The organism is Tenacibaculum sp. 190524A05c, from assembly GCF_964036595.1.
GTDB classification, from domain to species: Bacteria; Bacteroidota; Bacteroidia; order Flavobacteriales; family Flavobacteriaceae; genus Polaribacter; species Polaribacter platacis.
Map to the genome: position 1 here is coordinate 3,818,676 of NZ_OZ038523.1, position 57,671 is coordinate 3,876,346.

The window sequence follows — 57,671 nt, forward strand, 5'->3', positions numbered from 1 at the left end:
TATACAGTTTAAAGAAAAGCTACTTTCATTCGTGAAAGTAGCTTTTTTTATATGTCAAAATACTGTAATTTTGAGGGTTAAAATCAACTACTAACTATTTTAATGACATTTTGACTGTGATTATTGAGTTGGTACGATTTTTAACAACTAACTAACCAGATATTAATTGCTGATTATGAGTTTTTTTAAAAAAATATTCTCCAAAGAAAAGAAGGAAACATTAGATAAAGGTTTAGAGAAATCTAAAGACAGTTTTTTCTCAAAACTTTCTAAAGCCGTTGCAGGAAAATCTAAAGTAGATGATGATGTTTTAGATAATTTAGAAGAGGTTTTAGTTTCTTCTGATGTTGGAGTAAATACTACACTAAAAATTATCGATAGAATCGAGGAACGTGTTGCTCGTGATAAATATTTAGGTACTGAAGAGTTAAATCAAATTTTAAGAGAAGAAATTGCAGGTTTACTTTCAGAAACAAATGTTGGAAATGAGACAGAATTTACCATTCCTGAAAATAAAAAGCCATATGTTTTAATGGTGGTTGGTGTAAATGGAGTTGGTAAAACAACTACTATTGGTAAGCTTGCTTCTCAGTTCAAGAAAAAAGGATTAAAAGTAGTTTTAGGGGCTGCAGATACATTTAGAGCAGCAGCAATTGATCAGCTGCAAGTTTGGGCGGATAGAGTAGAAGTTCCAATCGTTCGTCAAGAAATGGGATCAGATCCTGCTTCAGTTGCATTTGATACATTACAGTCAGGAGTAAATCAAGATGCAGACGTAATTATTATTGATACTGCTGGTCGTTTACATAATAAAGTAAACTTAATGAATGAGCTTTCTAAAATTAAACGTGTAATGCAAAAAGTTGTTGGAGATGCTCCTCACGATGTATTATTAGTTTTAGATGGTTCAACTGGTCAAAACGCTTTTGAACAAGCAAAACAATTTACAAAAGCTACAGAAGTTACTTCGTTAGCGGTAACAAAACTTGACGGAACAGCAAAAGGTGGAGTTGTAATTGGAATTTCTGATCAGTTTCAAATTCCAGTAAAATATATTGGAGTGGGAGAAGGAATTGATGATTTACAGGTATTTAATAAATATGAATTTGTAGATAGTTTTTTCAAATAGAAGATTCAGAAAATATAAATTAGAAAGCTCCTTAAACAAGGAGCTTTTTTTAGAATAAAGATTATCTTTTTGATTTTAAACCTGAATTAAAGTACACTAATACTGAAATCGATGCTAGTAATAAGGAAATAAGTATAATGCTATATCCACTGGTAGGATCAAATGATATTGAAGTTTGTAGTGAAACACCATTTGATTTTGGAATATAGATTATAATTCCCATTGCAATTAATATACCTAAAGCTAGGGCAATATTTGGTGTTGTTTTTCTAGATATACTTTTAGGAAATTTTGATTTTTTCCATTTCCATAATTGAAACAAGAAGAGAAGAAATAACATAAACACCATAATAGGTAAGTGTCGGTAATAGGGAAATGAGGAATTATTATAAAATCCTTTTCCTAGAAGAATGCCATATATTCCATTAATAATTTCTACATCAGGAGCTTGATTCGAATTGACTAGAACTACAATCCCTTTGTTAAGAGCAGGGACTATATACATCTGTGATTCAAAGCTCTTATTTGTGCCACCGTGATAAAAAACAGAGGAGTCATTATTCACAAACCATCCTAATCCATAAGGTAATTTTTTATTTTCTTTTCTACTAAATAGTTGTTGTATTGTTTTTGTGTTTAGTTCTGAGTTTGGGTTATTATTGTAACCGTTCATTATATGACGTAAATAAGAGGCCATATCATCCGCAGAGCTTGAAATTAAACCTGAGGGAGCTTCTTGAGGATGAAGTTCTGAATTAAATTTTAAAATAGGATAATACAGAAAATATTGGTAACTATTTATCAAATCAATATTTGTATTCGCCGAAGTTTCTGTTAATTTTAAAGGAGAAGTAATGTAAGATTGTAAACAGTCTTTAAATTTCTTTTGGGTTACTTTTTCTATTATTAATCCTAATAATCTGTAGTTTACGTTTGAATATATAAATGGTTGTTTAGGTGTGTTTCTTATCTCTAGTTTTTTTAAAGTTTTAGAGTAGTATGTTTCATAGTCAAAACTCGAGTCTGTTTTAAAAGTTCTACCCATTTCGGTTGAAATTCCTGAAGTATGACGGAGCAAATCTTCAATAGTAATCTTATCAGAAATTCTCTTGTTTTTATACTCGAACCATTTTAAATGTTTTGATACTGGATCTTGTAACTTCAGTTTCCCTTGTTTTTCCAATAAAAGTGTTAATAAAGCTGTAAACGATTTGGAAATAGAACCAACTAAATATCGATCGCCTTTTTTTGCATTTCCAAAGTGTTTTAAATAAATAGTTTTGTTTTCATCAGTTATTGCAACAGCAATACTTGGTGAGTTGTAAAAATCTCTTTTTTGTTCAATGAATTCGGTAATTTCATTTAGAGTTTCTTGAGTTAATATTTTATCCTTTTGAGCTGAAGAAAATAAAATAGTGAAAAAGAATTGTAGCAGAAAAAAGGCTCTCATAGAATCTTGCAGTTTAATAGTTGTTTTAGAAAATATTTTTGGAGTAAATGTATATGAACAACTTCTGGCAAGCAGGCTTTATATGTGATTAGTGGCGAAACTCCTTGTTTTAGGTGCGAAATTTATAATGAATCAAGGTTGACTTTATAGTTTTTTGAAACTGGAATTTCAATTTGAGTAAGTAAAATAGAATTATTCGTCTTCCAAGATCTAAAATGCATTGGATTTATAAGATGAGATCGATGAACTTGAATGAGAAAATCAAACTCATTTTGAATTTTTTTCAAAGAAGATCTTATCAATTTTGAATTCAAATTTTCCTTTTCAATAAAAAATACTTCCACATAATTTTGAGATTTTGAAATACATACTAATTCAGCTTTTTTAAGCTTCAGAATATCTAATTTGTATTCTCCTCGAACTGTTATGGTTTCATTATCAGAGTTGGTTTTATGATCTTTTTGAATGTCGTTTTTTTCTTCTTTTGGAAGATATTTAAGAGTTAGAATTCTACCAAAAATGATTATAGGTGTAAAAATTATAGCTGATTTTAATATCCCAGAAGTATATTCATCAAAAGTCCAAATACCACGTAAAAAGGGACTTTTATAATATAGGAAAGTCAATACTAAGTTTAGGAAATGAAAAACACAAATAATAAGTAATTCCAAAGCTATGTTCCATCTTTCGATTAATCGATAAATACTGTCTTGAATCATAGCAACAATAAAATAACATAGAAAGGCAATTATAGCATAGCCAAAACTTAAAAACTCCCACCAATAAAGACTATAAGAACCTCCATCAAATGGTCTTATATAATAAGTGAATATAAAAATCCAGAGACTTATAAAAATAGCTACATAGGTATGGTGTTTAATAGATGGGTTGAGCTTATTCATTTACAGTATAAAGAAAGAAGGTTTTCATAAACACAATTTTAGTAGAGATAAAAACAAATATAAATTAATAATTCAATTGACTCTATTAACTTCCTTTCAATTATTTATATCTTTGATTATCAATGAATCTTTAAAACTTATTATCGTGAATAAGGTACTAACGCTACTATTTGTTCTTTTTCTAATTGGATGTAAACAAGAAGATAAAGAAGTTAAGTTCTTCAAAAAATATGATGAAACAGCTGAGCTTAAAAGTCAGCAAGAACATCAGAACCCACGTATGAAATTCAAATTGCTTCAATCTAAATTTTTAGATATGAACGAGGTTTTCAAACCTTTTCAAAAGGAATTGTCAACGTTTACAGAAGAAGAATATTCAAAATTAAAACCTTTAATAATTGAACAATCTATTCCTTCAATACAATATTCAATTAGGAGTGGAAAGTTGTCTTATGAGAAACTTTCTTTATTTTATTTATATCGAATTAGAAAATTTGAAAGTGACTCTTCCAAATATTTAAATGCAATTATTAGCTTAAATCCAGAAGTGCTTAAGAATGCCAGAAAAAAGGATAGTATTGCAAAAACAAATAATATTGATAATGCCTCAGTATTTGGTATGCCTATTTTATTGAAAGATAATATCAATACAACAGGAATGAATACTACTGCGGGAGCAGAAGTTCTAGCAAATAATAACCCAGAAGATGCTTTTATCGTAAGTAAACTTAAAGAGAATGGAGCCCTAATTTTGGGTAAAGTTAATTTAAGTGAATGGGCATACTACTTTTGTTCAGGTTGTCCCTTAGGATATAGTGCTGTTGGCGGACAAACTTTAAACCCTTACGGCCGTAAAGTTTTTGAAACTGGTGGTTCAAGTTCTGGTAGTGGTGTAGCCACGGCCGCAAATTATGCTATTGCAACCATTGGAACAGAAACAGCAGGTTCTATTACTTCACCGTCTAGTCAAAATTCAGTAGTAGGGTTGAAACCAACAATTGGTTTATTAAGTAGAGATGGAATTGTTCCAATTTCGAGTACTTTGGATACTCCTGGTCCGATGACAAAGAATGTAATGGACAATTATATTGTATTAAAAGCTTTATTAGGAAAAGACTCAAATGATAAAAAGTCATTTGCGTTGGAGGACGATCAGCAGCTTTTTAAAACTAGTGATTTAAAAGATAAGAATATTGGAGTGTTAACTTCTTTATTGAATGATTCAATCTATAAAAGTACTATTGAAAAAATTAGAAATGCAGGAGCTAATATTGTTGAGGTTTCTCCTGAGCAAACAAGTTTACAAGGTTTTTTAACGTTGTTAAATATCGATATGAAGCATGATTTACCAAGTTATTTAAAAGGTAAAAACATGCCGGTATCTTCAGTTCAAAATGTAATAGAGTATAACTTGAAAGATTCTATTATGAGAGCACCATATGGTCAGCAATTGTTTGAAGGTATTGTGAACGATACCACAACTATTGCTCAATTAGAAGTTGTAAAGCAAAACTTAAAGAATGAAGGATTGACATATTTCAAGGATTTTGATGAGAAAAAGTTAGATGCGATTCTTTCTATAAATAATTATCATGCAGCGTATTCCGCTGTTGCGGAATATCCAAATCTTACTGTTCCAATGGGATATAAAGATTCAGGTGAACCAATAAGTTTAACATTCATAGGAAAGCCAAAAACAGAGTTTACATTACTCGAATTAGGTTTAGCCTTTGAAAAATTAACTCAAGTAAGAAAATTACCTAAAGACTATGAGTAATTTATGACGAATAAATCATAATTTTGCACTCCTTAAATTCAGATAGATGCGTACAAAATCTACAAAGCAAAATAAAATCAATGTAGTAACATTAGGTTGTTCTAAAAACGTTTACGATAGCGAAGTGTTAATGGGACAATTAAAAGCCAATGGTAAAAATGTAGTTCATGAAGATCCAGAAGATGATGGTAATATCGTTGTAATTAATACTTGTGGTTTTATTGGTAAAGCAAAAGAAGAAAGTGTAGATACAATTTTACACTATGCGCAACGTAAAGAGGCTGGTGAAGTTGATAAGGTTTTTGTTACGGGTTGTTTAAGTGAGCGTTATAAGCCAGATTTAGAGCAAGAAATTACAAATGTTGATCAATATTTTGGAACGCACGATTTACCAAACCTATTAAAGGTTTTAGAAGCAGATTATAAGCATGAATTAATTGGTGAGCGTTTAACAACAACTCCGCAGCATTATGCCTATTTGAAAATTGCTGAGGGATGTGATCGTCCATGTTCGTTTTGTGCAATTCCGTTAATGAGAGGTAAGCATAAATCTACTCCAATTGAAGAGTTGGTTATCGAAGCTACTAAACTAGCAGAATCTGGAATTAAGGAAATCATGTTAATTGCTCAAGATCTAACGTATTATGGTTTGGATATTTACAAGAAAAGAGCTTTAGCGGATTTATTAAAGGAGTTAGTTAAAGTAGAAGGAATTGAATGGATTCGTTTACATTATGCATTTCCAAGTGGGTTTCCAATGGATGTGTTAGATGTGATGAGAGATGAGCCAAAGGTTTGTAACTATTTAGATATTCCTTTACAACATATCAATACAGAGATTTTAAAGTCGATGAAACGTGGTACTACTCATGAAAAAACTACAAACTTAATTCACAAGTTTAGAGAGTATGTACCAAATATGGCAATTCGTACAACGTTAATTGTTGGTTATCCTGGAGAAACTGAGGAGCAATTCCAAGAATTAAAGGATTGGGTAGAAGAAATGCGATTTGAACGTTTAGGTGCTTTTGAATATTCACATGAAGAAAACACAGGAGCTTATGTTTTAGAGGATGATGTTCCTGCTGATGTGAAATTCCGAAGAGTGAATGAAATCATGGAAGTTCAGAGTCAAATTTCTTGGGAGTTGAATCAAGAAAAAATTGGAAAAACATTCCGTTGTTTATTTGACAGAAAAGATGGAGAATACTATTACGGAAGAACTGAGTTTGATTCTCCTGATGTTGATAATGATGTAATTGTGGATGCGAGAGAACACTACATCAAATTAGGTGAGTTCATCGATATTGAAATTTACGATGCTGGTGATTTTGATTTATACGGAACTCCAACAGTAAAACAAGAACGTCCTGTTCCTTTAAATAAGAGGAAAAAATAAAATTGGAACAACCAATTGATTTTAAGAACTGCTCTATTGAAGATTTTGTTCATCTTTTGGTGAATAAGAAAAAATCTTTTGAGTCTATAGAAAAGGATCTTGATGCTGTTGAAACTACGAAAGAAGAAATCAAAGAAATAAAGCAAAGATTGGTTTGGGCTAATGAACGAATTCATAAAAATCTTGATTTCGAAACTCGTTTATTTCTGATTATTTTTCCTTTTGGTTATACTCATAGATTATATCAAAATAGTTTTTTTGATGTAGATGAAATGATTGAAAGAGGGTTTGTTTCAAAAGTCAATCAATACCGTTATTATTCTATACTAGGAATCATATTCAATATTTTCATTGTCATTCTAATCGATTTTTTATTGAGATAATTATCTTGTTTTAAATTACTTATTGCTAGGTATTCTATTCATTTATGATTTAAAATAGTTTTGAGATGTAGTTAATCATTAAACTTTTTAATCATGAAAAAAGCTATTTACTTTTTAAGTTTTTTATTAGTAAGCTCATTCTTTATTATGTCTTGTGAGACAGATTCAGATGATGAGGATTTTGGATCGGGGAATTGTAATGCATCACGAATTGAGCAATTATCTGTTGATGTTTCGGATACAGGTGTGGCCTATGCAGGAAATCAAACTACTGCAAATTGTATTGCTTATAATAACGCTTTAACGGCTTTTATTAATGAAGCCGAAAACTGTCCAGAAGTACAAGCACAAGTAAATCAATTAAAAGAATTACAAGCGTTATTGTCTTGTAACTAATGTGTTATGTTTGAATTAAAAATCACAAACCCTGCCTTGTGCAGGTGTTTTTGTTTTTATGCATACTAGAAAATAACTAAATTAGTTGAAAAATTACCAAATGAAATCTTTAATCAAACTAACCATTTGTTTCCTGACTTTTCTACAAGTTCTAGGAATACAAGGACAAACTTTTAAGGCTAAACTTGACGAATTATCGAATTCGTTAGCAAAAGTAGAAACCAGTAAATCAACATTTGATTTGTCAATCACTTCAGAATTACCTGGTGTGGCAAATTTTATGCAAACCGAAACCACCAAAAAAGGTAAAGTTACAGAGCTAGCGTACGAGTTTAATTTTGCAGATATTGATGTGAATACAGTTCGTTATGAAACCTCAAAGGACTTAATTAAGGTACAGTTGATCGCTAAGCAAAATCAGAAAATGATTAAATCAACAGTTAATGGTGAGAAAGTTAGCTTTACTAAAGAGTTCTATATGTTGGCTGCAGATGTAGACAATGCCAGACAAATTGTTGACTATATTAAAGAGTTAATTCCAATTTCGAATAAAATCACTGAGAATAGATTGTCGCTAAAAGGATACAACGATCGATTAGCTTGGTTAACCAAGAATATTTTTACAGTAGAATCAGGGAAAAGTAAAGTTGATCAAGTATTAGAAAAAGACGAAAGCTATCCGGCAAGTGTTCAGTTTATAAATACGGAATCAACTAGTAAATCTATTTTAAAAACATCATATGAATTCAATCTTTCTAATATTAATGAAAGAGGAGTGTTTTTTAAGAATAAAGGAAGCGATTTTGTAATTACTATTCCAACCAAAAGAAATCTAAAGGCGATAAAGGTTGTGAATAATGGAGCGGTTAAATCTTATGTTTCTAAATTCGAAATAATATGTAAAAGCGTAGAGAATGCAAGAGAATTACAAAAAGTATTTCAGGATATTATTCCATTAGCTGAAAAACGTTTTAAAGCGAGTCTTCCTAAGAAATTAACGATTAAAAAAGGTGTTGAATTAATCAATAAGAAAATAGAGAAAGTAGTTTCTGATAAAGAAACTTTAAGTCAAAAGTTAGAAGGAGATTGCATCTTGACTATTTCTCAAATAAGTGAAACGTCAAAAAAGAAGGAGAATAACACCTATGAATTAAATTTGATAGATATTAATAAGGAGGATGTTGAAGTAGCGGTAAAAGGGAAAAAAGTTCATTTATACATCAATACGATTGGTAAGAATAAGTTTATAAAGCATACTAGAAATGATGATCAACAAAAGTATGCGAGTAGAATAGATTTAATTTGCAACGGTATTGAAGATGCAACAGTTTGTAAAGAAACACTTAGGATTTTAATTGAGAAGTGTACCAAAAACAAACCGAAAACTCCAAAGACATTAGTGGCTCTAACTAAGGAGCTAAAAAAAGTAACTTTAGGTAAATTAACTCATGATCAAAAATTAGAAAGCTTAGAAGAAGGTGGAGTTAAATTTACCTCGATTCAAGCCTCAAATAAAAGTTCTGTAGAAAACATACAAGAGTTCAAACTGGGTGATTTAAACCCAAAGTCAATTGCGATGAAGGTTTCTGGTAAAAAAGTTACTGTTGAAATCGCTACGAATTATCAGGAGAAAATTATTAAAACCTATAAAGACGGAGAGATAAAGAATTATACGAATAAGATATTATTGTATTGTGATTCTATTGAAAACGGGAGAAAGATTTCTGATATTTTACGAAAAATTACAGGAAAGAAATAGATTAAAAAAATAACAATTTTAAAGGCCACACTTGTTGTGGTCTTTTTATTTTTACAATATGAAGAAAGCGTTTTTTAATTGGAGTACAGGGAAAGATTCAGCTTTTGCTCTTTATAAAATATTAGAGCAAAAAGAATATAGTATAGAAACTTTGCTTACGAATGTAAACAAAGACTATTCAAGAATTTCGATGCATGGATTGCGTGAAGAATTACTAGATAAACAAGTTGCCAATATTGGATTATCTGTTGAAAAACTATATTTCCCAGCTCAGGTTACAATGGACTTGTACAATGAAACCATGAAAGAAAAGCTTTCGCAGTTTAAAGATCAAGGAATGGAGTATTCCATTTTCGGAGATATTTTTCTTGAAGATTTAAAAAGTTACCGTGATCAGAAACTGTCAGAAGTTGAACTGACTGGTGTTTATCCGCTTTGGCAGCAAGACACCAAATCTCTTATTAAAGAATTTTTAGCTTTAGGTTTTAAAGCGATTACCGTTTGTGTAAATGCAAAATTACTTGGAGAGGAATTTGTAGGAAGAGTTATTGATGAAGACTTTATTAATGAACTTCCAGATAATGTCGATGTATGCGGTGAAAACGGAGAGTTTCACACTTTTGTGTTTGATGGACCTATATTTACAAAGCCCGTAGATTTTGAAATAGGAGAAAAAGTATTAAAGTCTTACACCCTAAATGAAGATGAAGATCAAAATTGTCATTCGAATACTTCAGAGAAGGTAAAGACTTACGATACTAGTTTTTGGTATTGTGATTTAAAGTAAACTACGCTATTTGTCTTTCTAATGCTAAGAAATGAGTTGTTTTGTCATTGTGCATTAAAGGGAAAATATGTAGTTCACACTTATATGTAGTGTTATCTTTTCTATGATTAATAATTACTTCCTTGAAAGGCTTGTTTTTCTGTAATTTCTCTCGAATTCGCTTTCTAGTTACTTCTGAGGTTTCTCGTCCTTGTAAAAATACAGGTGATTTTTTCAAAGCATAGTTTCTAGGATAACCAGTCATTTTAGAGAATCCTTCATTAACCCACAGAATACTTCTATTAATATCTGTAAGAATCAATGCTTCAAAGGAGTTCTTTGTAAGAATTGGTTCAATAGTTTTTATCCAAGCTTCACCTTTAGCAATATGCTTTAAAGCTTGTATATCGCTTTGAATAGATTTTTTTTTTAGTATTGAGTTAAGGTTTTGTACGTGAAAATCAAAACTTAATAAGTTAAGTGGGTTACTTTCTTCTTCTTTCAAATACCCTTTGATTTCTTCATATTCCTCAACACACAAAGAGTTTATAAAAAGGTCTAAACTCTTCATCAGACTTATTGGGTTTTTCATCTTGTTTGTTTTGGGCAACTAAAAATAACTAAAAGAATCTAAATTTTAACATTATTTAACCATAAATAAGGCATTTGCAAAGAAAAGTTTACCATTATCCCAAAAACCTCTAAATAATGGATTGTCAGCTAAATAGATAACTTGACCACGTCCAATATTTTCAGTTCCAAAAATTAATGACTTTTTCTGCTTAGTTAATGTTTTACTACCTGCAAATCCAGCAATTAATGTGTTATCATCAAGCGTAACTACATTATGACCTCTTTTTAAGTAATCAAAAGAACTTGTTCCCAGTTTTAGGGTGAAGTAATCAGAATCATATCCGAAACCTAAAGGATGAGTTGTATCTACATGAGTTTTAAAAATAGCCCCCGTAATTAGGTTCTTAATTTGTTCTCTTTCAGATTCCGCGTAAACACGTTTTTTAGGTTCAGTTTTAGCAGTGTCTTTCTTCTTTTTAGTTTGTTTGGTTGTTAATCCAAATTCCTTACTATTTGCAAAAACTTGGTTTGCATATCCAATAGAAATCACTTTTCCACCTTTACTAATCCAAGATTTTAAAGTCTTTAATTTATCCTTACTTAAAATTCCAGAATAACTTCCATTTGGTAGAATTAAAATATTGAATTTAGATAATACCTGAGCAGATAAGTCACTAGTTCGAATAGCACTATAATCATAATTCAAATCTTGTTCCAAGAAGTAACGAACTTCACCATAACTTAAAGTAGAAATCCCTTTTCCTCCTAAAACGGCTATTTTTTTCTTTTTTATTTCAGTAACACTATACGATCCCATATCAACTCCATTTGTTGATAATCCAGTAGTAATATGTTTGTTCTCTTTTTGATGCTTTTTACTTATTTTGAAGACTAAGTCATCAAAGTTTTTCAAGTGTTTATTGTCTCTTTTAGTAACAATAAGTGAACCTGGTTTTAATTTTTGATTACTATTATCCATGGCTTTACTTGTAGTTCTTACTCTGATTTTATGTTGTAAAAAATCAGTTAATAAAGCCGCATCTGAAATATGATTCCAATCAAAAACATAAGCATACACATTATTTTTAGCTACAGCATTATTGCTAGAATTTGCAGTAGTTGAAGCAACTTCCTTTTTAGAAGCAACAGCATTTAATCCATAAGCATATGGTAAAGACCAAGAAGTGATGTCATATGTTAGAGAATCTTTGATTCTAGTTTTAGGTTCAAATAAAACTTCAATTAGTTTTCCTTTAGGTTGATTTGTAGAAATACTAATGTTATCACCATTTACTTTTAACTGTCCGTTTTTATTTTTGTTATACACGAATCCTGTAACTGATGGAGAATTAGTTTTACCATATTTAATCTCATGGCGATCCAATAATTTCTTTAAAGCATCAATTTTATCTGAATTTCCTTGAAGTACGTACGATTTGTATTTGAAACTTCTATTATTAAAGTACTTTGTGAATTCAGCATTTAATTTGCTTGCGTTTTTTGAAGCCATTTCAACTGTTGATAATCCCGTTGTTGTATGATGTGTCAATCTATCTTTTAAGGTTAAAACGTCACCTTCATTTGTTTTAATTCCTAAACCAGCTCTTCCATGTCCCGCTTGTTCATAAGTCATACCAATTGCTCCGTTAAATGTTGGATAGGTATCACCATAACTAGGGTATAATAAATCGAAGCTTTCTTTTGTGAAATATAACCAACCTTCTTTATCAAAATACTTGGCGTTGTTTTTTCCGATTTCTCCTTGGAAATCTCTTTGGAATTTTGTGATAATTTCATGGAAAGGTTCTGCAGCAGGAGCAAAGTAATATGGATTGTTATAGTATTGCTCATGGAAATCTACATGGATATGTGGCATCCATTTATTGTAGACTTTTAATCGTTGTTGAGATTCAACTTGTGTAACCCAAGCCCAATCTCTATTCAAGTCAAATAAGTAGTGATTTGGTCTACCTTGTAACCAAGATTCGTTATGCTCTAACGCTAAAGGATTTGGATTTACATTTCTGTTTTTTACTTGATTGAACCAGTTCACATAACGATCTCTACCATCAGGGTTTAAACATGGATCAATAATTACAATAGTATTTTCTAACCAAGCTTGTTTTTCAGTAAGTAATTTATACGCTGTTAAAATTGATGCTTCAGTAGCAGAAGCTTCATTTCCATGTACATTGTAACTCAACCAAACTATCGCTTTATCTTTTAACCCAGAAGTGTTTGCTAGATTAGCATTAGTTAAATGTTGTTTTCTAATCGATTCAATATTCTCTAAATTACTTTTGCTAGATATAAATGCAACTTGAAGTGTTCTTCGTTCATTCGTTTTACCATAGTTTTCCAATACAAGATTGTCTGAATTTTCAGCTAAATATTTGAAATAATCGACTACTTCATGATGTCTGGTGAATTGAGAACCAAAAGGATATCCTAAAAATTGAGATGGAGATTTTATGTTTTGAGAAAAAACAGTAATAAAACTAGCAAGAGCAAGTGCTAACGAAATTTTATATCGCATAAAACTTAAATTTGATTGATTCTCAAATGTAAGCAAATAAATTGAGCTAAAACTTCTCAAAAACACCTAATCCAAATAAAGCAAAATCATATTTTACAGGATCTGATTTGTCAAATTTTCTAAGTATTGAATCTAATTCTTGAATTGATTTCCAATCGTTTTGTTTTCTCTTTAGAATACCTAGTTTTCTTGCAATATTTCCGGTGTGCACATCAAGTGGACAATGCAAATGAGCTGGATTGTGTGATTTCCAAATACCAAAGTCCACACCTTTTTTGGCATCTCTAACCATCCAACGTAAATACATGTTTATTCGTTTCGCTGCGGAACCTTTCACTGGATCTGAAACATGTTTTTGGGTTCTTGGTAAATGCGGAATATCAAAAAAGATTTTCTTGAAATTACTAATTGCCAATTGATAGTTGTCGTTATCTCCAGGAAGTAAAACAGTTTCCAAACCCTTATGTTCGATGTAAATATTACGTAAGGATTGAATGAAGAATTTAAAATCTTCAGCATTAAATGTTCTGTGTACAAAACCATCAAACTTTTCCAAATCATCCTGGGTATGATTCATCACAAAGTCATAAGGAGAATTACCCATCAACTCCATCATTTTAGAAGCGTTATTGATAATCATCTTACGATTTCCCCACGCAATTGTAGCGGATAAAAAACCAGCAATTTCAATATCTTCTTTTAAAGTATATTGATGTGGGATTTGAATTGGATCACTCTCGATGAAATCTATGTTTTCATAAAGGGCGGCTTTTTCATCTAAAAATTCTTTAAGTTCTTTTTGTGTCACCTGCTTAAACTAAATCGCTGGCAAAACTAATTAAAATAAAGAAAGCATTATAACAAGCATGTAATAAAATACTCCATTGTAATCCAAAACGAACTCTTATAAAACCTAAGTATCCACCTAAAATGGTTTGAGGTAAAACTAAAATCGGAGCTAATAATAATACATTACTAGTTATAGTGAAATTAGTAATGTGTACTAATCCAAATAAAACAGCAAATATGTAAAATGCTGGTCGGAAATATGTTGGATTATGAAAAAGTGTAAGTGGTGCTCTAAAAATTAATTCCTCAAATAAAGGAGCAAAAACCACAGCTAAGAAAAAAATTACTGCTTTTGGAAATTGATTCATCATTTCTTCCATGGCATGTTGATTCATATCTACCAAGCCAGAAGATTCAATTAATCCGAAGATAGGCATAATTACGGCACTTGTAATTATACTTATAATTAATAGATGCAAAAATTTCTTAGTTCTATAACCGTTATCTGTATTTTCGTCTTGTGTTAATACTGGATTTTTTAGATAGGCAATTAGCTCATTAAAGGTTTCTCTCATATAAATTGTTTGATGTATAAGTAGATGAAATTTAACAAATGTTACAAACGATATTAATATTTCGCAGCACCAACATTTTTAGAACTCTTTAAAATGAATGCTCTTAAATCTTGATTGGCTTTTTCTAAATCTTCTTTTCTTAAATACATCATATGCCCACTTCTATAGCCTTTAAAACTCATTCGATCTTTTAACTTTCCACTTGGATCGATTTTTCCCATAGTATATTTTGCGGCACTATATGTGGTCGCGCCATCGTAATAACCAGATTGTACTAATACATGTAGGTACGGGTTTTGAGCCATAGCTTTTCTCAAGTTTTCTCTTGAATTGTCATTAGAAAAATCCCAAGGATGAACTGGTCCAAACATGTTATATTTTACATCAGTTTTAAATTTTAAAATATTTTGTGTGTAATAGTTAATAGCCGGTGTAAAGGAATGTAACCAAGAAACCAATTCAGGACTATAATCTGGTCTTGTACCAGTTTCAGTTCTATCAAGACCTAAATATCTACTATCTAATCTTCCAATGGTTTTTCCATTTCTATCTCTCAATAATTCCTTCCAGAAATAGGCTTTAGGTAGTTCTAAATTATGTCTTAGAATCACTTCTTTTTTTACTCCAGAATAATAAGCCATTTTTTCAGCAATATTATTTTTTTCTGTTTCTCCTATATATCCACCTTTAGCTAGAGCTGGGAGTAATTTATTAATAGCGAAATCTTCTGATTCTGGAAGAATTTCTAATAAATCTTTTTGTTGTAATTCTCTAGGAAGTTGTTTGTGATACCAAGCCGCAGCTGTGTAATAAGGAAAATTAATAGCATAATCTTCTGAGGCTCCAGTACGTATAAGTTTATAATCTGCTGGAGAAACCATGATAACTCCATTTAAATACATCCATTGTCTACTTTGTAATTCGTAAGCCAGTTGCATTACCCGAGTTCCACCATAACTTTCACCAATAATATATTTTGGAGCCTTCCATTTGTTATTTCTTGTAATGAAAGTATTTAACCAATCTGCTAAGTATTTTGCATCTGCATTTACACCAAAAAAGTATTTTTTGTCAACTTTTTCGTCCTTCTTTACAACAGGTCTAGAATAACCCGTATTTACAGGATTGATAAAAACAATATCTGCAACATCAAGAACAGAATAAGGATTGTCTTTAATTCCATATGGTTGAATAGGATTTCCTTCGTCGTCAATTTTTAAGGTTTTCGGACCTGTATACGCGATATGCATCCAAACAGAGGCAGAACCTGGACCTCCATTAAATGACATTATAATCGGACGATCTTCACTTCGCGTAACATCTGTTCTGTAGTAATAAGTATAAAATAAAGTTGCTTTTACATTTCCGTTAGCATCAAAAACAGGTTGTGTTCCTGTCTGAGCTTTGTAGGTAATTTTCTTTCCGTTGATTGTTGCTGAATATGAAGTTACAACAGTTGTATCAACTGGGACTCTTTTATCTTGAGAAAATAAAGTTGTAGTAACAGTAAGAACGAGTAGTAAAAGGATTTTTTTCATTTGATAGATTATTTTAGATAAGTTTGATTAATCCTATTAGTATAACCGTAGAGAATAAAATTACTATAAATAAAAGAATACTTGTAAATGCTTTTATTAATGAATCTGATTTGTATTTAGGATTATAAAAAACTTTATAAATATACCATATTAAGGTAACATAAATAAAAGGGTTGAATAGTAAAGGAAATCTGAATATGATAAATGATAATAAACCAATTATTAAAGTAACTTGCCCTAAAATAAAGGAGTTAATAGCAATATGCTCAACAAAGTTAAAACGTTTAAAAAACAACTTTGTAATAAATGAAAGAGGGATTACGGTAAAAATCCAAAAAAACTTGAAGTAATTGTAAATAAATGAACCTCCGCTAGCACCAATTTTATACCCTAAGTTACCTTTTACAAGATTAACTTTTTCTTCAGGAATGATTGATTTAGCTTTAAAAAAAGCTTCAACAATAAGGTAAGCAGTAATCGATAGAATCAAAAATGAAACAGGATTAAAAATCCCTTTTCTTTTTCCTCTAATATATTCTTCAATGGTCGTTTTTGGTCTAATCGTAAGGTTCTTTATGTTGTAAAGAAATCCTTTGTCCATGTTTGTAATAGTAGCAAAAGTACTTTCTATGGTTGAACCAAATGTAATTTTTTGAGTATCTCGTTTTTCACCACAATTCGGGCAAAACTTTTCATCATGATCATAACCGCACGAAATGCAAATCATAGAAATAATATTTATGCTAAAATTAAGGTAAAAAATCCATTATTACTTAAGAACAATAAAACCTAGTTCGAAGAGATAATAACTAAACTGTCTTAATTGTTTGTTCAGAATAAAAAAAAGGGACTAAAAAGTCCCCAATAAAAAAATCTCTATAACTGATTTTAGTTTAAATAACTTCAGTTCCAGCTTTTGCTACCGCATGATCATTTTCAACTGAACTACCGCTTACTCCAATTGCTCCAATTACGTTTCCATCGGCATCTTTTATAGGAACACCTCCAGGGAAAGTGATTAATCCATTATTGGAATGTTCGATATTATATAAAGAACCACCAGGTTGTGATAATTCACCGATTATTCCCGTATCCATATCAAAAAAACGAGCTGTTTTTGCTTTTTTAATTGAAATATCTAAAGAACCTAACCAAGCTCCATCCATACGAGCAAAAGCAATTAAGTTGGCACCGGAATCTACTATCGCAATATTCATTTTTGTGTTCAATTCACGAGATTTAGATTTAGCGGCAACAATTATTTTTTCTGCTTGTTCTAAAGTAATATTCATAAATTCTATTTTTTTAGTATTTAATTTCAGCTGCAAAAATAGATTTAGACTGTAAGAACGAGTTAACGATTAAAGTCCATGTTGTTATGAAAAAAGGTCAATTTTAAACTTCTGAAGGAGAAAAACCAAATCTGGTTTTGAAAGCACTACTAAAGTTTTGAAGATTGCTATATCCTAAATCCAAATAAATATCTGAAGGTTTGAATTTTCCTTCTTCCAAAAGTGTTTTAGCTTTTGTTAAGCGTTGTTCTCTAAACCATTTACCCGGAGATAAACCATATTCCTTGGCAAAATGACGCTTAAAGGTTGATAAACTCATGTTGCATAAAAAAGCAATTTCTTCTAGAGATAATGAAGAATAAACATTTTGCTCTACATGGTGTTTAAAAGATTTCTTTTCTTTATTAACTAATGAAAATAAGTAAGATTCAAATTGTTCTTGATATTTACTTTGTAGGTATAACAACAATTCTTCAAACTTATTTACAAGTAAGTTCTCAATACTTTTGTTAGATGAATTTGTGATTGAGGTTAATGAGCTTAAATAGGTAGAAATGTAAGCGTCATTTTCTATAATAAAATAAGAAGAATCTTCTTTAACGGTTATATTCTTTTGAACATGCTTGTTTAAAAACTCGATTAATTGCTGTTCCGAGAAGAATAATAACTTACAGAAATATGTATTCTCTTTATCTAATAATTCACTCCATAAACAATTCCCTTTTTTGACTAAGAGTGATTGTTTATTATCTACAATAACAGCTGAATCTGGAAAATGCACTTGTTTTTTACCCACTTGCAAAAAACTAAACATATGCATGTTGAGGTTGACCTTAGTTTTAATTGAAGCTTCGGTCATCTTTAAATCATAAATAAATAAGTTTTTATTTACATCATATGAAGTGGTGTAGCTTTCTGGTACATTTTCTATGAACATTAATAGAGATTTTATTAAAGATATATTGTTATTCTACAATAACACCATCTTTCATTTTTAATGTTCTGTCAGCCATTTCAGCTAATTCCTTATTGTGAGTAACTAAAACAAATGTTTGTCCGAATTCATCTCGAAGTTTAAAGAATAGCTCATGTAAATTTTCCGCTGAATTAGAATCTAAATTACCAGAAGGTTCATCAGCAAAAATTACTGAAGGATTATTGATTAAAGCTCGAGCAACTGCAACTCTTTGCTGTTCTCCACCAGAAAGTTCATTTGGTTTATGGTGAATTCTATGAGATAATCCTAAAAAATCTAATAATTCCTTAGCTCGTTTTTCAACTTCAGCTTTTGGTCTTTTAGCAATGAATGCTGGAATGCAAACATTTTCAAGAGCTGTAAATTCCGGTAATAATTGATGAAACTGGAATATAAAACCAATATGTTGATTTCGGAAAGCAGATATTTCTTTATCCCTTAGTCCTTTAATTACTGTATTGTTGATAGATAGCTCGTATGGAATATCTGATTCTGGTTTGTCTAACGTTCCTAATATTTGAAGTAATGTTGTTTTTCCTGCACCAGAAGGACCAACAATAGCAACAATTTCACCTTGTTTGATATGTAAATCAACACCTTTTAAAACCTGAACTTCTCCGTATTGCTTATGTATATTTTTTCCAGTAATCATTAGTAAAGATTAAGATGTACGAATGTAAAAAAAAGAAATCAGACAAGTAGAACTTATCTGATTTGAATAAACAAAACTAATTATTGATTTTAAAACAATACGTTCTTAATATCATTGTAGTCGATGAAATATACTAGACGCAAAGAGAATGTATGCATCATAGATTCATCGAATAAACGATTTATATTATCAGTAAAACTAATATCAGCAGGAGCAAAAGTTGCACTTGGATTAATAGAATTACGGTAAAATGCGATTAATTGACTTCCAGGAGCGAATTGCCAAAAATAGTTCAAGTCTAAATTCCAACTATTAAAGTTTCTGTCATAATCACCTGTAAAAGTTGTTGGCACTAATTGACCATTACTTGTATCTAAACTAAATAACTGATCTTTATAAGGAACTTTACTCCAATTGTGTCTGAAAGACAGAGATAAGGAAGAGTTGGTATTGAAACTATATTTTCCTGAAACTGTATTTTCATAGGTAGTTCTATCTCTCTCTCCAAAAATAATATCACCATTATTACTATCAATATATCCTAAATCATTATCAACTTGATTATATCTGAAAGAGTAATTTAAAGAGAATTGATCGTTAAATCTGTATCGTGGACCGAATCTAAATCCATAAGAATTTTTAGGAATTCCTTTAAAGAATGTGTAATACCAGTTGTAATCAATGGCTAGTTTTTTTCTGTAATCTGTCGATCCCCAATGATTGATATTTAATCGCATTGGTCTTTCAAAGAAAATACCCGATGTACTTCCTTGTCGCGGTTCAAAGAAATCTTTAGACGTTGTTCTGAAGTTGATGTTTCCACCAAAGTTGAAACGATTTCTAGTTTCTGACCAAAATGAAACTCCTGTACTTGTTCCTGTATACACTCCTGATTTATGTAAGAAGTTTACATTATACCACCAATTGATTCCGAAATTGTTGAATATTCCAACAGGTTTTAATTGTCTATATCCTGTGAAACCATAAATCGTTTGCTCGTTATTACTAAATAAGATTCCCAAATCATTTGGATTGAAATCTTTGTTTTCGAAGTTATAACCAATTTCCCATCTCCATTTTCCAGATTGTCTTCCTATACTGGTATCAAAACTGTATCCTGGAGTAGTTTCTGTAGGATCATCACTAATATGCGTAGCTCTAAAACTACCATCAATATTATATGTACTCGATTTATCTTCAACATGCCATAGTAATCCCGTAGCATTCGCATCTCTAAATCTTCCGTCTCTAGTAACATTTGTATTAATTAAAGTAATAGAAGAATTCTGATTGAACTGCTTATCTAATACCATTATATTATAGTTGGCAAAAGGTTCAGTAGTAACTTTATATTGATTTTTAGTAGTAATTACATCGGTACCAACTTGAGTTTGTTCTGTGCGCTCAATAGTAGCTTCTGTTTTTTCTGTAATTGCATTAAAGAAACCAATTCCCAAACCGTCTTTTGTTCTACCTGAAATTTTAATGGCGTTCAACATTTGTACCTTTCCAGGATAATCAACTATTTCTTCATTTACCTTCTTCCCATTCACAAAATCATCATCATCTCGTAAGTTTCCACCTACATCGAACTGATCTGTTGGAAAACCACCGATTCTTCTCGAATAAAATAATCGTCCTTTTGTAAATAATTCTGTTCCTTCAGTGAAAAACTGACGTTGTTCTGTAAATTGCTGTTCAAACGGACCTAAGTTTAATTGTACATCATCAAAACCAACCTGACTAAAATCAGGAATTAAAGTAGCATCTAATGTAAAGTTTTCTGAAAGTCCATATTTAACGTCCATTCCAACACTCCAATCTGCAACTGTATGATTTCCTTCTGTTCTGGTAATAACAGAAGCATACGGATATAAGTTTAAACGAGTAGGAGGAGAGATGTTTCTGAAATTTTCAATTAAACCATCATATTGTGTCCATCTTCCAACTTCATTATCAATATAATTCCAAGTATATCTAGTATTAATATTTCTAGCTTCTCTATGAAAATTCATTCCCCAAGATTGAACATCACTATTGGCAAAACGTAATGCTCGATATGGTATTTTCATTTCCACTGACCATCCAAAATCAGTGATTTTAAAATCACTATCCCAAACTGCACTCCAGTTGTAATCTTCGTTGTTTCCATTTGAAACTTTAGAGTCAATTTGAACTCCTGAAGCTGTAACAATGAACATAACAGGATTTTGTCCATCATCAATAGGATTAATCATTGCCATAAAAAAATCAGAGTTTCCAAAATTATCACGATTTGTAAATTCTGCTGGAATCTTTGATGGATCTGGATCTAACATTTTGGCAGAAATGTAAACGGCATTATCATCATAGACTAATTTTACTTCAGTTTTATAATCAGCTAATTCGGCTACGCCGTTATCTGGTCGAAACTGAACGAAATCCTTGGCAACTGGAACATTTTTCCAAGCATCATCATTCAAGTCTCCATCAATTTTTGGAGGAGTATTTGTTCTTGTTGCGCTTAACTTTTTTCTATTTTGATTTACTTGACTTTGAGCAATGGATAGACCCAAAAAAGTGAATAGCAGGAGTAGATGATAGTTTTTCATTGAAATTTTTGATTTATGCTGTAATAGTTTTTCAATTAACAATAGTAGATATGTTTGGGTATCTAGAATTGTAAATTCTTGTTAATTACAGTAAAGACCTGTTAAATTTTCGAGTGTTACATTTTTTGAGAGCCATGTTTCTTAAAAAACCGTTAAAAAATAGTTGAATATGATAATTATTTAATGCGATAAAGCCTCGGTAGTTTCGTTTGAATTCGTATTTTTGTTCGACTTTAAAAATTCATATCGAATGAACTTACACGAATATCAAGGTAAAGAAATATTAAGTAGTTTTGGCGTTCGCACACAACGCGGTATAGTTGCTAGTACTCCAGAAGAAGCAGTTGAAGCTGCAAAGAAATTAACTGAAGAAACAGGAACTGGTTGGCACGTAATTAAAGCTCAGATTCACGCAGGTGGTCGTGGAAAAGGAGGAGGAGTTAAGTTAGCTAAGAACTTGGACGAAGTAAAAAGCATTTCAAATGATATTATTGGAATGATGTTAATTACACCTCAAACATCAGCTGAAGGAAAGTTAGTAAACCAAGTATTGGTTGCTGAAGATGTTTACTATCCAGGTGATAGCGAGCCAAATGAATTTTATATGTCGGTTTTATTAAACCGTGCTACAGGTAGAAACATGATTATGTATTCTACTGAAGGAGGTATGGATATTGAAGCGGTTGCTGAAGAAACTCCACACTTAATTTTTACTGAAGAGATTGATCCAGGTACAGGATTATTACCATTCCAAGCTCGTAAGATTGCTTTTAACTTAGGTTTAAGCGGTGGAGCAATGAAAGAAATGGTAAAATTCGTTACTGCATTATATACAGCTTATGTAAAGTCTGATTCGGCTTTATTTGAAATTAACCCAGTATTAAAAACTTCTGATGATAAAATTTTAGCGGTAGATGCTAAAGTTACTTTAGATGAAAATGCATTATACCGTCACAAAGATTATGCAGAAATGCGTGATGAGCGTGAGGAAAATCCTATTGAAGTAGAAGCTAAAGCAGCAGGATTAAACTATGTTGATTTAGATGGAAATGTTGGATGTATGGTAAACGGAGCTGGATTAGCAATGGGAACTATGGATTTAATTAAGCAAGCTGGTGGAGATCCTGCAAACTTCTTAGATGTTGGAGGAACTGCTGATGCTAAACGTGTTGAAACAGCTTTCGGAATTATCTTAAAAGATCCAAACGTAAAAGCAATTTTAGTAAACATTTTTGGAGGAATCGTTCGTTGTGATCGTGTTGCTCAAGGTGTTGTTGACGCATATAAGAACATGGGAGATAGAATTAATGTTCCAATTATTTGTCGTTTACAAGGAACTAATGCTAAAGAAGCAAAAGAATTAATCGATAACAGCGGAATGGAAATTATTTCAGCTACTGAATTCCAAGAAGCTGCTGACAAAGTTGGAGAAGTATTAAGTGCATAATACGAACCAATGTAAATTAATTCTTACTTAAATATTGAAGAAGCCTACTTTGAAAGAAGTAGGTTTTTTTATGGGATAAATTTGACAAAACTTTGATTTCTCTGTAGGTCTAAAGCTACAACTCCACTTAAATAAGTGTTTTATATTCGAAGTAATCAATCTGATGACTTATAGCTGTTTATTATAATGTTACTGATTTTAATGCACAAAACATTAAAGGAACATTTAAATAACTATTGTTTTGGCTTTTCATAAGTATCTCATAACGTAGAGGTTTGTGATTTGAAATACATTTGTAATGGTTTGCAAATCAAAATATAAACGAAAAAATCAAAAAACATTTAACCCTCGAAAACAAACTCTATGAAATCAATCAAATTTGTATTAGTAGCAATTTTAATTATGTTTAGTAATGTAATTTTAGCTAGCACGAACCCAACAGAAGACAAGGTCAAAATGACTGTTATTTCAAAGCAAATTTCAAAGTTATTAGAAAACCCAAGTTTTCCTGTAGAAAGAAACTCATCAATTACGGTTAGATTTACAGTTAACAATAATAATGAAATTGTGGTATTATCTGTAGAGGCAGCTCATGATAAAGAACTTATAGAATCTTATATCAAGTCGAGACTAAATTATAAGAAATTGAAAAGTAATGTAAAATCTAGTATATATACGTTACCTATTAAAATGGTGTCATTATAAACTAGACTTATAAATGAAATTGAAATCTCACCAATTCGGTGAGATTTTTTTATTGAAAAATATTCAATGATATCTAAATATTGATGTTTTTTGTGTTTTTAAAATGAGGTTTTTGCCTATTTTGTTGATTTATATTTAATAGAATTCCGTTTGTAAAACGTTTTCGTTAATTTTTAATGTTAACAAATAGTTTCGTAAATGTAAATTAAATGTAATTTAATGATTTAAAACATTTATGAAATAGGCATTACTTCGACAATAAATCATTCAGATTTTTAACATTTATCGATTTTTAATTGAATCTTTTTTAAAGATTAATAAAAACTGATTTTCAACACTATTTTTTATGACAAAAAGAATCTCAACTATAGCGTTTTCGTTAGTAAACACGGGGTTTTTTGTTAATTTTTAGATAACATAGTTGTGAATAATCGCATGTAATTTTACATCGTCTTGCAAGACTATTAGGATCATAATAAACGAAAGTTGTTTAAAATAATTTAAAACATATAAACAATAAAAAACGATCACTATGAAATCAATTAAAATTTTATTAGTAGCTGTATTAATCGCGTTCAGTAACACGGTTTCAGCAAATGAGAAGAATCCAGTAGAGGACAAAGTAAAAATTTCAGTAATCTCAAAGCAGATTCAGAAGTTATTAGCGAACCCAAATTTCCCAGTTGAGCAGAACTTTTTTGTTAAAGTGAAGTTAGCTGTGAATAACAATAATGAAATAGTAGTTTTATCTGTGTATTCAGAAGGGAACAAAGAAACTATAGAAGCATTCATAAAGTCTAGGTTAAATTACAAAAAGTTAACCAGCAAAGCGGAAAAGAAGGTGTTTATCGTTCCTGTTAAAATGATTTCATTATAACCGATAATAACCACAAAAATTTAAACAAAAAAAGCTCACTTCAATAGTGAGCTTTTTTATTGTTTATGAAACAAGTTTATTTCGAACTGAATAAACTATATGCGACCATTATAGAGGTTGAACTTAATCTTGATTCAACATTAGTAAATGTTCCTAAAAGATCTTGTTCAGAGTGATACCTTCCTTCTATATAGAAATTGTTTAATTTATATCCTATTCCAGCTGTAAATAAGCCTGCAGAAGGTATGTTTTCAAAGTTTTGTAATGAGTTTGTCTTATTACTAAGAATTGTAAATTTTGAACTAAAAGGAATATTAAAAGAAAACCCTAGATCAATAAATATTTTTGAATTATTCCTAATTGAAAAGTATTTTCGAAAAGCTAGCATAGTTTCAATTGACTTATAATCTAAGTGATAAGTGAAGTCACCAATTAAAGGTTCTTGACTGTTTGAAAGCGTTACATTTTCGTTCAAAGACTGATAATTTGGATTAAGAACTATTGACCAATTATGATTGTTAAAAGGTAGAAAGTATTCTAATTCTGCTCCAAACTTAATATTCATTTTACTAAAATCACCAACTATTGTCGGATTAAGTTTTGTGTCATCTTTTATAGAGTTGGTCAAAAAGTTTGCACCAGCTTTAACTTTTAGTTCAATAAAGCTTTTAAGTTCATTTTTAGAGTAATCGACAGTTTCTTTTTTAGTAACTATTTCGTCAGATGTACTACATTCATTATATCTTAGAAAATACTCCTTTAAACTCTTTCTAGAATAATTTACCTTTTTGGTATTTAGACCTTTACAAGGAAGTAATTTTTTAAGTTGATACCTAAAAAGTTCATTAACTTTTATGTCCCCTAAATCTGAAATATATCTTTTATAAACTAAGGGAACTAATTCCTCTTTATTTTTAGAAAAGAAAAAACGTGTCAAGTTTGTACCACTATACACATATAACCTAGTATCAGACTCTACAAGTAATTTTAAAAAAACTTCTTTTTCTTCATATTCTGGAACTCTAACTTTACTTAAGCGATAATCAAGACTACTTGATTTATCAATTTTAGATAAATGTTTTTCAAATTTGAATTTTCCTGGTATAGAAAATTCTGAAACATTATTTATTGAATTCTTTTTAGTTTCAGTGTTCTGAGTAAGTTTATATTCAAATGTTTCCGGATTGTTTTTCCAGTTTTCATTTTTAATTAAACATTCCGTTTTATTTCCACTATTGTTAATAAAGTATCCTTTTTCGAATTTAGATTGTGAATTAACAGTATAACAAAATAGGATTAGAACAGTGTAAATAATTTTTTTCATAGTCTGATTTTTAAATAAATGAATAGGTTATAATTGTTTTTTAAGTACTTCGATTTCATCTCTCAGTTGAGCAGCAGCCATAAAGTCTAGGTTTTTAGCGGCGACTTCCATTTGTTTACGTTTATCTCTAACACGTTTTTCGATTTCAGATTTAGGTAAGAACTCTAAATCTTGTTCTGCTGCTTTCTTAGTAGCATTATCGTAGTGGTACGAGGCAATATTATTCTTTGCTAAAGTATTATCAATCTTTTTATTGATTTGCTTTGGAGTAATATTAAATTTAGTATTATAGTTAATTTGTTTCTCTCTTCTTCTGTTGGTTTCATCAATTGTTAATTGCATGCTGTTTGTTACTTTATCAGCATACATAATAGCTCTACCATTTACATTTCTGGCAGCTCTACCAACGGTTTGTGTTAACGATCTATGAGAACGTAAGAATCCTTCCTTGTCTGTATCTAAAATTGCAACTAAAGAAACTTCTGGTAAATCCAATCCTTCTCTAAGAAGGTTTACACCGATGAGTACATCAAATAAACCTTTACGTAAATCTTGCATGATTTCCACTCGTTCTAAAGTGTCAACATCAGAATGAATATATCGACATCTTATTTGAATTCGTGTCAAATATTTGGCCAATTCTTCAGCCATTCTTTTGGTTAGAGTCGTAACTAAAGTTCTTTCATCTTTTTCAACTCTAATTTGTATCTCTTCAATTAAATCATCAATTTGATTTAAACTAGGTCGCACCTCAATTTCAGGATCTAATAATCCAGTAGGACGAATTACTTGCTCAACAAATACACCTTCAGTTTTTTGTAACTCATAATCTGCAGGTGTTGCTGAAACATAAATTACTTGATTTTGTAATGCCTCAAATTCTTCAAACTTCAATGGTCGGTTATCCATAGCAGCAGGAAGTCTAAAACCATACTCAACAAGGTTTTCTTTTCTGCTTCTATCACCACCATACATCGCATGCACTTGAGGAACGGTAACATGACTTTCATCAATAACCATTAAATAATCATCAGGAAAATAATCTAACAAACAGAACGGTCGAGTTCCTGCTTGTCTGCCATCTAGATAGCGTGAATAATTTTCAATACCAGAACAATATCCTAATTCACGAATCATTTCTAGGTCAAACTCTGTACGTTCTTTTAATCTTTTCGACTCTAAGTGCTTCCCTATTTCAGAAAAATAGTCACATTGTTTTACTAGGTCGTCTTGTATTTGATGAATAGCGTTTTGTAAAACATCTGGAGAAGTAACAAAAAGGTTAGCTGGATATATGTTTAAATGTTCGAATTCTTCAACAATTTGATTGCTTTCTAAGTCGAAAGATTCAATCTCTTCAATTTCATCACCAAAGAAATGTACTTTATATCCATTTTCTCCGTAGGAAGGATAAATGGTAACTACATCTCCTTTTACTTTGAAAGTTCCACTTTTAATTTCCACTTCAGTTCTAGCATATAAACTAGTTACCAATTGGTGTAAGAATTTGGTTCTAGAGATTTGTTGTCCAACTTCAATTTGAATCACATTCTTTTTGAACTCAATAGGATTTCCAATACCGTATAAACAAGAAACAGAAGCAACGACTAATACATCTCGTCTTCCTGATAAAAGAGAAGAAGAAGTACTAATTCGTAATCGTTCAATTTCATCATTGATAGATAAATCTTTTTCAATATAAGTTCCAGTTACAGGAATATATGCTTCAGGTTGATAGTAATCATAATAAGAAACAAAATATTCAACAGCATTGTTAGGAAAGAATTGTTTAAATTCTGAATACAATTGGGCCGCTAAGGTTTTGTTATGAGCTAAAACCAATGTTGGTCTGTTCACTTCAGCAACAACATTAGCCACGCTAAATGTTTTACCAGATCCGGTAACTCCAAGCAAGGTTTGATACTTTTCGTTAGTATTTATTCCTTCAACTAATTGTTTTATTGCTTGAGGTTGATCACCAGTAGGTTGAAAATCTGAAACTAATTGAAAATCCATTACACAAAAATAAGGATACTTATTTACTTTCTAAGTAAAGAGAAGTTTCCTTTTCTGCTAATTTGATTTCCGTTTCTATCCGTTAATTCGATACTAAACCAGTAGTCGTTTGATGGTAATGTTTTTCCGTTATAAAGTCCGTCCCAACCTTGTCCATCAATAGCTATTTCTGTGATTGGATTTCCGAATCTATCAAAAATGTGAATACTACTTTGTGGATAGAAAGTTGTGCTTGCACCTTTTACTGACCATAAATCATTGATTCCATCTCCGTTTGGTGTAAAGTATTTTGGAAATTCTAATACAGATACTTCTAATTGAGCTACACCACATCCGTTTTTATCTCTCACTAAAATGGTATAAACACCACCACTTAAATTTTCAAACATTGGTGAGTCTTGGAAATCTCTTACGATAAGGTTGTTTTCATCTTGTAAAGCAAATTCATAATCACCAATTCCAAGGTTGTTGTTACCATTGTCAATGGTAATTGTATTATTAGCAGAATCATCAATAATAGTAACATCATCTTCAGCAAGCGTTGCGATTATAGATTCGTTAACAATTATTCTTCTAGTTCTTCTACATAAAGTTGTTGTATTTATCGCTGTAACTTCATAAGTACCTCCTTGAGTAATATTTAAAGTTTCACTAGTAGAAGAAGTATCTAAAGTTCCATTTCTTCTCCATTCATAGGTGTAAGTTCCGTCCGGTGTTTCAGCTTCAATGAAAGAAGGATTGTTTAAACAAACTATTTGAGGAGTGGTTACATCAAATTCTGGTAAGGGAAGTACTCTAATAAAGAACTCTCCAAGTCCAGTACAATCATTATTGATTCGGTTAACGATCTTAACAAAAATAGACTGCTGTGTAGTAGCAGGAATATTTGTGTTTCTATAATTAGTAGGATCAGGAATTTGATTGATTACAGCATCTCTATCAGCCGCAGTTTCAAAGAATAAAATATCTAAGTCGTTTCTAATTGCAGGATCAAATAAGTTTCTAATAGCATCAATAGCTGGACTAATATCGAAGTTAGAAATTCCATCTCTATCGTCATTATTAATGTTATCATTTCCATCAGCATCTAAGAAATCATCACATGACATGAATTCTTGATTGTAGGCTACATCTCCTGCGAAAGAAATCGTAATGTCTAATCTAGAAATTCTAAAACATCCTTGATTAGAAATAGTTCTTACCCAAACAGAATCTCCATCAGAAGCTGTATGTGTAATTGGAGTTGTAATTTCAGCTGTATCTGCAATTGCATCTGCTTCAGTTGGATAGTATTTAAAGGTTTCGTTTGTATGATTAGCTGAGATCGAAATTTCAGCCTGAGTTAAATTAATTGAAGTAGAAAGATCACTATCTGTATCACACTGATTAATCACAGCAGGATTATTAGCAATAACAGGTAAAGGATGAACAATTAACTGAAAAGGTTGAAAAGTTGCCGAAGTAGGATCTGAAACCGTAAAACAATTTGTATTCGCTATGTTTTCAATTCTCACATAAATTGTTTGCGAATTGATTGTTGTATTTCTATATGGATTATTTTTATCAATAACATCAGTAGCAGAATCCGTTTGTGCTCCAGTTAAAGTTGTATGATAAGATACATTGTATAGAGTAGGAGATAAGCTTCCTAAAACTTCCGCATCTTTAGTTGATAGCATAAAATTATTAAAGAATCCATCAGTATCACCCCCATTAGCAACATCATCACATTCTTCGTAATTCGTTGGTTGACTTGGAGCTGGTAATGCTGTTATGCTTATTGTAAACTGAGTTGAAGCAAAACACGCTTCAGGCGCATCGATATTATTTACTCTAACAAAAATATCTTGGTTTGATGGAAAAGCAGTTGCGTTTGTATAAGGACTTGTAATTGCATTAGGTACGTTATTATTATCAGCATCAACTTGATTTAAGAAATATAATACTTGAAACTGAGTTGGATCTAACGTTCCTAAAGCAATCGGTGTAATATCGGTATCAAAATCAAACGTATTGAAACCATCTCCATCCGTGTCACAAAAGTTTATATCACTTATAGTATTTACACTTGCTGGTTCAAAAGTTTCAATGTCGAAGGAACCTTCAAGATTGGTAGCATTATTACAATCGTCAATTAAAGTTACGACTAATGAATATGTTCCGTCATCACTAGTACTTAAATTATTTAAAGTAAGTGTCGGTTGGTTAGAAATTACAGTAGAAGTAGTACCATTATCAAAAGTCCATTCATACTGAATATTCGTTCCTGTAATTGGTTCTGGTGAGATTTCAATGGTTTCGCCAAAACAGTATTGTATAGTTTGATTATTTAGAATTTCGTTCGTTGCGGTATCTGTAATTTCAATTGGTAAAAGTAACGAAGAAATAAACGGAGGTAAACCTTGAGCAGTAGATTGTCCGTTTAAGAAAATAGCATCATTAATATATACAACATCATTACCGTCAGCATTAGGATTATCAATAACGTCTAAATAATCACTATTTGGAACAGATGCGTAAATTTTACCATCTGGACCTAATTGAAGAGCTCCTCTAAACCCTTGTTTGGAATTGATTAAAACTCTGGTTGATGGAATATCTGGATTAGTTAAGTCAAATTGATATACAGAATTAGTTCCGTTAAATGTTGAAGCATATAATTTATTGGATTGCTGAGAAAATGCTACTCCGTAAGGAGATTCATTTTGGTTATCTCCAATTAAGGTAATTGGATTAGTAGAAACTACACCTGTTTCATTATTGAAATTAAATAATTGTAAAGTACCGTTTATATTTTGTTGTCCAGCGCGATAATCTGCAAATGCAATAAATTCACCATTTGGAGAAACTTGTAAATACCCACGTTTATCGGTAGTGTTAAAGTTCACATTACTAACTACAACACCAGAAACATCAACACCAGATGCATCTACTTTAAAAGAGTAAAATTGGCCTTGTGCGAAAGAAATAACCCAGAAGGTATCACAGTCTTTTCCTTTTACTGCAGTTACTTTTTCCGACCAAACTGTACTAATGTCTAGAGAACTTATTGGGTCGATTGCTAAATTCACTGGTCCATCTACGATTTCTCCCAAGCCTCCATTTCTAGACATGTCTATTGTGTAGAAATTAAATCCAGGATTACTAGGAACTCCATTAGGTACGAAGTTTGTTCCAACTGTAAATAAATAATATAATGTATCTGATCCTGGACGAGGAATAATCATTCCTGATTGTGTACTTGACGGGTTTCCTCCTAAATTATCAGCTAAAGAACCGTCAGTAAAGGTCATTAGATTATGATCTTTATTAAAAATTCTAATTCCATCAGAATAGAATAATAAATTTCCATCTTTATCAGAGAAAGATGAACATCCTTCATCCGTATTTAATTGTCCATTTGTTAATGCTGTAGGTGGAGTAGTAGAAAAATCAATACCTGCATTTTGACCAAAATACCAAATGTTGGCTTGTTTCTGAGCAAAAATTGAAATCGAAATAAAGTATACCCCCAGTATGAATAATTTCTTCATTTAACTTTTGAATTAAAAAGCTAAATTAATTATTCTAATTGAGAATTAATGATTTACTTTCTTAATAAAGAGAAATGTCCTTTTCTATTGATCGTAATTCCGTTTCTATCTGTTAACTGAATATTGAACCAGTAGTCATTTGATGGTAATATTTTACCATTATAAAGTCCGTCCCAACCTTGTCCGTCAATAGCTATTTCTGTGATTGGATTTCCATATCTATCAAAAATGTGAATACTACTTTGTGGATAGAAAGTTGTGCTTGCACCTTTTACTGCCCATAAGTCATTTACACCATCTCCGTTTGGTGTAAAGTATTTTGGAAATTCTAATACAGATACTTCCAATTGAGCTACACCACATCCATTTTTATCTCTTACTAAAATAGTATATACACCACCACTTAAGTTTTCAAACATTGGTGTATCCTGAAAATCTCTTACGATAACACTGTTTTCATCTTGTAAAGCAAATTCATAATCACCAATTCCGAGATTGTTGTTGCTGTTATCTATCGTAATGCTATTATTAGCAGAATCATCAATAATAGTAACATCATCTTCAGCAAGCGTTGCAATTATAGATTCGTTTACAATTATTCTTCTAGTTCTTCTACATAAAGTTGTTGTGTTTATTGCTGTAACTTCATAAGTTCCTTCTTGAGTAATATTTAAAGTTTCGCTAGTAGAGGAAGCGTCTAAAGTTCCATTTCTTCTCCATTCGTAGGTATATGTTCCATCTGGTGTTTCTGCCTCTATGAAAGAAGGATTGTTTAAACATACAATTTGAGGAGTGGTTACATCAAACTCTGGTAATGGAAGCACTCTAATAAAGAATTCTCCAAGTCCAGTACAATCATTATTAATTCGGTTTACAATCTTAACAAAAACAGACTGCTGTGTAGTAGCAGGAATATTAGTGTTTCTATAATTAGTAGGATCAGGAATTTGATTGATTACAGCATCTCTATCAGCAACAGTTTCAAAGAATAAAATATCTAAGTCGTTTCTGATAGCAGGATCAAATAGATTTCTAATAGCATCAATAGCCGGACTAATATCGAAATTAGAAATTCCATCTCTATCGTCATTGTTTATAGTATCATTTCCATCAGCATCTAAGAAATCATCACATGACGTGAATTCTTGATTGTAGGCTACATCTCCTGCGAAAGAAATCGTAATGTCTAATCTAGAAATTCTAAAACATCCTTGATTAGAAATAGTTCTTACCCAAACAGAATCTCCATCAGAAGCTGTATGTGTAATTGGAGTTGTAATTTCAGCTGTATCTGCAATTGCATCTGCTTCAGTTGGATAGTATTTAAAGGTTTCGTTTGTATGATTAGCAGAGATCGAAATTTCAGCCTGAGTTAAATTAATTGAAGTAGAAAGATCACTATCTGTATCACACTGGTTAATCAAAGCTGGATTATTAGCAATAACAGGTAAAGGATGAACAATTAACTGAAAAGGTTGAAAGGTTGTCGAAGCAGGATCTGAAACCGTAAAACAATTTGTATTCGCTATGTTTTCAATTCTTACATAAATTGTTTGCGCATTGATCGTTGCATTTCTATATGGATTGTTTTTATCAATAGCATCAGTAGAAGAATCGGTTTGAGCTCCAGTTAAAGTTGTATGATATGAAACGTTAAATGTAGTAGGAGATAAGCTTCCTAAAACTTCCGCATCTTTAGTTGATAGCATAAAATTGTTAAAAAATCCATCAGTGTCACCTCCATTCGCAACATCATCACATTCTTCGTAATTTGTTGCTTGACTTCCTGTTGGTTGAGCAGATACGGTTAAATTAAATTGGGTCGTATCGTAACAAGCATCTGGAGCCAAAGTATTGTGAATTCGAGCGAATATTGTTTGATTGCTATTTGGAGTTGGATTAGTATATGGATTACTTAATGCGTTTGGAATAATATTGGCGTCAGCATCAGCTTGACTTAAAAAGTATAACACTTCAAACTGATTTGGATCTTGAGAGCCTAATACTTGAGGTGATACTAAGTTATTTAAATCAAAACTATTAAATCCATCTAAATCAGGATCACAAAAATTAATATCAGAAACGGAATTCGCAACAGGAATAGGATAATATGTAATTGTTACATCATCCATAGAAGTATTTCCAGTATTATCAGTAATTATTACTCTATAAATCCCAGAACGATCATCATTAATGGTTAACGTTGAGTTTGTTTCACCTGGAATAGTCGTGAACCCAGAACCAGTATCTATTTGCCATTCAAAAGAAGTAGCCGTTCCGCTTACTGGAGTTCCATCTAAAGTAACAGGTGTTCCATTACAAATAGATTGGTCTCCTCCTAATTCTCCAACTACAATAGAGCAGTCTGTTACACCTGCACCTGTTGCTCCAAAATTAGTTTGTTCCAATTTTATTTGACCAGCGACATTATCAAAATTAGTAATAAGAAGAAGATAAAACTCGCCAGCTTGAGCGTTATTTATAGTTAAATTCTCAACAGAAGAAGCATCATAACTACAATCAATAATATTGGTCATATCAGTATTATTGATATAAAAATTGGGAGATGAAACATTATCAGGACACGTAACAGAATTACCTGAACTGTCCAAACAGTTATTGGCTAAACTTGTACAGTTGGAATCTGGAGAGTTAAATGGTCCCCAAGCAATAAAATCAACATCTATTGGTGTTCCATTAGGGTTACCTCCTGCATCAAAGCTCGAAGATTGAATTATTCTAAAATTTAAATCTCCACTACTTTGAACTCTAATGAAAAACCAAGCCGGGTTTGGAGTACTAAATAAACAACCTATAGCTCCAGTATCGGGAATATTGGTGACATTATTAAAAATTTTCACTCCCGAGTTATCAGAACACATAGGTTCTGCATTGTCACAGGTGTCAGCACCGTTTTGGCTAAAACTTGTAAAGTATATCAAAAACGATAAAACAGAAAGAAACCATCTTATTTTCATAGGGCGAAATTAATGATTTACTTTCTTAATAAAGAGAAATGCCCTTTTCTACTTATTGTTGCTCCGTTTCTATCCGTTAATTGAATATTGAACCAGTAGTCATTTGATGGTAATATTTTACCATTATAAAGTCCGTCCCAACCTTGTCCGTCAATAGCTATTTCTGTGATTGGATTTCCGTATCTATCAAAAATGTGAATACTACTTTGTGGATAGAAAGTTGTGCTTGCACCTTTTACTGCCCACAAGTCATTTACTCCATCTCCGTTTGGTGTAAAGTATTTTGGAAATTCTAGTACAGATACTTCTAATTGGGCCACACCACATCCGTTTTTGTCTCTCACTAAAATGGTATAAACACCACCACTTAAGTTTTCAAACATTGGTGTATCCTGGAAATCTCTGACGATCACACTATTTTCATCTTGTAAAGCAAATTCATAATCACCAATTCCAAGGTTGTTGTTACCATTGTCAATGGTAATTGTATTATTAGCAGAATCATCAATAATAGTAACATCATCTTCAGCAAGCGTTGCAATTATAGATTCATTTACAATTATTCTTCTAGTTCTTCTGCATAAAGTTGTTGTGTTTATAGCTGTCACTTCATATGTTCCTCCTTGAGTAATATTTAAAGTTTCACTAGTAGAAGAAGTATCTAAAGTTCCATTTCTTCTCCATTCATACGTATATGTTCCATCTGGTGTTTCTGCCTCTATGAAAGAAGGATTGTTTAAACATACAATTTGAGGAGTGGTTACATCAAACTCTGGTAAAGGAAGCACTCTAATAAAGAATTCTCCAAGTCCAGTACAATCATTATTAATTCGGTTTACAATCTTAACAAAAATAGACTGCTGTGTAGTAGCAGGAATATTCGTATTTCTATAGTTAGTAGGATCAGGAATTTGATTGATTACAGCATCTCTATCAGCTGTAGTTTCAAAGAATAAAATATCTAAGTCGTTTCTAATTGCAGGATCAAATAGATTTCTAATAGCATCAATAGCAGGACTAATATCGAAATTAGAAATTCCATCTCTATCGTCATTGTTTATAGTATCATTTCCATCTGCATCTAAGAAATCATCACATGACGTGAATTCTTGATTGTAGGCAACATCTCCTGCGAAAGAAATCGTAATGTCTAATCTAGAAATTCTAAAACATCCTTGATTAGAAATTGTTCTTACCCAAACAGAATCTCCATCAGAAGCTGTATGAGTAATTGGAGTTGTAATTTCAGCTGTGTTTGCTATTGCATCTGCTTCAGTTGGATAGTATTTAAATGTTTCGTTCGTATGATTAGCTGAGATTGAAATTTCAGCCTGAGTTAAATTAATTGAAGTGGAAAGATCACTATCTGTATCACACTGGTTAATCAAAGCTGGATTATTAGCAATAACAGGTAAAGGATGAACAATTAACTGAAAAGGTCGAAAGGTTGTCGAAGCAGGATCTGAAACCGTAAAACAATTTGTATTTGCTATGTTTTCAATTCTCACATAAATTGTTTGCGCATTGATAGTTGCATTTCTATATGGATTGTTTTTATCAATAGCATCAGTAGAAGAATCGGTTTGCGCTCCAGTTAAAGTTGTATGATATGAAACGTTAAATGTAGTAGGAGACAAGCTACCTAAGACTTCCGCATCTTTAGTTGATAGTATAAAATTATTAAAGAATCCATCAGTATCACCACCGTTAGCAACATCATCACATTCTTCATAATTTATTGCGGTTTGACCAACTGGATTATCAAAATTTAATATTCTGAATGAACCCTCAGTAAAACAGTGGTTTGCAGTTCTGTTTCTCTTTCTTACATATATAGTTTCGTCATCACTTGGACTCGTAAAACTTGTAGGAGTAGTAATTTGATTTAAAAATGCTGAATCAGTGAAAAATAATACTTCAAATGTAGCTGGATCTTGACCATTTAATATTTCTGCCGTCCTGGCCGTTAAATCAAAGATGTTATTTTCACAATTAGATAAATCAGTAATTGCAGGTATTGCAGTTGCTGGTTCAGAAAATTCTAAAACAATATCATCGCTATCTTTACATCCACCATCGTCAATTTCACAAGTATAAGTTCCATTTCCTAAGTTTGCCAAGTAAGTTTGACTAGTTTCCCCAGTAATTTCTACTCCATCTTTAAACCATTTATAAGAAGTAGCAGAAACATTTGCAGTTAGTAATGTAGAGTCACCACAAACAGAATTTGAACCGGAAATAGTCAAGTCATTTCCTAAATTTAAACCTAAGTTAAAACTTCCTTTCTCTAGAAATACAGCAGTATCTACCACTCGATCACTAAAATCAGCAACAACTAATTTGATATGATAGGTAACGTTAGGAACAACATCAGCTTGAGCAGTTAGTACTACAGTTCTTCCAACAAATCCTGTTTCTGTAACATCACTTCCAGCAAAGAAGGCCTCATTTACTGCGGCACAACCAGTAGCTCCACCCGAATTAGGAATTTCAGCATGTACATTTGTAACACTTACAGGTGTTGTAGTTCCAGGAACTAGTGCAATATTTTCGTATGTAGTTGAAGTACTTTGTCTTAGCAAAAAGGCGAAACTATCTGCAAAATTACAAGGAAATGTTCCTTGATATTCTTGAGAGGCCATTAAGTATCTAAAACTAATTCTTGTCGATTTTGGAACGAAGTCAAATTCTATTACAGCAGCATCAGAAATTTGTCCAGGAATAACTCCAATAGCGTTGGCTAAATCTGCATCAGTATTACCTGTAGTAGATGTACTTAACGCTCCACCTGAAGCTCCAGCTTGAATTCTATTTGCAATTCCTGAAGTTAAAACAATTCCCTCTTCAAAAGGAAATGAACTTCCGGCTTGCCTTTTAAAGAAACCATAATTTTTTGTAGGCTGATCCGTTGGTGTTCCACTAACTGCGGATGTAACGTTAGAAACTGTGTTACAGGCTCCTGTAATTAGAACATCAGATATTAGCTGCTCTGGTGTAAAATTAGATTCTGGTTCTGCAGTATTGTTAACATCTACTTGAGCGTTTAATCCCACTAAACTAAATAGTAATACAACTAAGAGAGTAATTTTCGTTCTGTTCATATAATTGATTAAAAGGCCGACAATTTACTAAAAAAAACGTCAAAAAATGACGTAATTCTTAGTATTAACAACTAAATATAAAACAATTAAACAACGTAAAACCCTACCCGTAAATTGCATTAAAATTAATCAGAATATAATACGATAATTTATAAATCTCTTTTCTTTAATAAACTGTATGATAAATAAATGAAGATAAATGTCCATATGCTAACAATAATTATGTCAACGAAATTTACAGAGTAATCTTTAACAAAGTTTTCTCCTATTTGCTTAGCAACTGATTTTACAGCACCTAAACGAGTAAAAGGTTCTTTGATTAAGTTAGACATTGCTTCAAGGGGAAAGAATCGCATAATTTCATTAGCTTGAGTTAAGGCTCCTTCTTTTAAGTCCCTAAAAGTCAAAACTAAATATCCTTTAAGTAGACTTTCAATGATTAACCATACAATCATACCTGCTACTGCGAATGCAGATCTTTTTATTAAAATCCCAAGGAATAATCCAAAAGAAAAGAACCCAACAAGTTTTACAAAGAAGGCAAATAAGTATTCAAGATCAGAAAATATAATTGAGAATTCATTAAAGTCTGAATAGACAAACCCTAATATTAAGGATACAAAAAATACAAAAACTGTGGAAACAGCTGCAAAGGCTATTACTGTATAAAATTTTGAAAGGATAAATTCCTTCTTACTTAATCCGTCAATAAGGTTTTGTTTCAGAGTTTTATAGCTGTATTCGTTAGCCATCATTGAAACTATAACTAGTAAAAGGAAAAACTTTAATGTTGCTGCGATGTATGTGTTGAAATGCCAGATATAAGGAAAGTTGAAAATTCCCTGCTCAGCCAAATGAAATTTTATTGGGCCAATATCAAATTTTATGGCTGCAATCAACGCAATTGAGGTTAATAAACCGAAGTAGATTATTGATAAGACTCTACTTGCTCTATTGTTTTTTAATTTATGAAATTCAATATTTAATAGACGTAACATGTTCATAGTAGATTAATTTAGTTGTTAGTAAGGTTTAAGAATTGTTCTTCTAAACTTGGCTTACGCATAACTAAATGAGAGAGAATAATTCCTTTTTCAAATAAGTATTTGTTAATTTCAGAGGCAGTAGTTTCGTTTTCTAAACGCGCAATGATTAAATCATCCTCTACATTAACAGTTGCTATGTCATAATAATTTTTAAGAGTATTAACTAAAAGTTCTTGGTCTCCGTCGGTTTTTACTTCAATAATTCCGTTCGAAGCAACCATGTTTTCAACTCTTCCACTATATAATTTTACACCATTTCTAATTACAACCACATGGGAACATACTTTTTCAACTTCATCTAAAAGGTGAGAGGCTAGTAGAATAGTTGTTCCATTCTTAGCTATTTTTTTTATTATTTGTCGAATTTCATGGATACCCTGTGGATCTAAACCATTTGTAGGTTCATCAAGAATTAAAATTTCAGGATTGTTCAGTAAAGCTGATGCAATAGCAAGTCTTTGTTTCATTCCCAAAGAATAAGTTTTGAATTTGCTATTTCTCCTTTCGTAAAGGTTTACTGTTTTAAGCTTGTCATCAATATTGTTGTATGGAACTCCTTTGATTTTACAAATCAATTGTAAGTTTTGTACAGCAGTCATGTAAGGATAGAAATTAGGTCTTTCTATAATAGCTCCAACTCTTTTTAAAGCATTATGGGTAGACACTGTTCCACCGAACCAAGAAAATTCTCCAGCGGTTTTATTTACAACATTTAAAATGATTCCTAAAGTTGTAGATTTTCCACTTCCGTTAGGACCTAAAATTCCGTATACATTTCCTTTTTCAATATCAAACGAAAGGTTTTTTACAGCATGAACTCGCCCAAATTTTTTGTCGAGGTTCTTAATAGATAAAATGGTGTCCAATAGTATAAAGTTTAGTCAATTTTCTATTCGACGAACAAGATACCAAAATGTTACGTAATTTTTAAGAAGAGATTTTAAGTTTACTAATAAATATTTGATTAGTAGTTGTCTAAATCTAAGCTGTCCAAATCTTCAAAGTCATTAAACATGTCTCTGTTTTCATCATCAAAATCACTTAAAAGTTGATCAGATTCGAATACTTTTTCGGGAGCATCTTTAGGCATTTCTCCAACACTTAGAATTGTTTTGGTTTCAGCAACTGCTTCTTCTGAAGATTCAATTAATTCAATGTAAAAAGTCCACATTTGAAGAAAGTCATAAACATAAATTAGCTTGTCATTTTTATTCTCTAATATGTCTTTAGTAGTACAAGAAGCCATTGATAATTCTTCTCCAGCTTCAGCCATATTGAATAAAGGAATTTCTAACCCTTGATTCCATTCGTCATCACTTTTGTAAAATGATGCCATTTCATTTCCTTCTAATCCGAAGGCGTTAGCAATGTCAAAATGTAATTTCTCTAGAGATAAATTCTCATCAAACATTATGGTTCTGATTACATCTTCCTCAACATCTAAAATAGCACGAACTTTATACATTTCTTAATTTTTAATAGACTACAAAAATACGTATTTTTACTGCTTATTTAAGGATTTGAAGATTTTATTGATAAATGATAAAAGAGGAGATTTTAAAAAAGCTTAATTCTTACAATACAAACACATTAATGGAAACATTAAGTATCGAGTTTGTAGATTTAGGTGAAGATTTTATAACGGCAAAAATGCCTGTTAACTCAAAAGTACATCAACCGTATGGAATTTTGCATGGTGGTGCTACAGCAGCTCTTGCAGAAACTGTAGGGAGTTTGGCTTCAGCTTATTTTTTAAAATCGAAAGATAAAATCGTTAAAGGAATTGATCTTAGCATAAATCATTTGAAAAGCAAAAGAGAAGGTTTTGTATTTGGAACGGCTAGGCCAATTCATAGAGGTAGAACTACTCATTTATGGGAAATAAAGGTAGTAGATGAGGAAGGGAATTTAATTTCACTTTGTAAGCTTACCAATATAATTTTGGATAAAAAACAATAGTTTGTGTTTAAAAAAATACTAAAGATCGTTTCAATAATTTTACTTGTCTTATTAATTGGGGTGTATACCTTATTTACAATTTTCACAGCTCCAAAATCTGATGAAGCAATTTTGAAAGCTTATGAAAAGAGTTATATACAACCAAGTTTAACTCATGAAAAGTATAAGGATTTTTCGTATAGGAAAATATCGATTCAAAACGATACTGTGCTTCCAACCTTGGTTTTTGTTCATGGAACTATTGGGTCTTTGAATGATTTTTCTAAATATATGGCGGATAGCTTGCTGCAAAGTAAGTTTAATATGATTGCTTATGATAGGATTGGATATAATTATGAGGATAAAAATTCAGTTCAGGAAAGTATTGCTTTCGAGAACGAAATGCTTCTAGATTTAATTAAAGAATTACCTAAAGAAAAAGTAGTGCTTGTCGGGTATTCTTATGGTGGTCCAATTGCTCTATCAGTAAAGGAGAAATTAAAAAAGATAATTTTATTAGCACCAGCAGTTCATAGTGCGGTAGAACCTATGCCGTGGATGCTAAATTTTTATAAATGGAAAATTACAAGATGGTTGGTTCCTAAAGTTTGGAAACAAGCATCTAAAGAGAAGATTTCACATAGAGAAGATTTAAAAAAGTTCGAATCTAATTGGAATATTACACCAAACAAAGTTGTAAGTATTCATGGAACTAGTGATTGGATTGTGCCATATGAAAATTCAAAAATGCTTGAGGAGCAATTTGATAAAGAGCAATTTAATCTGGTTGATTTAGATAAAGGAAATCATGGCTTAGTTTGGTCTAACTTTGATTTTATAAAAGAACAATTATTAAAGTACGCAGATTGAAAATATTTGAAGATATACAAAGAGCACTTTCGAATGAGATGCCTTTTGTAGTTTATAATACACCTAACTCGGATTTCATAAAAGCCTTTTTTCAGGTTAATAACACTGTTTACGAACCCAAAGATTATTTAGAATCAGGTTTTGTTTTTGCTCCTTTTGATAATAAAGAAAAGGCAATTTTAATTCCAACAGAAAAATCTCAATTCATATCTGAAAGAATAAGTTTTGATGCTAAATTCTCTCCGAGTATTGAGTACGGACCAGATAATTCTCAAAAAGAATTCCACATAAACTTGGTTGAAAATGGTATAAATGAAATTGTGAATAACAAGTTTCAGAAAGTTGTTTTGTCCAGGAGGGAACAAGTAAGTCTAGAGTCGAGTTTTGATATTGAAATGGTATTTAAAAAATTAATTAGTAAATACCGAACAGCATTTGTATACTTGTGGTATCATCCTAAAGTTGGAAAGTGGATGGGAGCTACACCTGAAACTTTGATAGGAGTTAAGAACAAGGAGTTTAAAACAATGTCTTTAGCAGGAACTCAATTGTATAAAGAAGGAGAAAAGGCAAAATGGTCTTCCAAAGAAATTGAAGAGCAGTATATTGTTACGGATTATATAAAATCTAGGCTGGAGAGGACTATCCAAGATTTATCAGTAGATGAAGTTGAGACTATTCAGATAGGGAATTTATTGCACTTAAGAACTTTGATTTCTGGTAGTGTTGAAAAGAATATTTCTAGTTTAATTGATATTCTTCATCCAACGCCTGCAGTTTGTGGGTTTCCAAAAGAAGAGGCTAAGGAGTTTATTTTGCAAAACGAGGGCTATAATCGTAAGTTTTATACCGGTTTTCTAGGCGAGTTAAATATCGAAGAAGATGAAAATTTTACAATGTCCAATTTATATGTCAATCTAAGATGTATGGAGATTATATCTAATACTTTAATAGATGTCTATGTTGGTGGCGGAGTAACGAAGGAAAGTAATGCTGAAAAAGAATGGGAAGAAACTGTTGCTAAATCAAAAGCAATGAAAAGCGTCTTATAAAAAGAAAAACCACCAAAAAAGTTGCAATAACAACTTATTAAGTGGCTTTTACTTTGTGTAAATTGAATTTGAATTAAAATCTTATATGTCGTCAAATGAAACGTCAGTAAAGCTTTCAGTTGTTTGCTCAACATATCCGTTTTCATCGTGTTTTTTAAAGTCTTTTTGGTGTCTTTCGCTAATTACTTCGCTTCCTTTTTTATCAATGATAAAGTCAGTAGCTTTATTTAGCATTTCTTTGAAATCACTAAAATCTTCTTTGTATAAGTAGATTTTATGTTTTTGATAATGGAAAGACCCATCATCATGAGTAAACTTTTTACTTTCAGTAACAGTTAAATAGTAATCGTCAGCTTTGGTTGCTCTAACGTCAAAAAAATATGTTCTTCTTCCAGCACGTAATACTTGTGAAAAGATTTCTTCTTGTTCTACTCTCTCGCTCATAATTCGAAGTCTTAAAATCGTAGTTTATTTCATTTTTACGTAAACAAATCTAACAAAATATTTTACTTGAACACACAAATCTCTAAATTTCTTTTTCTAGGAGTTGCTGTTCGTAAAGGTTTTTGTAAGCTCCTTCTTTTGTTATTAGTTGATTGTGAGTTCCTTGTTCGATTATTTTACCATCTTCTAAAATAATGATCTTGTCCGCATTTTTAGCAGATGATACTCTATGACTAATAATGAAGGTTGTTTTGTTTTTTGATACCTTTTCTAGATTTGAAAGGATACGTTCCTCAGTTTCAGTGTCTACAGCAGATAAACAATCATCGAATACTAGGATTTTTGGATCTTTAATAATAGCTCGTGCAATTGAGGTTCTTTGTTTTTGTCCACCAGACAAAGTAACTCCACGTTCTCCTAAAATAGTTTGATATCCATCTGTAAAGCCAACTATGTTTTCGTGAATTACAGCATTTTTAGCTGCCGTAATAATCTCTTCTTCTGTTGCGTCGTCTTTACCAAATTTGATGTTGTTTTCTATGGTGTCAGAAAATAGAAATGGATCTTGAGGTACAAAACCAATCTGATCTCTTACATCGTCTAGATTCAAGTCTTTTATAGGTTTTCCATCAATTAACACAGTTCCTTCCGTTGCATCATACATTCTTGCGATCATATTCACGATAGAAGATTTTCCACTACCTGTTTTTCCCATTATGGCTAAAGTTTCGCCTTCTGCCACTGAAAAGCTAATATCTTTTAAAGCTGTAATATTGGTGTCATCGTAGGTCAGTGAAACATTTTTAAATGTAATTTCACCATCAATATTTGTTCTTTCTGAAGCTGAATTCTGTATTTCTGGAACTTGTTCTAAAAATTCATTAATTCTTGTTTGTGAAGCCTCTGCTTGTTGAATTATTGAAGTAACCCAACCAACAATGGCTACTGGCCAAGTAAGAATGTTTACATATAAAATAAATTCGGCAATTACTCCAATTTGAATTTCTCCGGCAATATATTGTTTACCTCCAATATATAATACAAGAATATTACTTATTCCAATTAACAAAATCATTAGAGGGAAGAATAACGCTTGAACTTTAGATAATTCTATATTTTTCTCTTTAGCTTCATCCGCTAATTGATTGAAGTTAGAAAAAACAGAACTTTCAATTGCATATGATTTCACAACATTAATTCCAGAGAAAAACTCTTGGTTAAAAGTGGTAAGCTTAGATAAATATTGTTGTACAATAGTTGTCTTTTTATTTATCTCTCTGCTTAATAGGAATATTGATAGTGATAGAATTGGAAAAGGAATTAATGTATATAAAGTTAATTCATAATCGGTGTTAAGCATTTTTGTAAACCCAATAGCAAATAATACAATCATGTTTAAGGAGTACATAATTGCTGGGCCAAAATACATTCTCACTTTCGATACATCCTCAGAAATGCGATTCATCAAATCTCCAGTTCTATTTTTCTTGTAAAAATTTACAGATAGGTTCTGGTATTGTTGATAAATTTCATTTTTTAAATCAAATTCGATCAGTCTAGAAACAACAATTATGGTTTGCCTCATCAAGAAAGTGAAAAAACCAGCCAATAAGGTTACTCCAATAATGATTAAAATATTGATGAATAACTCATGTTTAACAACTGATAAGTCTGTTTGTTTTCCTCTCGCATAATCTTCAACAATATTCAAAGAATTTTTGATGATCTCTGGTATTTTTAATGCGAGTAATTTCGATAAAATTGTGATAATGATACCGATAAACAATCTCCATTTGTATTTGACAAAATATTTGTTAAGATATTGTAATGCTTTCAATTTTTTAATGTTTGTGTAAGAAATATGATAATTCAACAAAATTTACGCACGGTTGTTATAATATTCTTAATTTCAGAAGGGATTATTGCTTGGTAATTATGAAATTCATATTTTTGTTACCTATTAATTTGAAGAATGATAATTTTCTTCATTTAAAACAAACACTATATGATGTCTGAAATTATTGATACTAAAGACCTTAAAAACGATCCTGTTTTTGGGCAACTATCTTTCGATGGTCACGAGCAAATCGTTTTTTGCAATGACGAAGATACAGGATTAAAAGCAATTATTGGTATTCACAATACAACTTTAGGACCTGCTTTAGGAGGAACTAGAATGTGGCAGTACAAAACAGAGTGGGAGGCATTAAATGATGTTTTACGTTTGTCTCGTGGAATGACTTATAAGTCAGCAATTACTGGTTTAAACTTAGGTGGAGGTAAAGCTGTTATTATAGGTGATGCAAAAACACAAAAGAATGATGCTTTAATGAGAAAGTTTGGTGAGTTTGTAAATTCATTAAGCGGAAAATATATTACAGCAGAAGACGTGGGTATGGAAACTCGCGATATGGATATTATTAGAGAAGTTACTCCTCATGTAACTGGAGTTTCTGAATCAATCGGAGGATCTGGAAATCCTTCTCCTGTAACTGCTTATGGAGTTTACATGGGAATGAAGGCTGCAGCTAAGTACAAGTTTGGATCTGATAACTTAGAAGGAAAGAAAGTATTAGTTCAAGGAGTTGGACATGTTGGTGAAACTTTAGTAAAACACATTACTGACGAAGGAGCTCAAGTAATATTAAATGATATTAACGAAGCTCGTTTAGAAGAGTTAAGTAAAAAATATAACGCTAACGTAGTTTTAGGTAACGATATTTATGGATTAGATCTTGATATCTATGCACCATGTGCATTAGGAGCTACTGTAAATGATGAAAGTATCGCTCAATTAAAAGCATCTGTAATTGCTGGAGCGGCAAATAATCAGTTAGCAAATGAGTTAAGACACGGTAAAATGTTAAGAGAGAAAGGTATAGCTTACGCACCTGATTTCTTAATTAATGCAGGAGGAATTATCAATGTATATGCAGAAGTTGAAGGATATGATAAATCTGAAAGTATTAAGAGAACTGAAAATATTTACAATACAACATTAGAGATTTTTGATTTAGCTGAGAAGGAAAATATTACTACTCACCAAGCTGCTTTCAATATTGCGCAAGGAAGAATTGACCAGCGTAAAAAAGAGCAAAATAGCTAGAACAGAACCAATAAATATTTTATTTTTGCGGGGCGATAGAAATTAATTCTATCGCCTTTTTTTAAAGTTCCTCATTTAATGATAAATAGAAGACATATTCGTTTAAAGGTAATGCAGTCTGTGTACGCAATGCATCAGGCAAACACTTCAGACTTAGTTAAAGAAGAAAAGTTCTTGAAGTTCAGCATTCAAAAAATGTATGATTTATACGTCTTAAATCTTCAGCTTTTAGTTGAAGTTCAGAAATTAGCCTCAAAGAAAATTGAGCTTTCTAAAAAGAAAATCTTAGCAACTAAAGAGGATTTAAATCCTAATGTAAAGTTTGTTAATAATAAGTTGATTAACCAAATCAGAGAAAGTGTAAGTCTTGAGGGGTATTTGGAATTAAATAAACTTAATAACTGGGATTTAGAAGAAGAATATGTGAAAATTATCTGGGAGAAGTTAAATACAAGTAGTCTTTATGAAGATTATATGAAGTCTTCAGAAGATTCTTATCATGAAGATAGAATTTTTGTTGTAAACTTCTTCAAAGAAATTATTGCTCCTGATGAGAAATTAGCTGATTATTTTGAAGACACAATGATTTCTTGGGTTGATGATATTCCTTTTGTTAATACGTGGATTGTAAAAACGTTGAATAAACAGAAGAAAGATAGTCCTTTTGTATTAGGTCAATTATACAAGGATGATGAGGATAAAAAGTTTGTATCTGATTTGTTTACTAAAGTGATGTTAAATCAACACAAGTATGATGAAGATATTAAAGAGAAAACTCCAAACTGGGAAGCAGATAGAATTGCTGACATTGACATGATTTTAATCAAGATGGCAATTACAGAGTTCTTACATTTCTCTTCAATTCCAAGTAGAGTATCTATTAATGAATACATCGAATTAGCTAAAGATTATTCTACAAACAAAAGTGGTTACTTTATCAATGGAGTTTTAGATAAAATTGCTAAGGATTATATGGAGAATAACAAGATGGTGAAAATAGGAAGAGGTTTATTATAAAAAAATAAATATTTTTGTTCAAGTTAAAAACCAAATAAAAATGAAGAAAATAATCGCAATTTTAGCATTAACAGTTTCATTTAGCGCAATGGTTTCTTGTAAAAAAGGAAACGCTGCAGCTAAAGTAAAGCAAGAAAATGTAACAGAAGCTAATCAAAGAGATAAGGAAATAAGTCAAGGAGCACCATCAATTTCATTTGATAGAGAAGTTCATGATTTCGGTACTGTAGAAGAAGGATTTGTTGTTGAGACATCTTTTAAAGTAACAAATACAGGAAAATCTGATTTAGTTATTACTGATGCTAAAGCAACTTGTGGTTGTACAGTTCCAACTTGGCCAAAAGAACCTATTAAGCCAGGAGATTCTGCTGAAGTTCAAGTAAAGTTTAATACTGCAGGAAAACCAAACAAACAAAGTAAAACAGTAACATTAACTACAAACACTGCAAAAGGTCAGGAGCAGGTTAAAGTTACAGGAATGGTAACTCCAAAAAGTAAAGCTTAATGTTACAAACAATAATATTACAGGCGGACGCTGGTGGTTTAATGCAAATGTTACCATTCGTAGCAATGTTAGGTGTTTTGTATTTCTTTATGATACGTCCTCAAATGGCACGTCAGAAGAAAGAAAAATCATTTAGAGCTGAAATCAAGAAAGGAGCAAAAGTTGTTACTACAAGCGGAATTCATGGGAGAATAGTTGAGATTAACGATAAGAATAATACTGTTGTTATTGAAACTGGAGCAGGAAAAATCAGATTCGAAAGAGCTGCAATTTCTATGGAGCTAACGCAGAAACAAATTGAAAAGTAATTTTCAGGATAATAAATATATAAAGTGAGCTTTTTGCTCACTTTTTTGTTTTTAATTAGATTGCAATAAATATTTTCTTTGAAAACTCTAAAAAACATACCTAAAATATTTTTAAGCTTTTTAGCTGCTTCTTTCTTGATGTGGTTTTTAATCAATTTATCTAAAGAATATAAAACTGAAGTTGTATTCGATTTAGATTATGAAAACTTGCCTCAGGAAAAAGTATTTAGAGAAACTCCAACTAATCAGATTAGACTGCTTATTAAGGGGAATGGATTTAAGCTTTTTTCTACTAATCTTTTTAGTAAAAAAGTGAAATTGTCTCTGGATAAATACAAAAGAAAAAAGAGAAAATATTACTTGTTGGCTGATGAGCAAAGTTCTGAAATACAAGGTCAATTAAAATCTGGGTTAGAGTTAGTAGATGTTTTAGATGATACTATTCATTTAAACTTAGGGACTTTTAGAACTAAGAAAGTTCCTGTTACCTTCACTAATACAATAAAATTCAAAACAGGTTATGGTTTATCGAATGTTGAAATTAAACCTGATAGCGTTTTAATTTCGGGACCGGAAGATGAAATAGATGCAATCAATAATATCGCTACAACCAATGTTGAATTAAGTGAGGTTTCCGAGGATGTGAATATCAAAATAGATTTAAATATATCTGAAGGATTTAAGAATATTAAGTTGAGTGATAGTGAAATTCAAGCTCATATTTTCACGGATAAGTATACTGAAGGTACGTTTGAACTTCCAATAAACGTAACCAATATTCCTTCTAAGTTAGATTTAAAAGTGTATCCTAAGAAGGTGACAGTAACCTATAAGGTAGGTTTAAAAAATTACAGTAAAATCACTGAGGACTCTTTTGAAATTGTATGTGATTATAAGTCATCAGTAGATAAAGGATTAACCTATCTGGTTCCGAAGTTTAAGAAAAAGTCGAATTTGGTTTCTTCAGTAAGGATCTCGCCTCAGAAGATTGATTTTTTAATTCAAAAATAAAAAGATGTTAGTAGGTTTAACTGGTGGAATTGGAAGTGGAAAAACAACGATCGCAAAATTGTTATCAGAATTCAATAATGTTATTGTTTATTTTGCTGATGAAGAAGCTAAAAACCTTATGAATACTTCGAATGAAATCAAGGAGAAGCTAATTCATGAGTTTTCTGAAGAAGTATACAAGGACGGGAAATTAAACCGACCTTATTTAGCCGGAATTGTTTTTAAAGATAAACAGAAGTTAAATATATTAAACTCAATTGTTCATCCTGTTGTAAAACAACATCTTCAAGATTTTATTAAAGAACACTCTGATAAGAGCTATATTTTATATGAAAATGCAATTCTTTTCGAGAATGGTAGTAGTTTATTATGTGACAAAATTATAACAGTTACAGCTCCAGAAAAAATAAGAATATCGCGCGTTATGAAAAGAGATAATGCCGGTGAAGAAGAAGTTAAAAATAGGATAAAAAATCAATGGCCTAACGAAAAGAAAACGATCCAATCTCACTACATAATCAATAACCTAAATTTAGAAACTGTTAAGGATCAGTTAGTTAAAATTCATAATAAATTAACATAAAGTTAGTCTTCGGTTATTGATATTTTAACATAAATCTTAAATTTTTCTTAAAAACACATTATCTTTGTTAATCTAAGTTAAAAGCATTTCTACCTTTGGCTTAAAAAAGTACATTTGAATAATGGGAAGGAGAATTTTTATTCTAATTGTGGTTTTAATGAGTATTTCGTTGATCGGAATCATTGCTGTTCAACTGTATTGGGTTAAAGATGCTGTGAAAAGCAAGCAATTAGAGTTTGAAAATAATGTAACAATCGCACTCGCTAAAACATCTGAAAGGATCAAAAAGAGAGAGTACGATGAATTTGTGGATAGACACAGGTCGTTCTTTGAAAATAATAAGGCCAGATCTAATGCAGAAATAAAGAATTATTTATTTCAACAAATAGATACGGTAAGCAAGCAAAAGTTCACTTTTGGAGCTACTATTTTAGAGGAGAATTTTAAAATTCCTGTTGACTTTGTTGGAAACGATACAGTTATCATTAAAAGATTTACAGGAAAAGAAGATTTTTTATATACTAAAACGTTTGGGGCAGAAGACAGTAAGTTTAAAACGTTTACAGATGAAAATAGCTATTCAAGATATATGACTTATCCTAGTTGGGAAAAAGAACAGTTTGAATACTTATTTAGTCAAAATAAAAAGTTTACTCCAATTCATAAAAGAATTAGTAGTAGAGAATTGAATAATACCTTAAAGGACGAATTATCAAAAATGAATATTCGTCAGAAATTTAAATTTGGTGTATATGAAGGAGGTTTAGCTACACCAATTAAATCAGGGTATTTTAAAATTGATGAACACGATAATTATTTTTATCCTCTGTTTGAAGACGATAACGGTAACAGTAATTACAAATTGTACGTTTCGTTTCCCGATGAAAGAAAAAGTTTGTTATCCGGTATGATTAAAGCATTGCTTATATCATTATTATTTATTGGAATAATTATTGCGGCATTTTCAACATCATTATATCAGTTAATACGTCAAAAGAAAATCTCTGAGATTAAAACAGATTTTATCAATAACATGACGCATGAGTTTAAAACACCTATTGCGACTATTAATTTAGCTTTAGATGCTATTAAAAACCCGAAAATTATTAGAGATGAAGATAAAGTGAGACGTTATGTTCAAATGATTAGAGACGAGAACAAACGTATGCATGGACAGGTAGAAAATGTTCTTAGAATATCGAAATTAGAAAAAAATCAGATCGATATTACGAAAGAAGCTGTAGAAGCTCACGACATAATAGAGGAGGCTATTGATCATGTGAGTTTATTAGTTTCAGATAAACAAGGAACTATTGATGTTCAGTTTAATGCAATATCGTCTGAGGTTTTAGGAAATAAGTTTCATTTAACGAATGTAATTGTAAACATGTTAGAAAACGCAATTAAATATTCAGATGAAGCTCCGAAAATAAATGTGTATACAGAGAATACAAACAAATTCTTCATTTTTAAGGTTAAGGATGAAGGAATAGGAATGAGCAAAAATGCTCAAAAATATGTTTTCAATAAGTTTTATAGAGAACATAAAGGAAATATTCACAATGTTAAAGGTCATGGACTAGGATTAGCATATGTGAAGGAAATTGTAGACAACCATCACGGAACCGTTTACGTGGAAAGTGAAAAAGGGAAAGGAAGTACGTTTACAGTAAAATTACCATTAATATAAATTTGAAGGGTACATAAAATGGGAACTAGAAAAATTCTATTAGTAGAAGACGATCCAAATTTTGGAACAGTCTTAAAAGATTATTTAGCATTGAACGATTATAACGTTACACATGCTAAAGATGGTATTGAAGGTTTAATTATGTTTAAAAATTCTGAGTACGATTTATGCATATTAGACGTTATGATGCCAAGAAAAGATGGTTTTTCTTTAGCTGAAGACATTAGGTCGACAAATAAAGAAGTGCCAATTATTTTTTTAACAGCTAAAACGTTAAAAGAAGATGTATTAAAAGGGTATCAAGTTGGAGCAGATGACTATTTGAATAAGCCTTTTGATTCTGAAGTTTTATTACACAAGATTAAAGCAATTTTGCAACGTAAAGAAACTGAAAAATCTAAAGATGATGATCAGTTTGAATTTACAATCGGAAAATTCGCATTCAATTCTAAATTACGACACCTTTCTTTTAATGGAGACGATCCCCAAAAATTATCTCCAAAAGAAAGCAAGTTATTAAGAATGTTAGCTATTCATAAGAATGATTTAATGCCAAGAGAATTAGCATTAACAAAAATATGGAGAGACGATAACTACTTTACATCTCGTAGTATGGATGTATATATAGCCAAACTAAGAAAGTATTTAAAACTAGACGAACAAGTTGAAATTTTAAATATCCATGGAGAAGGTTTCAGACTTATCGAGAACGAAGCATAACTACTTGAAAATATTAAAAAAACTTCCAGCATTTTGTTGGAAGTTTTTTTATTTTTAATATCCAGCAAAGAAAGATGGCACAGTTTATTAAAATTTATAACGAAAATCCAAACCCGCGAGAGATTGAAAAGGTGGTAAAAGTATTACAGTCCGGTGGTTTGGTAATATATCCAACAGATACTGTATATGGGTTAGGATGCGATATTACAAATACAAAAGCTCTTGAAAAAGTCGCTAAAATCAAAGGTGTTAAGTTAGAGAAAGCTAATTTTTCATTCGTTTGTAATGATTTGAGCCATTTGTCAGATTACGTGAAACAAATCGCAACACCGGTTTATAAGATTTTAAGACGTGCTTTACCGGGTCCGTACACTTTTGTGTTACCAGGTAGTACAAACTTGCCAAAAGCCTTTAAAAAAAGGAAAACAGTCGGAATTCGTATTCCTGATAATAATATTGCTAGAACCATAGTTGAACAATTAGGAAATCCTATTGTATCTACTTCTATTCATGATGAAGATGAAGTTATTGAATACACTACGGATCCAGAATTAATTTTTGAGAAGTGGCAAAATATTGTTGATCTTGTAATTGATGGAGGTTACGGAGATAATCAAGCGTCAACAGTAATCGACTTAACTCAAGATGAACCAGAAATTATAAGAGAAGGAAAAGGAAGTATTGATGTTATTTAGATTATTATTAAAATTTCCTAACGATAGTGGACCTATATATCAAGAAACGATAGAAGGAAGATTACCTGTCGAACCTTTTAATACGTTTAGTAACTTAATTTTTATCGCAATTTTAATTTACTTCGGACGAAAGATTTATAAAACTCCAAAACAACATCCGTTTTTCTTATTTGCAATTCCTGTAATTTTCATTAGTTGGATCGGAGGAACCATGTTTCACGGAACAAGAAGTCATGAGTTTTGGTTAGTTTTAGATTGGCTTCCAATAATGATTGTTTGTTTAGGTGGAATTATTTATTTCATTGGAAAGATAAGGAAAGTGTGGTGGGAGAGAATTTTATTGGTTCTAGGAATTCTTGCTTTATCAATCCTTCCTAGAATGCTTCCGATACCCAATACGTATCGCATTTCTTTTGGTTATTTTATAACAGCTTTAACCGTAGTGGGACCATTTATTTGGTATGCGTATTTAACCAAGTGGAAAAACGCAAAATTCATTTTAATCGGATTCTTAATTTTTGCGCTAGCAGTAACGTTTAGAACTTTGGATAATCTTGTAGTAAAAGGAGATTTAGAACCTATTTTACCAATGGGAACACATTGGTTATGGCATACATTTGGTGGTATAGCTGTGTTTTTTCTACTAAATTATATCTACAAGGATAATGAATTGGTTGTAAATGAAGAATAAACCTCGTATATCCAGACTTACCGCAATCTTAACTCAACTACAAGCTAAAAAGATAGTAACGGCAACAGATTTAGCAGCAAAATATAACGTAAGTGTAAGAACAATTTATAGAGATATTAGAACTTTAGAAGCTTCTGGAATTCCAGTATTCACAGAAGAAGGGAAAGGATATTCTCTTATGGAAGGTTATAACTTGCCTCCTGTTATGTTTTCAGAAGAAGAGGCGAATGCTTTAATTACAGCTGAACATTTAATCAGTAAGAATAAGGATAAGTCTTTGGTGGAAAACTATCAAAGTGCCATCACAAAAATTAAATCTGTTTTTCGTTCATCTCAGAAAGAGAAAATTGATTTATTGTCAGAGAGAATTGCTTTTCGATACAACCCGAAAAATGAAATTACTAGTACAAATTTAGCTAAGATTCAATCAGCGATTACAAACTTTCAACTCACTCAGATTGCTTATAATTCAATAGGAGGAGAGTTTACAAAAAGAGTAATTGAACCTTTTGCATTGTACAGCACAAATGAAAATTGGCTATTAGTTGCTTATTGTAGATTAAGAAAGAACTTTAGAGTTTTTCGAATTGATTATATTGAAAGTATAACCTTACTTCATGAGCACTTTCCTCCACATGAAATGACCCTACAAGAGTATTTCGAAGAGTGTGTCAAAAAAATCTCAAACACCCCTGACAAACCGTTGACATAGTTGCTCAATAATTTTGTGTTGTAATTAAAAATAATGATAATGAAAACAACACGAATGAATTCATTCCAAGTAATTGGAATTAAAGTAAGAACTACAAATGAAAATATGCAAGCAGCTAAAGATATTCCGGCACTTTGGGAACAATTTATGACTAACAATATATTTGAGAAAATCCCAAATAAAGAGAATAATGATGTGTATGCTATTTACACAAATTATGAGAGTGATTACACTGGAGCTTACGACATGATTATCGGTTGTAAAGTTTATAATTTAAATGAAGTGCCTTCTGAGATGTCAGCATTAGAAATTCCTGAAACATCTTATCAAGAATTTACTGCTGAAGGAAAGTTGAATGATAATATCGTTTACAATAAATGGATGGAAATTTGGCAGTCAGAACTAAATCGAGAATATAAAGCTGATTTTGAAATTTATCCTGAAAATGTGGTGCCAACAGAGGATACGAAAGTTCCGATTTATATTTCTGTGAGATAAGCTAACATATAAGAAATAAACTTACGTCATTGCGAACGAAATGGAATGGAGTGAAGCAATCTGTATATCCTGAACTTAATTTGGGATTAAAAAAGAAAGATTACTTATTCGTTCCCTCATCGGAATGACGTTTGTTTTTAAATTAAATTCTTTTATTGGAGTTTTTTAAATTCTGTTTTTCCTAAAACGAAATGTTGCCAAACCACAGATGTATGAACACTATAACTTAGCTTACGTTGAATTTGTCTTCGTTTTTTAATGAATTTTCTCAGGTTTTTATAAAAGCTTAGGTGAGCTTTCAATACTGACCAAGTATGAACTGGACGTAACTCTACCGCAAATTTTAATCCTGCTATTCCATCTAAAATCAAACGAATAAAAATCACAAGAATGACATGTTTTCTAGGAACGTTTTTAAGAATAGTAAACAAACTATTTCTAAAATTTAAGAATGTTTTTCTTGGGTTAGATTCTTGTAAAGTTGCTCCACCAACATGATAAACTGTTGAAGTCCCTACATATTTTACATCGTAACCTTCATTTTGAGATCTCCAGCATAAATCTATTTCTTCTTGGTGTGCAAAGTAATGTTCGTCAAACCCATTTAACTTATGGAAAACTTCACTGCGTATAAAGAAACAAGCTCCTGAAGCCCAAAAAATTTGGGTAATATCATCGAATTGTCCGTTATCTTTTTCTAGATAATTAAAAACACGTCCACGACAATATGGATATCCGAAATAATCTACAAAACCACCACCAGCTCCAGCATATTCGAATTTTTCCTTGTCTTTAAAGTCTAATAATTTAGGCTGGATAATTGCTGTATTTGATTCATTTTCAAAAACCTCAATAATTGGAGGTAACCAATTTGGTGTAACTTCAATATCTGAGTTTATCAAGCAATAAATATCCGCATCTATATGCTGTAAAGCATCGTTATATCCTTTGGCGTATCCACCATTTTCTTCGTTTATAACAATTTTTACTGAAGGAAAATTCGCTTTTACAAAAGCAATTGAATCGTCGGTAGAAGCATTATCAGCAACATAAACTTCAGTATTTCCATCACTATAATTTACAATAGAAGGAAGAAACTGTTCTAGTAATTGCTTACCGTTCCAATTTAATATGACTACAGCAGTTTTCAAGTTGGCAAACTTACACTAATAATATGACTTTAAAATGTAAAGAACTATTAAATTTTATAAGAAGGAATCTCTTTTAAAAAAACATAAGTTTCGTTATCAGGGTCTAGTTTACAGTAATAATGCTCTAAACCGTTGGTAACAATTAAGTAGTTTGCATTTAGTTTTAAATTATATCGCGCTATTTGATCGAATGTATCTTGTGTGATTTTAATATGTGGAGCTTTACATTCAACGATAATATCTGGTGTTCCTTCAGGAGAAAAAACTAAAATATCGGTGCGTTTTTTTAAGTTGTTTATGGTGAACTGTTTTTCAACGGCAACTAGAGATATTGGATAATTCTTCTCTTTGAGGAGGAAATGGATATAATGCTGTCGAACCCATTCTTCTGGTGTAAGAACGATATGTTTTTTTCGAACTTCATCAAAAATTAGATAGTGTTTTTCGTTATTTTTGATTCTGAAAGGATACGAAGGTAAATTCAGTTTTTCCATCGACCAAATGTAATCAATTTCACTTTTTGAATACTCGAGTAAAAATGAAAAATCTTCAGTTACTAATTTCTGCTATTGTGGTTATTGCTGTGAGTTTTGTTTATGGTTTTAATCCTAGTGAGATTTTACCAGCAGTATTTGGTTTTGAAGTAACGGCTATAGACTTGAAAAATATATTTAGAGCCATTATGGGCTTGTATATTTTCTTTGGTGTTTTTTGGATTGTTGGAATTGTTAAAAGTCGTTTTTGGGAAGCTGCAACACTTTCAAATATACTTTTCATGGGAGGTTTGGCATCTGGAAGAATTATTAGCACTTTTGCAGATGGTATTTCCAAACAGTTTTTGATTGGAGCATTTCTTGAATTGATTATGATGTTTTGGGGAATATATAATTTCAAAAAATATAAAAGTAAAATTCGTTAGTTAATGAACGACGTTAAGTTAATTGTTGATGATATTAAGCAAGGTAAACTAAAACCTATTTATTTTTTAATGGGAGAGGAGCCTTACTATATTGATAAGATTTCTGATTTTATTGAGGATTCAGTTTTAGATGAGTCTGAAAAAGGATTTAATCAAATTGTAATGTATGGAAGAGATGTATCTGTAGATGAAATTGTTTCTTCTGCGAAGCGATTTCCTATGATGGCAGATCATCAAGTTATAATTGTTAAAGAAGCTCAAGATTTGAGTAGAACAATTGATAAGTTAGAGAGTTATGCAGCCAATCCTCAGCCTTCAACTATTTTAGTTTTTAACTATAAGTATAAGAAACTTGATAAGCGTAAAAAGGTTTATAAAGCTATTGCTAAAAGCGGATTAATTTACGAGAGTAAGAAGTTATATGAGAATCAGGTTGGTGACTGGATTATAAAGGTTTTAAGAGGGAAGAAATATTCGATAGAACCTAAGGCAAGTCAAATGCTAGTTGAATTTTTAGGTACAGACTTAAGTAAAATAAGTAACGAATTGGATAAGTTAACTTCTGTTTTACCAGCAGAGACTATAATTTCTCCAGAACATGTAGAAGAGAATATCGGAATATCTAAGGACTTTAATAATTTTGAGTTGCGTAAAGCAGTTGGAAACAAAGATGTTGTTAAAGCGAATAGAATTATCACTTACTTTAGTCAAAACCCAAAGAGTAATCCGTTGGTAATGACCATTTCGTTATTGAATAGTTTTTTCACACAGATGCTATTATATCATGGATTGAAAGATAAATCCAAAGCTTCTGTCGCAAGAGCGTTAGGAGTAAATCCATATTTTGTTGATGATTACGTTACTGCTGCAAGGAATTATCCGATGCGAAAAGTTTCACAAATCATAGGTGTTTTAAGAGATGCTGATGTAAAGAGTAAAGGTGTAGGAGCAAATCAAACACAAGGAGATATTTTGAAAGAATTAATTTTTAAAATATTACACTAACCAAGAACTATACAAACCGAATTCCAATGAAAAATATTTTCACCAAAGAAGTTACAGACGAAGTTGTAGGAAGAATTAATACACTAACTGCAGAGACACAACCGAAATGGGGAAAAATGAATGTGGCTCAAATGTTGGCACATTGTTCGGTTTCTTATGAAGGAGTGTATACTGACAAACATCCTAAACCAAATGGATTCACAAAATTTATCTTAAAGTTATTGGTAAAGAAACAAGTGGTTTCAG

At 31.2% G+C, this 57,671-nt stretch carries 52 protein-coding genes (1 of these 52 only partly in view); 28 read left to right on the top strand and 24 right to left on the bottom strand.

The genetic code is table 11. The annotated features are described in order from the left end of the window. Positions 1 to 175 precede the first annotated feature (175 nt). A complete protein-coding gene (ftsY, locus tag ABNT61_RS17170; protein ID WP_348709503.1) occupies positions 176 to 1,129 on the top strand; it encodes a signal recognition particle-docking protein FtsY in 954 nt (317 codons plus the stop codon). Between the two features lie 61 nt (positions 1,130 to 1,190). On the opposite strand, the gene ABNT61_RS17175 is transcribed toward ftsY, so the two are convergent. Beyond that, a complete protein-coding gene (locus ABNT61_RS17175) occupies positions 1,191 to 2,579 on the bottom strand; it encodes a serine hydrolase domain-containing protein (RefSeq protein ID WP_348744107.1) in 1,389 nt (462 codons plus the stop codon). Positions 2,580 to 2,701: 122 nt separating this feature from the next. Beyond that, positions 2,702 to 3,481: a LytTR family DNA-binding domain-containing protein gene (locus ABNT61_RS17180; protein ID WP_348744108.1), complete on the bottom strand. Its 780-nt coding sequence runs from the start codon at positions 3,479 to 3,481 to the stop codon at positions 2,702 to 2,704. 145 nt (positions 3,482 to 3,626) lie between these two features. Between ABNT61_RS17180 and ABNT61_RS17185 the strand changes: the two genes are divergently transcribed. The 6 genes from ABNT61_RS17185 (at position 3,627) to ABNT61_RS17210 (ending at position 9,982) form a co-directional block, all read left to right on the top strand. Continuing rightward, the gene (locus tag ABNT61_RS17185; RefSeq protein ID WP_348744109.1) at positions 3,627 to 5,258 is read left to right on the top strand and encodes an amidase family protein; all 1,632 of its coding nucleotides are present in this window, start codon (positions 3,627 to 3,629) and stop codon (positions 5,256 to 5,258) included. Positions 5,259 to 5,304: 46 nt separating this feature from the next. Continuing rightward, positions 5,305 to 6,657 (top strand): 30S ribosomal protein S12 methylthiotransferase RimO, encoded by a 1,353-nt coding sequence (gene rimO / locus ABNT61_RS17190; RefSeq protein WP_348709501.1) that lies wholly within the window; start codon positions 5,305 to 5,307, stop codon positions 6,655 to 6,657. A 2-nt stretch (positions 6,658 to 6,659) separates the two neighbouring features. Continuing rightward, positions 6,660 to 7,040 (top strand): hypothetical protein, encoded by a 381-nt coding sequence (locus ABNT61_RS17195; RefSeq protein WP_348744110.1) that lies wholly within the window; start codon positions 6,660 to 6,662, stop codon positions 7,038 to 7,040. A gap of 93 nt (positions 7,041 to 7,133) precedes the next feature. Continuing rightward, a complete protein-coding gene (locus tag ABNT61_RS17200) occupies positions 7,134 to 7,436 on the top strand; it encodes a hypothetical protein (protein WP_348744111.1) in 303 nt (100 codons plus the stop codon). Between the two features lie 100 nt (positions 7,437 to 7,536). Continuing rightward, positions 7,537 to 9,195 carry a hypothetical protein gene (locus tag ABNT61_RS17205; protein WP_348744112.1) on the top strand — a complete coding sequence of 553 codons (1,659 nt, stop codon included), beginning with the start codon at positions 7,537 to 7,539 and terminating at the stop codon, positions 9,193 to 9,195. 58 nt (positions 9,196 to 9,253) lie between these two features. Beyond that, the gene (locus ABNT61_RS17210; protein ID WP_348744113.1) at positions 9,254 to 9,982 is read left to right on the top strand and encodes a diphthine--ammonia ligase; all 729 of its coding nucleotides are present in this window, start codon (positions 9,254 to 9,256) and stop codon (positions 9,980 to 9,982) included. Position 9,983: 1 nt separating this feature from the next. On the opposite strand, the gene ABNT61_RS17215 is transcribed toward ABNT61_RS17210, so the two are convergent. The 10 genes from ABNT61_RS17215 to ABNT61_RS17260 all read right to left on the bottom strand — a co-directional run bounded on the left by ABNT61_RS17215 (position 9,984) and on the right by ABNT61_RS17260 (position 21,483). Then, positions 9,984 to 10,553 carry a PAS domain-containing protein gene (locus ABNT61_RS17215; protein WP_348744114.1) on the bottom strand — a complete coding sequence of 190 codons (570 nt, stop codon included), beginning with the start codon at positions 10,551 to 10,553 and terminating at the stop codon, positions 9,984 to 9,986. Positions 10,554 to 10,604: 51 nt separating this feature from the next. After that, positions 10,605 to 13,070: a M14 family metallopeptidase gene (locus ABNT61_RS17220; protein ID WP_348744115.1), complete on the bottom strand. Its 2,466-nt coding sequence runs from the start codon at positions 13,068 to 13,070 to the stop codon at positions 10,605 to 10,607. 46 nt (positions 13,071 to 13,116) lie between these two features. Further along, complete coding sequence (locus ABNT61_RS17225; RefSeq protein ID WP_348744116.1) at positions 13,117 to 13,878, bottom strand: TIGR02757 family protein; 762 nt, start codon at positions 13,876 to 13,878, stop codon at positions 13,117 to 13,119. A gap of 4 nt (positions 13,879 to 13,882) precedes the next feature. After that, positions 13,883 to 14,434, bottom strand: a complete 552-nt coding sequence (locus ABNT61_RS17230) for a CPBP family intramembrane glutamic endopeptidase (RefSeq protein WP_348744117.1) — start codon at positions 14,432 to 14,434, stop codon at positions 13,883 to 13,885. Positions 14,435 to 14,487: 53 nt separating this feature from the next. Then, positions 14,488 to 15,972 carry a S10 family serine carboxypeptidase-like protein gene (locus ABNT61_RS17235; RefSeq protein ID WP_348744118.1) on the bottom strand — a complete coding sequence of 495 codons (1,485 nt, stop codon included), beginning with the start codon at positions 15,970 to 15,972 and terminating at the stop codon, positions 14,488 to 14,490. A gap of 13 nt (positions 15,973 to 15,985) precedes the next feature. Further along, positions 15,986 to 16,699 (bottom strand): DUF3667 domain-containing protein, encoded by a 714-nt coding sequence (locus ABNT61_RS17240; protein WP_348744119.1) that lies wholly within the window; start codon positions 16,697 to 16,699, stop codon positions 15,986 to 15,988. 166 nt (positions 16,700 to 16,865) lie between these two features. Continuing rightward, the gene (locus ABNT61_RS17245) at positions 16,866 to 17,264 is read right to left on the bottom strand and encodes a heme-binding protein (RefSeq protein WP_348744120.1); all 399 of its coding nucleotides are present in this window, start codon (positions 17,262 to 17,264) and stop codon (positions 16,866 to 16,868) included. Between the two features lie 103 nt (positions 17,265 to 17,367). Further along, positions 17,368 to 18,201 carry an AraC family transcriptional regulator gene (locus ABNT61_RS17250; RefSeq protein WP_348744121.1) on the bottom strand — a complete coding sequence of 278 codons (834 nt, stop codon included), beginning with the start codon at positions 18,199 to 18,201 and terminating at the stop codon, positions 17,368 to 17,370. 28 nt (positions 18,202 to 18,229) lie between these two features. Further along, complete coding sequence (locus tag ABNT61_RS17255) at positions 18,230 to 18,892, bottom strand: ABC transporter ATP-binding protein (protein WP_348744122.1); 663 nt, start codon at positions 18,890 to 18,892, stop codon at positions 18,230 to 18,232. 89 nt (positions 18,893 to 18,981) lie between these two features. Then, entirely contained in the window at positions 18,982 to 21,483 is a 2,502-nt protein-coding gene (locus ABNT61_RS17260) for a DUF5916 domain-containing protein (protein WP_348744123.1), read from the bottom strand. Between the two features lie 250 nt (positions 21,484 to 21,733). Between ABNT61_RS17260 and sucC the strand changes: the two genes are divergently transcribed. The 3 genes from sucC (at position 21,734) to ABNT61_RS17275 (ending at position 24,512) form a co-directional block, all read left to right on the top strand. After that, complete coding sequence (gene sucC, locus ABNT61_RS17265) at positions 21,734 to 22,930, top strand: ADP-forming succinate--CoA ligase subunit beta (protein WP_348709483.1); 1,197 nt, start codon at positions 21,734 to 21,736, stop codon at positions 22,928 to 22,930. 363 nt (positions 22,931 to 23,293) lie between these two features. Then, entirely contained in the window at positions 23,294 to 23,635 is a 342-nt protein-coding gene (locus tag ABNT61_RS17270; protein WP_348722210.1) for a hypothetical protein, read from the top strand. A 532-nt stretch (positions 23,636 to 24,167) separates the two neighbouring features. Beyond that, positions 24,168 to 24,512, top strand: coding sequence for a hypothetical protein (locus ABNT61_RS17275; RefSeq protein ID WP_348722208.1), 345 nt, complete (start codon positions 24,168 to 24,170; stop codon positions 24,510 to 24,512). A gap of 76 nt (positions 24,513 to 24,588) precedes the next feature. Here the strand turns inward: ABNT61_RS17275 and ABNT61_RS17280 are convergent, their stop codons facing one another. The 8 genes from ABNT61_RS17280 to ABNT61_RS17315 form a co-directional block, all read right to left on the bottom strand. Then, positions 24,589 to 25,836, bottom strand: coding sequence for an outer membrane beta-barrel protein (locus ABNT61_RS17280; RefSeq protein WP_348744124.1), 1,248 nt, complete (start codon positions 25,834 to 25,836; stop codon positions 24,589 to 24,591). Positions 25,837 to 25,863: 27 nt separating this feature from the next. Beyond that, positions 25,864 to 27,852 carry an excinuclease ABC subunit UvrB gene (uvrB, locus tag ABNT61_RS17285; protein ID WP_348744125.1) on the bottom strand — a complete coding sequence of 663 codons (1,989 nt, stop codon included), beginning with the start codon at positions 27,850 to 27,852 and terminating at the stop codon, positions 25,864 to 25,866. A gap of 23 nt (positions 27,853 to 27,875) precedes the next feature. Continuing rightward, positions 27,876 to 31,385, bottom strand: coding sequence for a T9SS type B sorting domain-containing protein (locus ABNT61_RS17290; RefSeq protein ID WP_348744126.1), 3,510 nt, complete (start codon positions 31,383 to 31,385; stop codon positions 27,876 to 27,878). A gap of 53 nt (positions 31,386 to 31,438) precedes the next feature. Next, positions 31,439 to 34,363, bottom strand: a complete 2,925-nt coding sequence (locus ABNT61_RS17295) for a T9SS type B sorting domain-containing protein (RefSeq protein ID WP_348744127.1) — start codon at positions 34,361 to 34,363, stop codon at positions 31,439 to 31,441. Between the two features lie 17 nt (positions 34,364 to 34,380). Then, positions 34,381 to 37,464: a choice-of-anchor L domain-containing protein gene (locus tag ABNT61_RS17300; protein WP_348744128.1), complete on the bottom strand. Its 3,084-nt coding sequence runs from the start codon at positions 37,462 to 37,464 to the stop codon at positions 34,381 to 34,383. A gap of 149 nt (positions 37,465 to 37,613) precedes the next feature. Then, the gene (locus ABNT61_RS17305) at positions 37,614 to 38,462 is read right to left on the bottom strand and encodes an ABC transporter permease (protein WP_348742937.1); all 849 of its coding nucleotides are present in this window, start codon (positions 38,460 to 38,462) and stop codon (positions 37,614 to 37,616) included. A gap of 17 nt (positions 38,463 to 38,479) precedes the next feature. Then, positions 38,480 to 39,376, bottom strand: coding sequence for an ATP-binding cassette domain-containing protein (locus tag ABNT61_RS17310; protein WP_348744129.1), 897 nt, complete (start codon positions 39,374 to 39,376; stop codon positions 38,480 to 38,482). A 98-nt stretch (positions 39,377 to 39,474) separates the two neighbouring features. Beyond that, positions 39,475 to 39,975, bottom strand: a complete 501-nt coding sequence (locus ABNT61_RS17315) for an IS1096 element passenger TnpR family protein (RefSeq protein WP_348722195.1) — start codon at positions 39,973 to 39,975, stop codon at positions 39,475 to 39,477. A 74-nt stretch (positions 39,976 to 40,049) separates the two neighbouring features. Here ABNT61_RS17315 and ABNT61_RS17320 point away from each other — a divergent pair, with 74 nt between their 5' ends. From ABNT61_RS17320 to ABNT61_RS17330, 3 genes are read left to right on the top strand one after another with little or no spacing between them, the layout of a single operon-like run. Next, positions 40,050 to 40,469 carry a hotdog fold thioesterase gene (locus ABNT61_RS17320; RefSeq protein ID WP_348744130.1) on the top strand — a complete coding sequence of 140 codons (420 nt, stop codon included), beginning with the start codon at positions 40,050 to 40,052 and terminating at the stop codon, positions 40,467 to 40,469. 3 nt (positions 40,470 to 40,472) lie between these two features. Then, positions 40,473 to 41,318, top strand: a complete 846-nt coding sequence (locus ABNT61_RS17325) for an alpha/beta fold hydrolase (protein WP_348744131.1) — start codon at positions 40,473 to 40,475, stop codon at positions 41,316 to 41,318. Continuing rightward, complete coding sequence (locus ABNT61_RS17330; RefSeq protein ID WP_348744132.1) at positions 41,315 to 42,370, top strand: chorismate-binding protein; 1,056 nt, start codon at positions 41,315 to 41,317, stop codon at positions 42,368 to 42,370. Before ABNT61_RS17325 ends, ABNT61_RS17330 begins: the two co-directional genes overlap by 4 nt. Positions 42,371 to 42,451: 81 nt before the next feature. On the opposite strand, the gene ABNT61_RS17335 is transcribed toward ABNT61_RS17330, so the two are convergent. After that, positions 42,452 to 42,814, bottom strand: coding sequence for a PUR family DNA/RNA-binding protein (locus ABNT61_RS17335; RefSeq protein WP_348713361.1), 363 nt, complete (start codon positions 42,812 to 42,814; stop codon positions 42,452 to 42,454). 82 nt (positions 42,815 to 42,896) lie between these two features. Further along, positions 42,897 to 44,651 carry an ABC transporter ATP-binding protein gene (locus ABNT61_RS17340; protein WP_348744133.1) on the bottom strand — a complete coding sequence of 585 codons (1,755 nt, stop codon included), beginning with the start codon at positions 44,649 to 44,651 and terminating at the stop codon, positions 42,897 to 42,899. A 168-nt stretch (positions 44,652 to 44,819) separates the two neighbouring features. Here ABNT61_RS17340 and ABNT61_RS17345 point away from each other — a divergent pair, with 168 nt between their 5' ends. The 12 genes from ABNT61_RS17345 to ABNT61_RS17400 all read left to right on the top strand — a co-directional run bounded on the left by ABNT61_RS17345 (position 44,820) and on the right by ABNT61_RS17400 (position 54,350). After that, a complete protein-coding gene (locus tag ABNT61_RS17345) occupies positions 44,820 to 45,920 on the top strand; it encodes a Glu/Leu/Phe/Val dehydrogenase (protein WP_348722188.1) in 1,101 nt (366 codons plus the stop codon). A gap of 78 nt (positions 45,921 to 45,998) precedes the next feature. Then, on the top strand, positions 45,999 to 46,937 hold the full coding sequence (gene nusB, locus ABNT61_RS17350) for a transcription antitermination factor NusB (RefSeq protein ID WP_348713366.1): 939 nt from the start codon (positions 45,999 to 46,001) through the stop codon (positions 46,935 to 46,937). Between the two features lie 40 nt (positions 46,938 to 46,977). Continuing rightward, positions 46,978 to 47,442 (top strand): DUF1573 domain-containing protein, encoded by a 465-nt coding sequence (locus tag ABNT61_RS17355; RefSeq protein ID WP_348713367.1) that lies wholly within the window; start codon positions 46,978 to 46,980, stop codon positions 47,440 to 47,442. Next, positions 47,442 to 47,750: a preprotein translocase subunit YajC gene (gene yajC / locus ABNT61_RS17360; RefSeq protein ID WP_348744134.1), complete on the top strand. Its 309-nt coding sequence runs from the start codon at positions 47,442 to 47,444 to the stop codon at positions 47,748 to 47,750. The genes ABNT61_RS17355 and yajC overlap by 1 nt, the downstream gene beginning before the upstream one ends. Before the next feature lie 78 nt (positions 47,751 to 47,828). Beyond that, positions 47,829 to 48,761 (top strand): YbbR-like domain-containing protein, encoded by a 933-nt coding sequence (locus ABNT61_RS17365; RefSeq protein ID WP_348744135.1) that lies wholly within the window; start codon positions 47,829 to 47,831, stop codon positions 48,759 to 48,761. Positions 48,762 to 48,765: 4 nt separating this feature from the next. Next, positions 48,766 to 49,344 carry a dephospho-CoA kinase gene (gene coaE / locus ABNT61_RS17370; protein ID WP_348744136.1) on the top strand — a complete coding sequence of 193 codons (579 nt, stop codon included), beginning with the start codon at positions 48,766 to 48,768 and terminating at the stop codon, positions 49,342 to 49,344. 121 nt (positions 49,345 to 49,465) lie between these two features. Next, positions 49,466 to 51,034: a HAMP domain-containing sensor histidine kinase gene (locus ABNT61_RS17375; protein ID WP_348744137.1), complete on the top strand. Its 1,569-nt coding sequence runs from the start codon at positions 49,466 to 49,468 to the stop codon at positions 51,032 to 51,034. A gap of 18 nt (positions 51,035 to 51,052) precedes the next feature. Then, a complete protein-coding gene (locus ABNT61_RS17380) occupies positions 51,053 to 51,754 on the top strand; it encodes a response regulator transcription factor (RefSeq protein ID WP_100925301.1) in 702 nt (233 codons plus the stop codon). 74 nt (positions 51,755 to 51,828) lie between these two features. Then, the gene (locus ABNT61_RS17385) at positions 51,829 to 52,449 is read left to right on the top strand and encodes an L-threonylcarbamoyladenylate synthase (RefSeq protein ID WP_348722181.1); all 621 of its coding nucleotides are present in this window, start codon (positions 51,829 to 51,831) and stop codon (positions 52,447 to 52,449) included. Continuing rightward, the gene (locus ABNT61_RS17390) at positions 52,439 to 53,140 is read left to right on the top strand and encodes a ceramidase domain-containing protein (protein ID WP_348744138.1); all 702 of its coding nucleotides are present in this window, start codon (positions 52,439 to 52,441) and stop codon (positions 53,138 to 53,140) included. Before ABNT61_RS17385 ends, ABNT61_RS17390 begins: the two co-directional genes overlap by 11 nt. Next, entirely contained in the window at positions 53,130 to 53,852 is a 723-nt protein-coding gene (locus ABNT61_RS17395; RefSeq protein ID WP_348744139.1) for a YafY family protein, read from the top strand. Before ABNT61_RS17390 ends, ABNT61_RS17395 begins: the two co-directional genes overlap by 11 nt. 39 nt (positions 53,853 to 53,891) lie before the next feature. Then, positions 53,892 to 54,350, top strand: coding sequence for a GyrI-like domain-containing protein (locus tag ABNT61_RS17400; RefSeq protein ID WP_348744140.1), 459 nt, complete (start codon positions 53,892 to 53,894; stop codon positions 54,348 to 54,350). 152 nt (positions 54,351 to 54,502) lie between these two features. On the opposite strand, the gene ABNT61_RS17405 is transcribed toward ABNT61_RS17400, so the two are convergent. Further along, a complete protein-coding gene (locus ABNT61_RS17405) occupies positions 54,503 to 55,501 on the bottom strand; it encodes a glycosyltransferase family 2 protein (RefSeq protein ID WP_348744141.1) in 999 nt (332 codons plus the stop codon). Between the two features lie 47 nt (positions 55,502 to 55,548). Beyond that, a complete protein-coding gene (locus tag ABNT61_RS17410) occupies positions 55,549 to 55,995 on the bottom strand; it encodes a type I restriction enzyme HsdR N-terminal domain-containing protein (RefSeq protein ID WP_348744142.1) in 447 nt (148 codons plus the stop codon). A gap of 44 nt (positions 55,996 to 56,039) precedes the next feature. On the opposite strand from ABNT61_RS17410, the gene ABNT61_RS17415 reads away from it, so the two are divergent. The 3 genes in view from ABNT61_RS17415 to ABNT61_RS17425 are tightly spaced (at most 26 nt apart) and all read left to right on the top strand, a layout consistent with a single transcriptional unit that may run on beyond the window. Further along, the gene (locus ABNT61_RS17415) at positions 56,040 to 56,420 is read left to right on the top strand and encodes a DUF4345 domain-containing protein (protein ID WP_348744143.1); all 381 of its coding nucleotides are present in this window, start codon (positions 56,040 to 56,042) and stop codon (positions 56,418 to 56,420) included. A gap of 3 nt (positions 56,421 to 56,423) precedes the next feature. After that, positions 56,424 to 57,425, top strand: coding sequence for a DNA polymerase III subunit delta (gene holA / locus ABNT61_RS17420; RefSeq protein WP_348744144.1), 1,002 nt, complete (start codon positions 56,424 to 56,426; stop codon positions 57,423 to 57,425). 26 nt (positions 57,426 to 57,451) lie between these two features. Beyond that, a protein-coding gene (locus ABNT61_RS17425) for a DUF1569 domain-containing protein (RefSeq protein ID WP_348744145.1) crosses the window boundary here: on the top strand, positions 57,452 to 57,671 show its beginning. 233 nt of this gene lie beyond the right edge of the window; the window shows 220 of its 453 coding nt (coding positions 1-220); it begins with the start codon at positions 57,452 to 57,454; its stop codon lies off the right edge, out of view.

Coding starts and splice junctions, on each gene's coding strand:
- ftsY (WP_348709503.1), top strand. CDS start 176: ATGAGTTTTTTTAAAAAAATATTCTCCAAAGAAAAGAAGGAAACATTA.
- ABNT61_RS17175 (WP_348744107.1), bottom strand. CDS start 2,579: ATGAGAGCCTTTTTTCTGCTACAATTCTTTTTCACTATTTTATTTTCT.
- ABNT61_RS17180 (WP_348744108.1), bottom strand. CDS start 3,481: ATGAATAAGCTCAACCCATCTATTAAACACCATACCTATGTAGCTATT.
- rimO (WP_348709501.1), top strand. CDS start 5,305: ATGCGTACAAAATCTACAAAGCAAAATAAAATCAATGTAGTAACATTA.
- ABNT61_RS17200 (WP_348744111.1), top strand. CDS start 7,134: ATGAAAAAAGCTATTTACTTTTTAAGTTTTTTATTAGTAAGCTCATTC.
- ABNT61_RS17205 (WP_348744112.1), top strand. CDS start 7,537: ATGAAATCTTTAATCAAACTAACCATTTGTTTCCTGACTTTTCTACAA.
- ABNT61_RS17210 (WP_348744113.1), top strand. CDS start 9,254: ATGAAGAAAGCGTTTTTTAATTGGAGTACAGGGAAAGATTCAGCTTTT.
- ABNT61_RS17215 (WP_348744114.1), bottom strand. CDS start 10,553: ATGAAAAACCCAATAAGTCTGATGAAGAGTTTAGACCTTTTTATAAAC.
- ABNT61_RS17220 (WP_348744115.1), bottom strand. CDS start 13,070: ATGCGATATAAAATTTCGTTAGCACTTGCTCTTGCTAGTTTTATTACT.
- ABNT61_RS17230 (WP_348744117.1), bottom strand. CDS start 14,434: ATGAGAGAAACCTTTAATGAGCTAATTGCCTATCTAAAAAATCCAGTA.
- ABNT61_RS17235 (WP_348744118.1), bottom strand. CDS start 15,972: ATGAAAAAAATCCTTTTACTACTCGTTCTTACTGTTACTACAACTTTA.
- ABNT61_RS17240 (WP_348744119.1), bottom strand. CDS start 16,699: ATGATTTGCATTTCGTGCGGTTATGATCATGATGAAAAGTTTTGCCCG.
- ABNT61_RS17245 (WP_348744120.1), bottom strand. CDS start 17,264: ATGAATATTACTTTAGAACAAGCAGAAAAAATAATTGTTGCCGCTAAA.
- ABNT61_RS17250 (WP_348744121.1), bottom strand. CDS start 18,201: ATGTTCATAGAAAATGTACCAGAAAGCTACACCACTTCATATGATGTA.
- ABNT61_RS17255 (WP_348744122.1), bottom strand. CDS start 18,892: ATGATTACTGGAAAAAATATACATAAGCAATACGGAGAAGTTCAGGTT.
- ABNT61_RS17260 (WP_348744123.1), bottom strand. CDS start 21,483: ATGAAAAACTATCATCTACTCCTGCTATTCACTTTTTTGGGTCTATCC.
- sucC (WP_348709483.1), top strand. CDS start 21,734: ATGAACTTACACGAATATCAAGGTAAAGAAATATTAAGTAGTTTTGGC.
- ABNT61_RS17270 (WP_348722210.1), top strand. CDS start 23,294: ATGAAATCAATCAAATTTGTATTAGTAGCAATTTTAATTATGTTTAGT.
- ABNT61_RS17275 (WP_348722208.1), top strand. CDS start 24,168: ATGAAATCAATTAAAATTTTATTAGTAGCTGTATTAATCGCGTTCAGT.
- ABNT61_RS17280 (WP_348744124.1), bottom strand. CDS start 25,836: ATGAAAAAAATTATTTACACTGTTCTAATCCTATTTTGTTATACTGTT.
- uvrB (WP_348744125.1), bottom strand. CDS start 27,852: ATGGATTTTCAATTAGTTTCAGATTTTCAACCTACTGGTGATCAACCT.
- ABNT61_RS17290 (WP_348744126.1), bottom strand. CDS start 31,385: ATGAAGAAATTATTCATACTGGGGGTATACTTTATTTCGATTTCAATT.
- ABNT61_RS17295 (WP_348744127.1), bottom strand. CDS start 34,363: ATGAAAATAAGATGGTTTCTTTCTGTTTTATCGTTTTTGATATACTTT.
- ABNT61_RS17300 (WP_348744128.1), bottom strand. CDS start 37,464: ATGAACAGAACGAAAATTACTCTCTTAGTTGTATTACTATTTAGTTTA.
- ABNT61_RS17305 (WP_348742937.1), bottom strand. CDS start 38,462: ATGTTACGTCTATTAAATATTGAATTTCATAAATTAAAAAACAATAGA.
- ABNT61_RS17315 (WP_348722195.1), bottom strand. CDS start 39,975: ATGTATAAAGTTCGTGCTATTTTAGATGTTGAGGAAGATGTAATCAGA.
- ABNT61_RS17320 (WP_348744130.1), top strand. CDS start 40,050: ATGATAAAAGAGGAGATTTTAAAAAAGCTTAATTCTTACAATACAAAC.
- ABNT61_RS17335 (WP_348713361.1), bottom strand. CDS start 42,814: ATGAGCGAGAGAGTAGAACAAGAAGAAATCTTTTCACAAGTATTACGT.
- ABNT61_RS17345 (WP_348722188.1), top strand. CDS start 44,820: ATGATGTCTGAAATTATTGATACTAAAGACCTTAAAAACGATCCTGTT.
- nusB (WP_348713366.1), top strand. CDS start 45,999: ATGATAAATAGAAGACATATTCGTTTAAAGGTAATGCAGTCTGTGTAC.
- ABNT61_RS17355 (WP_348713367.1), top strand. CDS start 46,978: ATGAAGAAAATAATCGCAATTTTAGCATTAACAGTTTCATTTAGCGCA.
- yajC (WP_348744134.1), top strand. CDS start 47,442: ATGTTACAAACAATAATATTACAGGCGGACGCTGGTGGTTTAATGCAA.
- coaE (WP_348744136.1), top strand. CDS start 48,766: ATGTTAGTAGGTTTAACTGGTGGAATTGGAAGTGGAAAAACAACGATC.
- ABNT61_RS17375 (WP_348744137.1), top strand. CDS start 49,466: ATGGGAAGGAGAATTTTTATTCTAATTGTGGTTTTAATGAGTATTTCG.
- ABNT61_RS17380 (WP_100925301.1), top strand. CDS start 51,053: ATGGGAACTAGAAAAATTCTATTAGTAGAAGACGATCCAAATTTTGGA.
- ABNT61_RS17385 (WP_348722181.1), top strand. CDS start 51,829: ATGGCACAGTTTATTAAAATTTATAACGAAAATCCAAACCCGCGAGAG.
- ABNT61_RS17390 (WP_348744138.1), top strand. CDS start 52,439: ATGTTATTTAGATTATTATTAAAATTTCCTAACGATAGTGGACCTATA.
- ABNT61_RS17395 (WP_348744139.1), top strand. CDS start 53,130: ATGAAGAATAAACCTCGTATATCCAGACTTACCGCAATCTTAACTCAA.
- ABNT61_RS17400 (WP_348744140.1), top strand. CDS start 53,892: ATGAAAACAACACGAATGAATTCATTCCAAGTAATTGGAATTAAAGTA.
- ABNT61_RS17410 (WP_348744142.1), bottom strand. CDS start 55,995: ATGGAAAAACTGAATTTACCTTCGTATCCTTTCAGAATCAAAAATAAC.
- ABNT61_RS17415 (WP_348744143.1), top strand. CDS start 56,040: ATGAAAAATCTTCAGTTACTAATTTCTGCTATTGTGGTTATTGCTGTG.
- holA (WP_348744144.1), top strand. CDS start 56,424: ATGAACGACGTTAAGTTAATTGTTGATGATATTAAGCAAGGTAAACTA.